The organism is Cupriavidus sp. USMAA2-4, from assembly GCF_001854305.1.
Taxonomy (GTDB): Bacteria; Pseudomonadota; Gammaproteobacteria; order Burkholderiales; family Burkholderiaceae; genus Cupriavidus; species Cupriavidus malaysiensis.
The window spans coordinates 2,037,085-2,094,755 of record NZ_CP017749.1 but is presented as its reverse complement, the minus strand read 5'-3'; the positions used below and the strand labels follow the sequence as shown (position 1 = coordinate 2,094,755).

At 66.0% G+C, this 57,671-nt stretch carries 42 protein-coding genes and 5 pseudogenes (2 of these 47 only partly in view); 20 read left to right on the top strand and 27 right to left on the bottom strand.

The annotated features are described in order from the left end of the window. The 9 genes from BKK79_RS29215 to BKK79_RS29175 form a co-directional block, all read right to left on the bottom strand. A protein-coding gene (locus BKK79_RS29215) for a filamentous hemagglutinin family protein (protein WP_071039556.1) crosses the window boundary here: on the bottom strand, window positions 1-7,601 show its 5' portion. It extends 4,768 nt beyond the left edge of the window; 7,601 of the gene's 12,369 nt are visible here — the first part of the coding sequence; its start codon is at window positions 7,599-7,601; the stop codon falls past the left edge of the window. A 154-nt stretch (window positions 7,602-7,755) separates the two neighbouring features. Then, window positions 7,756-8,760, bottom strand: a complete 1,005-nt coding sequence (locus tag BKK79_RS29210) for a FecR family protein (protein ID WP_071039555.1) — start codon at window positions 8,758-8,760, stop codon at window positions 7,756-7,758. Between the two features lie 155 nt (window positions 8,761-8,915). Further along, window positions 8,916-9,428 carry an RNA polymerase sigma factor gene (locus tag BKK79_RS29205; protein ID WP_071039554.1) on the bottom strand — a complete coding sequence of 171 codons (513 nt, stop codon included), beginning with the start codon at window positions 9,426-9,428 and terminating at the stop codon, window positions 8,916-8,918. Further along, a complete protein-coding gene (locus tag BKK79_RS29200; protein ID WP_071039553.1) occupies window positions 9,425-10,198 on the bottom strand; it encodes an STN domain-containing protein in 774 nt (257 codons plus the stop codon). The genes BKK79_RS29205 and BKK79_RS29200 overlap by 4 nt, the downstream gene beginning before the upstream one ends. 216 nt (window positions 10,199-10,414) lie before the next feature. Continuing rightward, entirely contained in the window at window positions 10,415-11,161 is a 747-nt protein-coding gene (locus BKK79_RS29195) for an RNA polymerase sigma factor (RefSeq protein ID WP_071039552.1), read from the bottom strand. Window positions 11,162-11,538: 377 nt separating this feature from the next. After that, on the bottom strand, window positions 11,539-23,691 hold the full coding sequence (locus tag BKK79_RS29190) for a filamentous haemagglutinin family protein (protein WP_071039551.1): 12,153 nt from the start codon (window positions 23,689-23,691) through the stop codon (window positions 11,539-11,541). Window positions 23,692-23,912: 221 nt separating this feature from the next. Then, window positions 23,913-24,908 carry a FecR family protein gene (locus BKK79_RS29185; RefSeq protein ID WP_071039550.1) on the bottom strand — a complete coding sequence of 332 codons (996 nt, stop codon included), beginning with the start codon at window positions 24,906-24,908 and terminating at the stop codon, window positions 23,913-23,915. A gap of 130 nt (window positions 24,909-25,038) precedes the next feature. After that, window positions 25,039-25,542: an RNA polymerase sigma factor gene (locus BKK79_RS29180; protein ID WP_071021610.1), complete on the bottom strand. Its 504-nt coding sequence runs from the start codon at window positions 25,540-25,542 to the stop codon at window positions 25,039-25,041. Further along, window positions 25,535-26,215, bottom strand: a complete 681-nt coding sequence (locus BKK79_RS29175) for a secretin and TonB N-terminal domain-containing protein (RefSeq protein ID WP_198173337.1) — start codon at window positions 26,213-26,215, stop codon at window positions 25,535-25,537. The genes BKK79_RS29180 and BKK79_RS29175 overlap by 8 nt, the downstream gene beginning before the upstream one ends. Before the next feature lie 656 nt (window positions 26,216-26,871). On the opposite strand from BKK79_RS29175, the gene BKK79_RS29170 reads away from it, so the two are divergent. Together BKK79_RS29170 and yddG are read left to right on the top strand one after the other, a co-directional pair. Continuing rightward, window positions 26,872-27,633: an NUDIX hydrolase gene (locus BKK79_RS29170; RefSeq protein ID WP_232346346.1), complete on the top strand. Its 762-nt coding sequence runs from the start codon at window positions 26,872-26,874 to the stop codon at window positions 27,631-27,633. 490 nt (window positions 27,634-28,123) lie between these two features. Next, the gene (gene yddG / locus BKK79_RS29165; RefSeq protein WP_071039549.1) at window positions 28,124-29,056 is read left to right on the top strand and encodes an aromatic amino acid DMT transporter YddG; all 933 of its coding nucleotides are present in this window, start codon (window positions 28,124-28,126) and stop codon (window positions 29,054-29,056) included. 343 nt (window positions 29,057-29,399) lie between these two features. Here the strand turns inward: yddG and BKK79_RS29160 are convergent, their stop codons facing one another. Beyond that, the gene (locus BKK79_RS29160; protein ID WP_071039548.1) at window positions 29,400-29,780 is read right to left on the bottom strand and encodes a winged helix-turn-helix transcriptional regulator; all 381 of its coding nucleotides are present in this window, start codon (window positions 29,778-29,780) and stop codon (window positions 29,400-29,402) included. 82 nt (window positions 29,781-29,862) lie between these two features. Here BKK79_RS29160 and BKK79_RS29155 point away from each other — a divergent pair, with 82 nt between their 5' ends. Next, the gene (locus BKK79_RS29155) at window positions 29,863-30,489 is read left to right on the top strand and encodes an NADPH-dependent F420 reductase (protein WP_071039547.1); all 627 of its coding nucleotides are present in this window, start codon (window positions 29,863-29,865) and stop codon (window positions 30,487-30,489) included. 377 nt (window positions 30,490-30,866) lie between these two features. Next, window positions 30,867-31,463 carry a lysophospholipid acyltransferase family protein gene (locus tag BKK79_RS39465; protein ID WP_084085301.1) on the top strand — a complete coding sequence of 199 codons (597 nt, stop codon included), beginning with the start codon at window positions 30,867-30,869 and terminating at the stop codon, window positions 31,461-31,463. A 38-nt stretch (window positions 31,464-31,501) separates the two neighbouring features. On the opposite strand, the pseudogene BKK79_RS42375 reads toward BKK79_RS39465, so the two are convergent. Both BKK79_RS42375 and BKK79_RS29150 read right to left on the bottom strand, forming a co-directional pair. Further along, window positions 31,502-31,658 (bottom strand): annotated as a pseudogene (locus tag BKK79_RS42375) (IS30 family transposase); the annotation flags it as partial. A 9-nt stretch (window positions 31,659-31,667) separates the two neighbouring features. Beyond that, window positions 31,668-32,303, bottom strand: coding sequence for a TetR/AcrR family transcriptional regulator (locus BKK79_RS29150; RefSeq protein WP_071040429.1), 636 nt, complete (start codon window positions 32,301-32,303; stop codon window positions 31,668-31,670). A gap of 99 nt (window positions 32,304-32,402) precedes the next feature. Between BKK79_RS29150 and fabF the strand changes: the two genes are divergently transcribed. Beyond that, window positions 32,403-33,692 carry a beta-ketoacyl-ACP synthase II gene (fabF, locus tag BKK79_RS29145; protein ID WP_071039546.1) on the top strand — a complete coding sequence of 430 codons (1,290 nt, stop codon included), beginning with the start codon at window positions 32,403-32,405 and terminating at the stop codon, window positions 33,690-33,692. Between the two features lie 302 nt (window positions 33,693-33,994). Here fabF and BKK79_RS29140 read toward each other — a convergent pair whose 3' ends face one another. The 7 genes and pseudogenes from BKK79_RS29140 to BKK79_RS29125 all read right to left on the bottom strand — a co-directional run bounded on the left by BKK79_RS29140 (window position 33,995) and on the right by BKK79_RS29125 (window position 36,323). After that, complete coding sequence (locus BKK79_RS29140; RefSeq protein ID WP_071039545.1) at window positions 33,995-34,228, bottom strand: BON domain-containing protein; 234 nt, start codon at window positions 34,226-34,228, stop codon at window positions 33,995-33,997. 38 nt (window positions 34,229-34,266) lie between these two features. Then, on the bottom strand, window positions 34,267-34,392 hold the full coding sequence (locus tag BKK79_RS41725; RefSeq protein WP_232346345.1) for an Hsp70 family protein: 126 nt from the start codon (window positions 34,390-34,392) through the stop codon (window positions 34,267-34,269). Continuing rightward, window positions 34,389-34,618 (bottom strand): annotated as a pseudogene (locus BKK79_RS39450) (Hsp70 family protein); the annotation flags it as partial. The gene BKK79_RS41725 and the pseudogene BKK79_RS39450, both read right to left, overlap by 4 nt. 143 nt (window positions 34,619-34,761) lie before the next feature. Then, the gene (locus BKK79_RS29135; protein ID WP_071021623.1) at window positions 34,762-35,151 is read right to left on the bottom strand and encodes a hypothetical protein; all 390 of its coding nucleotides are present in this window, start codon (window positions 35,149-35,151) and stop codon (window positions 34,762-34,764) included. A 120-nt stretch (window positions 35,152-35,271) separates the two neighbouring features. Beyond that, window positions 35,272-35,406 carry an Hsp20/alpha crystallin family protein gene (locus BKK79_RS39445; RefSeq protein WP_231908161.1) on the bottom strand — a complete coding sequence of 45 codons (135 nt, stop codon included), beginning with the start codon at window positions 35,404-35,406 and terminating at the stop codon, window positions 35,272-35,274. Between the two features lie 53 nt (window positions 35,407-35,459). Next, window positions 35,460-35,867, bottom strand: coding sequence for an Hsp20/alpha crystallin family protein (locus tag BKK79_RS29130; RefSeq protein ID WP_071021625.1), 408 nt, complete (start codon window positions 35,865-35,867; stop codon window positions 35,460-35,462). A gap of 15 nt (window positions 35,868-35,882) precedes the next feature. Then, window positions 35,883-36,323: an Hsp20/alpha crystallin family protein gene (locus BKK79_RS29125; RefSeq protein ID WP_071021628.1), complete on the bottom strand. Its 441-nt coding sequence runs from the start codon at window positions 36,321-36,323 to the stop codon at window positions 35,883-35,885. Window positions 36,324-36,585: 262 nt separating this feature from the next. Here BKK79_RS29125 and BKK79_RS41720 point away from each other — a divergent pair. From BKK79_RS41720 to BKK79_RS29120, 3 genes and pseudogenes are all read left to right on the top strand, one after another. Next, a pseudogene (locus BKK79_RS41720) lies at window positions 36,586-36,762 on the top strand (integrase); the annotation flags it as partial. A gap of 3 nt (window positions 36,763-36,765) precedes the next feature. After that, window positions 36,766-36,955 (top strand): annotated as a pseudogene (locus BKK79_RS39440) (IS3 family transposase); the annotation flags it as partial. A gap of 154 nt (window positions 36,956-37,109) precedes the next feature. Further along, window positions 37,110-38,183: a porin gene (locus tag BKK79_RS29120; protein WP_071039544.1), complete on the top strand. Its 1,074-nt coding sequence runs from the start codon at window positions 37,110-37,112 to the stop codon at window positions 38,181-38,183. Between the two features lie 83 nt (window positions 38,184-38,266). On the opposite strand, the pseudogene BKK79_RS39435 reads toward BKK79_RS29120, so the two are convergent. After that, window positions 38,267-38,555, bottom strand: a pseudogene (locus BKK79_RS39435) (transposase); the annotation flags it as partial. A 129-nt stretch (window positions 38,556-38,684) separates the two neighbouring features. Between BKK79_RS39435 and BKK79_RS29115 the strand changes: the two are divergent. The 4 genes from BKK79_RS29115 to dctA all read left to right on the top strand — a co-directional run bounded on the left by BKK79_RS29115 (window position 38,685) and on the right by dctA (window position 43,556). Continuing rightward, on the top strand, window positions 38,685-39,545 hold the full coding sequence (locus BKK79_RS29115; RefSeq protein WP_198173336.1) for an FAS1-like dehydratase domain-containing protein: 861 nt from the start codon (window positions 38,685-38,687) through the stop codon (window positions 39,543-39,545). Window positions 39,546-39,566: 21 nt separating this feature from the next. Beyond that, the gene (locus tag BKK79_RS29110) at window positions 39,567-40,757 is read left to right on the top strand and encodes a CaiB/BaiF CoA transferase family protein (RefSeq protein WP_071021636.1); all 1,191 of its coding nucleotides are present in this window, start codon (window positions 39,567-39,569) and stop codon (window positions 40,755-40,757) included. A 53-nt stretch (window positions 40,758-40,810) separates the two neighbouring features. Beyond that, the gene (locus BKK79_RS29105; protein ID WP_071021639.1) at window positions 40,811-42,157 is read left to right on the top strand and encodes a class-II fumarase/aspartase family protein; all 1,347 of its coding nucleotides are present in this window, start codon (window positions 40,811-40,813) and stop codon (window positions 42,155-42,157) included. Window positions 42,158-42,227: 70 nt separating this feature from the next. Beyond that, on the top strand, window positions 42,228-43,556 hold the full coding sequence (dctA, locus tag BKK79_RS29100) for a C4-dicarboxylate transporter DctA (protein WP_071021640.1): 1,329 nt from the start codon (window positions 42,228-42,230) through the stop codon (window positions 43,554-43,556). A 22-nt stretch (window positions 43,557-43,578) separates the two neighbouring features. Here the strand turns inward: dctA and BKK79_RS29095 are convergent, their stop codons facing one another. Continuing rightward, window positions 43,579-44,502: a LysR family transcriptional regulator gene (locus BKK79_RS29095; protein WP_071021643.1), complete on the bottom strand. Its 924-nt coding sequence runs from the start codon at window positions 44,500-44,502 to the stop codon at window positions 43,579-43,581. Window positions 44,503-44,647: 145 nt separating this feature from the next. Here BKK79_RS29095 and BKK79_RS29090 point away from each other — a divergent pair, with 145 nt between their 5' ends. The 4 genes from BKK79_RS29090 (at window position 44,648) to BKK79_RS29075 (ending at window position 49,058) form a co-directional block, all read left to right on the top strand. Beyond that, window positions 44,648-45,619 (top strand): Bug family tripartite tricarboxylate transporter substrate binding protein, encoded by a 972-nt coding sequence (locus BKK79_RS29090; protein WP_071021646.1) that lies wholly within the window; start codon window positions 44,648-44,650, stop codon window positions 45,617-45,619. Between the two features lies 1 nt (window position 45,620). Continuing rightward, a complete protein-coding gene (locus BKK79_RS39430) occupies window positions 45,621-47,657 on the top strand; it encodes a 4-oxalomesaconate tautomerase (RefSeq protein WP_084085297.1) in 2,037 nt (678 codons plus the stop codon). Window positions 47,658-47,812: 155 nt separating this feature from the next. After that, window positions 47,813-48,013 (top strand): hypothetical protein, encoded by a 201-nt coding sequence (locus tag BKK79_RS29080; protein WP_071039542.1) that lies wholly within the window; start codon window positions 47,813-47,815, stop codon window positions 48,011-48,013. A gap of 205 nt (window positions 48,014-48,218) precedes the next feature. Further along, window positions 48,219-49,058 (top strand): HpcH/HpaI aldolase/citrate lyase family protein, encoded by an 840-nt coding sequence (locus BKK79_RS29075; RefSeq protein ID WP_071039541.1) that lies wholly within the window; start codon window positions 48,219-48,221, stop codon window positions 49,056-49,058. A gap of 164 nt (window positions 49,059-49,222) precedes the next feature. Here the strand turns inward: BKK79_RS29075 and BKK79_RS29070 are convergent, their stop codons facing one another. After that, window positions 49,223-49,906: a TetR/AcrR family transcriptional regulator gene (locus tag BKK79_RS29070; RefSeq protein WP_269466494.1), complete on the bottom strand. Its 684-nt coding sequence runs from the start codon at window positions 49,904-49,906 to the stop codon at window positions 49,223-49,225. 81 nt (window positions 49,907-49,987) lie between these two features. Here BKK79_RS29070 and BKK79_RS29065 point away from each other — a divergent pair, with 81 nt between their 5' ends. The 3 genes from BKK79_RS29065 (at window position 49,988) to BKK79_RS39425 (ending at window position 53,090) form a co-directional block, all read left to right on the top strand. Beyond that, window positions 49,988-51,037, top strand: a complete 1,050-nt coding sequence (locus BKK79_RS29065) for an SDR family oxidoreductase (protein ID WP_071039540.1) — start codon at window positions 49,988-49,990, stop codon at window positions 51,035-51,037. A 67-nt stretch (window positions 51,038-51,104) separates the two neighbouring features. Beyond that, window positions 51,105-52,361: an alpha/beta hydrolase family protein gene (locus BKK79_RS29060; protein WP_071039539.1), complete on the top strand. Its 1,257-nt coding sequence runs from the start codon at window positions 51,105-51,107 to the stop codon at window positions 52,359-52,361. Window positions 52,362-52,805: 444 nt separating this feature from the next. After that, window positions 52,806-53,090, top strand: coding sequence for an H-NS family nucleoid-associated regulatory protein (locus BKK79_RS39425; protein WP_083384681.1), 285 nt, complete (start codon window positions 52,806-52,808; stop codon window positions 53,088-53,090). Here BKK79_RS39425 and BKK79_RS29055 read toward each other — a convergent pair. Next, window positions 53,087-53,872, bottom strand: coding sequence for an MBL fold metallo-hydrolase (locus BKK79_RS29055; RefSeq protein ID WP_071039538.1), 786 nt, complete (start codon window positions 53,870-53,872; stop codon window positions 53,087-53,089). The two genes, BKK79_RS39425 and BKK79_RS29055, sit on opposite strands and share 4 nt — an antisense overlap. Before the next feature lie 92 nt (window positions 53,873-53,964). On the opposite strand from BKK79_RS29055, the gene BKK79_RS29050 reads away from it, so the two are divergent. After that, a complete protein-coding gene (locus BKK79_RS29050; protein WP_071039537.1) occupies window positions 53,965-54,948 on the top strand; it encodes a GlxA family transcriptional regulator in 984 nt (327 codons plus the stop codon). A gap of 398 nt (window positions 54,949-55,346) precedes the next feature. Here BKK79_RS29050 and BKK79_RS29045 read toward each other — a convergent pair whose 3' ends face one another. The 4 genes in view from BKK79_RS29045 to BKK79_RS29030 are tightly spaced (at most 58 nt apart) and all read right to left on the bottom strand, a layout consistent with a single transcriptional unit that may run on beyond the window. Continuing rightward, window positions 55,347-55,550, bottom strand: a complete 204-nt coding sequence (locus BKK79_RS29045) for a hypothetical protein (protein WP_071021664.1) — start codon at window positions 55,548-55,550, stop codon at window positions 55,347-55,349. Further along, window positions 55,535-56,542: a tripartite tricarboxylate transporter substrate binding protein gene (locus BKK79_RS29040; RefSeq protein ID WP_071039536.1), complete on the bottom strand. Its 1,008-nt coding sequence runs from the start codon at window positions 56,540-56,542 to the stop codon at window positions 55,535-55,537. The genes BKK79_RS29045 and BKK79_RS29040 overlap by 16 nt, the downstream gene beginning before the upstream one ends. A gap of 58 nt (window positions 56,543-56,600) precedes the next feature. Further along, window positions 56,601-57,626: a hydroxyacid dehydrogenase gene (locus tag BKK79_RS29035; protein WP_232346344.1), complete on the bottom strand. Its 1,026-nt coding sequence runs from the start codon at window positions 57,624-57,626 to the stop codon at window positions 56,601-56,603. 38 nt (window positions 57,627-57,664) lie between these two features. After that, window positions 57,665-57,671 carry the 3' end of an RraA family protein gene (locus BKK79_RS29030; RefSeq protein ID WP_071039534.1) on the bottom strand. 671 nt of this gene lie beyond the right edge of the window, so the window shows 7 of its 678 coding nt (coding positions 672-678); the start codon falls outside the window, past its right edge; the stop codon is at window positions 57,665-57,667.

The following is a 57,671-nucleotide window of genomic DNA, read 5'->3' as shown; positions in this document are numbered from 1 at the left end:
TCGATCATCTTGAGCGCGCGCCCGGCCAGGTCGATGCGTGCGCCATCCGCCAGGATCAGGTCCTGGTCCGCCGCGAGCGTCAGCTTGCCGCTGGGCAGGGCGATGGTGCCGGCGATCCGCACACTGCCACCCTGCAGCCCGATCTCGGCCCCGGTGACATCGGTATGCGGGGCCGCCGCGCCCTGCGGGGCCACCAGCGCGAGCGCGCCGCCGGCCTGGATGCGGTTGATCGAGGCGCCCTCCCCGGTGAGCAGCGGGGTAACGAGATTGAGATCACCACCGTGATAGCTTCCATCCGCCGCGCGCGACTGGTAGACCGACAAGGTGTTGCGCTGGTTGGCGGTGATGCGGTCCTGCGCCAGCAGGTTCACCGTGGCGAAGCCCAGCGTGGTGCGATCCAGGGTCAGCTGCGTGTCGGGCTTGCTGAACGGCACATAGCCGAATTCGATGCGGTCCGCCGCGATGGTCAGCGTGCCGCTGCCGGTGCCCGCACCTCCGGGCACCACCGCGGGAGCCGCGGCACTGGCGCCGGCGTTTCCCGCGCCGGTCCGGACCCCGTTCCAGATCAGGGTGCCCGTGGTGACGGAAGCCTTATCGCCGCTCGCGCCCGAGCCATAGATCGCCGGCGTGTTGAACACCAGCTCCGCCAGGCTCGACTTGCCGGTGACGGGATCGATGGTGTCGATGCCCGCCGGGCCGAAGAAGTTGATCGACTGGCCGGCCGAGAGGATCAGCGTTTCCAGCTTGGGGATGCCGGCGCCCCGGTTGCCCTGGAGCAGGCCGTCCAGCACCGCTTGGGAGAGGCTGAGCCCGCCCGGCAGCACGCCGGCGGCCCGTGCCGCGTCGAGCGCCGAGGTCTCGCCGATATTGATGTTGGCCAGCCCGAGGTTCAGGTACCTGGCGCCATAGCGCGCAGCGGGATCCAGCACCAGCGCGCCCCGCGCGCCGGTCGCCAGCGTCAGCGCGCCTTCGGCATAGAGTTCCGCCGCGCCGATGCGGATGCCGGGCCCGGCGCCGTTGCCGGCCGTCACCGACACGTTCAGCAGCCCGTTGGACACCGATACCAGGTTGGTCTGGAACAGGTCGTCGTTTTCCAGGGCCGTGATATAGCCCGCCCCGGCCGAGTAGGGCGTTGCACGTCCCTTGCCGATGCTGCTCAGCACCGCGCCATCCTCGACCGTGATGCCGCCGTGGCTCGCCACCAGCATCACTTCCGGCGCGGACAGCACGGCCCCCGGGCGCACCACCAGCTCGCGCGCACCGGCCGTGATCACCATGCTGGAATCGCCGGCGTACCTGGCGTAGCCGCCGATCAGCAGGCGCGCCGCGCCGATGCCGTCGAGCGTGCTGTCGACCAGGGTCAGGTAGCCCGCCGTGCCGGCCTGGCCGGCATGGACGACCTCGATCTTGCTGGTGGCGCGCTCGCCGAAGCGCGCGGTGAAGGTGCCGCCCTGGCCGCCTTCGGCGGGCGTGAAATCGGCGCTGCCGGCGAAGGTCAGGGCCGGCTTGTCGCTGGGCGCGCTGCCCAGTTCGGGGAAGCGGACCTCGAGCGACTTGGCGTCCCGCAGCAGGTAGGGGATCGCGGCGCCGGAACGCGCCGCATCGGCCATCAGGAAGGCCTGCAGGCCGGTCTCGTCGTACTGGGCATAGCGCCGCACCGTCTTGCCGGGCGTGACGATGAGCTGCGTCGCCAGCGCATCGCTGCGGCCGGTGCCGGCCACGCCCAGGCGGCCCTGCACGATCCAGCTGCCATTGCCGGCGTCAACCGTCCGCTGCGCCGCGGGGCCGACATGGCCGCCCACTTCGACGCGGTACGCGCCGGGCATCAGCGCATAGCGCGCCGGCATCAGCGTATAGGTGCCGCCGGGCAGCCCGGGCACCCCGTCCGGGATCGTGACCTGCTGGCCGGTCGCGGGCAGTGCCCCCGCGCCGCCGCCCACCGGCGCGGCGAACGGCTGCGCCCCGGGGACCAGCGCGTAGACCGGGCTGCCGGCACGGCTGTAGCCATGGCCCGGCCCCGCATCGGCGAGCGCGGTCGCCAGCACGTCGACCGAGCCGCCGCGCCCGCTGATGAAAGCCGAGCCCAGCAGGTCGCCGCCGCCGGACAGGTCGATCACCGCCCCCGCCTGGACATCGTTGGCGCGGCCCGACAGCACCACCCGCGCTTCACTGATCACGGCCTGGGTGACGCGGTTGCCGTCGTTGCTGAAGACCAGGCCGTCGACCGTGCCGCCGTAGGGCATGGACAGGTGCCTGGCGCTGACCGAGGTGATGCTGCCTGGCAGCAGGGTCACGGTATCGGCCACCACCGCGCGGTCGTAGTTGTTGCCGATGCCGTTGCTGGCTTCGCCGAACTGGATCGCCCCCATCGGCGCGCGCAGGATGCCGCCCTGCTCGATCGCCGGCGACCAGATGCGCACGCCGCCGAACAGGGAATAGGGCATTTCCGGCACGGTGTCGGTGGTACGGCCGATGCGCACGCGTTCGGTGGCCTTGATGGTGGCCCAGTCGGCGAAGTTGGGGATGCGGCCGATGGCGCTGCCATAGGGGTAGAGCTGGGCGGCATCGAGCTCCAGCAGGCGGGTGCCGGTCACGCCGCCGCCCAGGCGGATGTCGCCCCGGCTGGTGAGCACGGCGGTATCGAAGCCGGGCGCATCGTAGGCGCGGGTGCCGGAAACCAGGCGGATCGATCCGGCCACGCCGTGCAGGGTGAGCTTGCCGAGGTCGATCAGGTCGGCATCGACGGAAAAGCTGGCCCGGGTCGGCAGCGCCGACACGGTCATGGTCGGCGTATAGGCCTTGGGATAGACCGGGTCGCCTTCGAGCGACAGGAAGGGCGCCGCGCGGAAGTTCACGTAGGGCGCGGCGAGGTGCACGTGCATGCCGGAGCCATCGCTCAGCAGCCCGCCGTGGTAGAGCGTCAGCGCGCGCCCGAGCGCGAGGTCGACGCTGCCGTCGAAGCGCACGAGGTCCGCGTAGGCGGTGAAGCTGTCGAAGCCGCCCGCCTGGATCTGCTCCGCGCTGATGCGGGCGCGGCCGGCGCGCAGCCCGTCGGCGGCGCCGCTCGGCTGCGCGCGCTGGCCGATCGTCAGCTCGCGGAAATAGCGCAGTTCGTCCGGCACGCTCGGGTCGCTCGAGATCACGCCGTAGCGGGGTGTCTGCAGCGTGAGGATCAAGGCACCGCCCAGGGCGCCGGAGCCGCCGGCGGCCGCGCGCAGGGTGCCGTCGAGATAGAGCCCCTGGAAGGAATGGAGCGCGATGGTGCCGCCGTTGCCCGCCAGCACCAGCGGCGCGCTGGCGCCGCCGGTTCCGCCCGGCTGGCGCTGGTCGATGGTGGTGCTGGCGCCGCTCGCCTCCAGCAGGGCGCCGGCCCGCACCACGACGAAGGCGTCGGCGGCCTGGGCGACGCCGCCCGCGCTCTCCAGCAGCGTCGGCGCGCCGATGGTGATGCTGCCGCCGTCCTGGGCGATGCCGTAGCGCCGGCCCGCCTGGTCGAGTGCGGTGAAGGCGCGCCCCGCCGCGTCGAGCACGGCATGCCCGCCGATCTCGATGACGCGCCGGCCGCCCTGCGGATCGGCGCTCGCCCCGCCGTTGGAGGCAGTGTTCACCTGGATGACGTCGATGGTGCCGCCCGGCGCGGCCAGCCTGCCGTCCACGTGGATCGGGCCGAGCGCATGGAGCGCGATGGCATGGCCCGGGTCCACCAGGATCTCCGCGCCGGTGCCGATGGATACGCCGCCACCGGGCCGTGTCCGCGCCGCGTTGGCATCGAGCGTGAGATCCGCGCCGGCCCGCTGGGTCAGCCTGCCCGCGAGCGGATCCTCGCGATGAAGCGGCGGTGTCCATATCTCCAGGGCCATGGCCGCATCGGCGCCGGTGGCCAGCTCGGGCGCGTTCGCGCCAGGGCGCAGCACCGGCACCGTCGCGGCGATGCGCGCGCCGTCCGCGACGGCCAGGCCCTGGTGGCCGTCGATCACATAGCTGGAGAAGCCCAGCCCCGTGAGGCCCGCATCGAGGTGCTGCAGCGGCCTGACCTTGACCGGGCGGGCCAGGCTCATGCCGGCAAGGATGTGCGTGCCGGCATCGAAGGTGACCGCCGCCGCCGCAGTGTCGCCGGCGCGCAGCACCGCCGCTGCCGGCTGGATCGGGATGCCGCCGGCGAAGACACCGGCCGGCACGACGTAGCCGGGCGGGAACTCGCCCGGATTGGCGATGCCGGTGATGCGTTGGCCCGCGCGCAGCGTGAGCTGGGTGAAAGGCGTGACCTCGATCGGCACGCTGTCCACCATCAGCGTGTAGGCAACGTGCTGCGCCGGCGGCAGCGTCCAGTCGGCCCCGAGCACGACCGGTGCCTCGCTGGAGAAGGCCGGCACGCCGGCCACGCGCTCGCCGGCGAGCGCGACGGTGCGGGTGTAGTGGTAGTCGGCGGGCAGGATCTCGCCGGCCCTGACGGTGAAGGCGGCGTCGGCCACGAGGTCGACCCCGACGCGCTCCCCTGCGCCCAGTTCTCCCTCCTTGGCCAGCAGCCTGCCGCCGAGCACGATCGCCGGCCCGCCCTCGACGGTCAGCTTGCCGCCGCCGAGCACCCCGTAGCCGCGGATGGTGCCGCCAAGCGCGACCGTGCCGGTGCCGTCGCTGGCCCCCGGGATGGCGTAGTCCGCGACCAGCGCCACATTGCCGCCGCGGCCGCCGGCGAGCGAGCCGCCGCTGCGCAGCGCGGCGCCGGACGAGACATCGAGCAGGGAGCCCGTCTCCAATACGACGTCCTGCGTGCTGCGCAGCGTCACCGAGCCGCCATCGATATAGGCCAGGCCGGCGAGCCTGCGCGGGTCCTTGACGGCATTGGTCCAGGTTCCGCTGGCATCGAGCACCGCGCCGCTGCGCAGCGTGATCGAGCCCTGGCTGCCGGCCAGGGAGCCGCCCTGGGTCTGGTAGACGTTGGTGAGCACGATCTCGCCGCTGTGCGCGACGATAGCGGCGCCGATCTCGCTGCGCGGTGCCGTCAGGCTGAAGCGGCCGCCGTCGGCCAGCCTCACCTCGGCCTCGACCACGGCCGGCTTGCTGGTATTGATCTCCAGGCGCCCCAGCCCGTAGCCGGACAGGCGCTGCCCGTCGAGCCAGGTGGTGTTGAGGCGGTCCGCGGCGATCGCCCCGCCGGGTTCGAGCGCCGGCCCCTGCTGGCCGGCCGCGATCCGCACGTCGGTCGCGTGGCCGCCCGCCAGGCCCAGCGCGTTGAAGTTGCCGAAGACCAGGCCGCCGCGCTGGGCCACGGCGGTCTGCGCCTGCTTGTAGCCGTCGGCGGACGCATTGCGGCGCCGCGTCTGCTGCGCGCCATCGAACGCCAGCGCGATCACATCCCCATCGACGATGGCGGTGGGCGCGCTGACGATCAGGCTGCCCGCATCGCGCCCCGCGGTGTAGCCGTTCTCGAGGCGCTGCTGCGGCGCGATCAGCGGATTGTAGAAGGCCTCGCTGGCCGTGCTGCCCCAGCGCGCGTGCTCCGTCTCGAAGCCCTTGTACACGCCGGAAAAGACCATGCCCGCGGGGGCATTCTCGACCGTGTACAGGCGCCCGTCGCTGCCCTTGAGCCAGGTATTGCGGAGATAGCCGGTGGCGACGTCCAGCGTCCCGCCGGCCAGGTTCACGCTGGAGCCCGGCTGCGTCACCACTTCCGCGCCGCCCAGCGTCACCGTGCCACCCTGGGCGGCCCATTCGCCGATACGGTGGCCCTGCTTGCCCAGGTAGCCGCCGACCTCCAGCAGGCCGCCCGCCGTGTACCAGCGCTCGTTCTGGTAGCTGCCCGTGCCGGCGGGGACATAGACCAGCCTGCGCCGGTCGATCCACACATTGTTGTTGGCCAGCTTGCCGCTGTCGCGATTGAGCGGCGAGTCGCGCAGTTCGTTGCCCTGCACGTTGACCAGCACATTGTTGGCCTCCATGGCCACGCTGACGCCGACCGCGCCGGACACGTCCAGCTGCGCCTTGTCGGCCAGGAAGCTGCGCCCGGCCGCGCTGGCCGCGATCTGCCCGCCGGTGGCCAGCGTCAGGCTGCCGCCCTCGAACACGATGCTGCCGCCGGCGACGATCTCCACGCGCGACTGGTCGCGCCGGTCGGCGAGCCTCGCATAGTTGTCGAAGGTTCCCTGGGCGGCCTGCGCGCGGATCCTGTCCTGCGCCAGCGACTCCTTGATGAGCGCATCGCGCTGGGTATCGAGTGCCGTCGTCCTGCCATCGTCCTCGACCAGGACCGCCGTGGTGGCGCCGTTGCCCAGGGTCACGCGCCCGGCGGCATCGGCGGCCGAGTTCAGCAGGTGGATGGTGCCGCGCGTGTTGACCGTGGTGGTGGCGATGGCCACGCCCTGCTGGCGCACGTCGCGTCCGGCCAGCGTGATGTCCCCCTCGCGCGCCAGGATCAGGCCGCTGTTGCCGACCGCGCCCGCGCCGCTGTCCGCCGCGAACAGCGGCGCCACCTCGTTCCCGCGCGTGGTGGAAGCGGTATTGCCCTCGGTGCCGACGCCCTTGCGGATAACGAAGCTGTCGCCGGCCGCCAGCAGGGCCTGTCCCTTCCGCGCCGTGATCTCGCCCGCGTTGTGCACCGTCTTGCCCAGCAGCAGCACATAGCCGCCGCCGGTGGTCACGGCATCCGGCTCGCGCGTGGTGATCCGGCTCCCCTGCTCCACCTGCACCGCGCCCAGCGCGTCGGTGAAGGTCGGCGTCCCGTTGGCGCCATACAGGCCGTTGCCGGTGAACTGGCCATCGCTGATCTTCGCCGCGGCCGCGACCAGGTTGCGCGTGTCCACCTGGCTGCCGCCGCCGAAGAGGATGCCGTTGCGGTTGACGATCAGCACGGTGCCGTCGCCCCGGATCCTGCCCTGGATCTGGCTCGGCCGCGCCTGCGGATCGTTGACGCGGTTCAGCGCCGCCCAGTCGGCCTGCTGCTTGAAGTCCACCGTGGTGTTCTTGCCGACGTTGAAGGTCTCCCAGTTCAGGATGGCCTTGGCCTGGGTCTGCTCGATGGTGACCGTGGTCTTGCCGTCGGCCACCGTCTGCGCCGGCGCGTTGGCGTGGATCCAGCCGCGCGTCAGGCTGTTGGTATCGACCTTCAGGCCGCCTTCGGCCAGGCCATCCGGCACCGGGGAGGCGGCGGCCTGCGCGGCATCGCGGGCGGCCTGCTGCATCGCCTGCTGGGCCGCGATGGCCTGCGCCGCCAGGTTCAGGTTGTCGATGGAGCGCTGCAGTTGCTGGCGCGCCGCCTGCGACTGCTGCTGCGGCCCGTCCGGCGTGCCGGCCAGCATGCCGTTGGGCAGCCGGCCCGTGGCGGCCACGTTGCCTTGCACGGCGCCCTTGGCCGCGAACCATGCCTGGCTGAACGCTTGCTGGGCGTGGACACTGCCGGCCGCGCCGCCCGCCACCAGCGCCAGTGCCACCGCCCGTGCGAGCGGGAGCGCGTTCGGGAGCGCGTTCGGGAGCGCGTTCGGGAGCGCGATCGAACGTGCGATCGGACGCACCGTCGTACGCCGTGGCGACGGCCCGGCGGCGATGGCCCGGGCGCCTGCTTGGCTGCGCGGCGTGGCGTGGGAAGGAAGCGTGCGAGGCGTCATGGCGGGGTTCCTGGATACGTCCGGATCGGTCTTGTGCTGCCGGCCATCGGCGATGGTCGAGCAGGCGATGTGAACAAGACGGACCAGCGGCGGCCAACCGCAATCTTTTTTGTAACCCCGGCAACCCCGGCACTCCGGATCACGGCAGGCGCCGTCATCCCAGAATCACGAACCCTCCGGGCAATCGCGTCACCTGCGCGTGATAGATCTGCTGGATATGGCGGATCGCCTCATCCAGGTCGGCGATGCGGAACTGGCCGCTGAGCCGCCGCGACGCCAGTTCCTGGTTCGACACCATCACGCGGCCGCGGCGATAGCGATTGATCTCGTCCACCGCTTCGCGCAGGGGCACGGCGCGGAACAGCAGCTGGCCGTGCTGCCAGGCGCTGGCGACTTCGAGGTCGACCGCGCCGGCAGGCCCGACACCCTGCCGGTCGTACCAGACGCGCTCGCGCTGGCGCAGCGCCATCGTGCCGCTGGCATGCGCCAGCCGTGCCTCGCCGGCGGTACAGGTCACGCAGTAGCGCGTGCCGGCACGGCGGACCTCGACGGCGCCATCGCCGGGCACGATGCGTCCGCCACCGGCGACGATCTCCACCTGGCCGGCGCCCGGCTGGCGGCGCAGCGCGACCTCCCCATCGATCAGCAGGATGCGGTCACCGCCGGCCGGGCCGGCACCGCGCGCGATATCGATGCTGGTCTGCGTGTTGAGCAGCAATTCGAGGTTGCCGGCCAGGGCCAGGCGTGCCTGCTCGCCCGTCGCGGTGCGGTGGTCGGCGGCCATGTCCTGCAGCGAGGGCCACAGATGCAGCGGCGGCCGCAGCGTCACGGCCGCCAGCGCGGCGGCGGCGCCGGCCACGGCGGCGCCCCGCAGGAAGCGCCGCCGGGATTCCACCGGTGCCTGGCGCCGCAGCAGGGCCGCGGCCTGGCCGCGGCGCTCCGGGAACATCTCCTCGTAGCAGGCCTGCGCCTGCCCGATGGCCCGCCACGCCTGCTCGGCACGCGCCAGCGTCCGCCGGTGCGCCGGACTGCGTGCGCACCACGCCTTGAACTCGCGTGCATCCCGCTCCGTCGCGGCGCCGCTGCGGAGCCGGCGCAGCCACGCCCTGGCCTGCGCATCGAGCGCGGCGGCGTCGTCCTCGGCCTTGTCTGCTTGCATGCCCACCCTATTCGGTCTTCATTACTTTCCTGCGCGGCGGCGCCCGCGCATCGCCATGGCGGCGGCCATGGCAGGACAGGCGGAAACGCCGGCCACCTGCTTCATCAGACGGCCCGGGGCGGCGGCAGCCGCATCGGTGTTTTCCTGGGGAGTCCTCACGCCGGATCCGGGTATCGCTCGATCTGCCGCGCCAGTGTCTCATGCGCGAGGTGGATCTCCAGCTCCACCTTGCGCAGCGAAATGCCGTAGCGGCGGGCCAGTTCCTTCTGCGGTATGCCGTCGACGCGCGACGCCACGAAGAGCTCGCGGCGCAGCGCGGGCAGCCGGTCCAGCGCGCGCGCCAGCGCTTCCAGCTCGATCCGGCCCAGCGCCTCCTCGGCCGGGTCGACGGCCGCCACTTCCTGGTCGATCAGGTACTCCACTTCCTCGCCCGTCAGCAGGCGGCGGTCCGAGCGGATGCGGTCGATGGCCAGGTTGAGCGCGGTGCGCAGCAGGAAGCCGGAAGGATCCCGCACCGGGGCTGCCGTGCCGCGCGCCTGGAGCCGCAGGTAGGTGTCCTGCATCACGTCCTCGGCCAGTTCCCGCGAACCCACCCGGAAGCTGACGCGGCGCTTGATGAGTTCGTAGTGATCCAGCAGGAAGCGGACCAGGTCGGCGGGCTGGTTCATGCGACCTCCACCCTGCCGGCCGGCGCGAGGCGGGCGGCCGCGCAATCGCCGCTCAGCGCGGGCGCCCTGGGCAGGATGACCAGGGTCATGGGCTGGACCATCCCGGGCGGGACCGGCACGGGCATCTGCAGGCCCTGCAGCCGGCGCTGCACACGCTGATCCCGGACGGCGTTGCCGCTCGGATGCAGCAGCACGCGCTCGATGGCCTGGTCCGCGCCGACCCAGAGGCGCAGCGCCAGGCGATAGCTGCCCGGCATCGTCACGGGATCCCCGCACAATGCCTGCCCGATGCGGGCCTGCAGGACCGCGTAGTAGGCAGTGGCCCCGCTCGCTTGCGCCCCGCTCTCCGCGGCGGCAGGCATCCCTGCCCCGGTGCCTGCGGTGGCCGCTGCCGCTGCACGCCCATCGAGCAGGACCCACGCCGCCGGCGCCGTCCTGCTGGCGATGATGCCGCTTCCCGCCAGCAGTGTGCGCAAGGCAGCCTCGGGCGTGAACTCGCCCTGCAGCGGTCCGGCCTCCTTGCCGGCGGTGATGGCATCGTCATAGAGCAGGGAGTGGCCGCTGGTCCGCAGGTACTGCTCCAGTGCCTGGCGCATGGGAAGGCGGCCGATGTCGAAGCGCAGGGTCGCGCCGGTCTCCGGCGCCGCGGCCTCAAGCATGCCTTGCGCCGCCAACGCCAGATGGCAGAGCAGCGCCAGTACCCAGCCGATGCACAGGCAGCAGCCGCCATAGCGGACGCGGCGCGGTCGTGGAAGGAGGGCTGTGGCCATGCATCGGGTCACGCGCGATGCGGGATCGGACCGCATCGGGAACGGAGAACACAAGTCGCGCCCATGCTGCCCCGGTCACATGTCAGCGTTGTGACAGGGTGTACTCCCACCCGGACAGGCGTTACGGCATTCCGCTGGGCTCGACGTGGATCCCGGCGGCGCCAGACGACCTCGCGGCCGAGGCGGTCCGGCTCGACCCGCGCGTCGGAGCGTGTTTCACAGCCCGCTCCAGAGCGCCGGCACCGCTTCCGAGCGCGCCTTGGGCGCGTGCCGGCGCACCGGTTTCTCTGCCGGCGCGGGCACACTGCCCGCCCCCCCGGCCCGTGCCAGGGTACGTCGTGGCGCACTGACGCCGCCGACGGCGCGCCGGCCGGTCAGCGCCGCGCAGTGGTCCAGTGCCTGGCGCAGCGCGGTATCCACGTTGCGCAGCGAGATGCCGTCGCGCGCCGCCACCTCCTCGCGCGTCAGCTCCTCCAGGCGCAGGCCCACCAGGACGCGCCGATGGCGTCCCGGCACCTGCTGCAGGGCCCGGTCCAGCGCCGCCAGGTCGGAACGCGCCTCGGCCACCGCGTCCGGCCCCGGCCCGCGGTCGGCCAGGTGCTCGAACACCAGGTCCGGATCTACCAGGGAGGGCCACAGATTGCGGTCGCGCAGCTGGTCCGTGGCCACGTTGCAGGCGACGCGGTACACATAGGCCTCGGCGCAGCGCACCGCATCCGACACGGTGGCGCTCCCCAGCCGCAGCCAGGCTTCCTGCAGGCTGTCGCTGGCCGTGTCGCGGCAGCCGAACTGGCGCATCAGGCGCCGGTGCAGCCGGTCGTAGTTCGTCACCAGGATCTCGCGCAGCACGACGGCGGCGGCCTCTTCACCGGTCACTGCGCCGGTCGCCGCGCCGCTCACCGCGCCGGGCGCGCCTTCGAGTGGCTCGGGCGCCCGGACGCAGTGCGGGATGCTCATATCCATCACAGGTTTTCCTCCGTCTAGCAGGGCCGGGGCGAAGCCGGCCAACGCCTGCCCCGCTCCGATACGCGAGCTCTTATCGACGCCTCCATCGGCGCTCCCATCGACGTCCCCGTCTACGCCCCACCTACGAGATGGGCCCGAGCGCGCACGGCCTTTCGACCGTCCTCACTGAAGAGACGTTTGGGGAGGAGGAAACCCGCAAACTGATTGCCGTGTCATGGAACCTTCATGGCGCGCGGCGCAGCGGCCCCGCGCCCCGTGCCCCTCCCCGCACCACAGGTCGATGGACGATCGCGCGCGGCGGCAGGGCGCGCGCCAGCCGGAGCGGCCGCACGCACGACCGCTCCGGCAAGCGCAAGGGTGTCGCGCCGCGCCGCTCAGCGCGACAGGTTCTTCCGCTCCACCGACGTCAACTGCATCTTCTGGCGCTCGCTCAGCTCCCCGTTGCCGATCATCTGGAAAGCACTGGCGGGGTCATAGCTGGCGCGGTCCTGGCGCGTGGGCTGCGCTGCCGCCGGCTCGCCGGTGCCGGACGGCTGCGCGTCGCCGCCCAGCATGCGCACAGTGAAGATCGATGGCAGGCCCTGACGCTGCGCGGCGCGCTCGCGCGTCATCGCATCCTGCGCCGCGGCCGCCGCCTGCGAGGCCACCGCGCTGGCATTGCTCAGCGCCCCCACGTTGACGCTGGCCACCACCGGCAGGCCGGTCGACTTGCCCTGCACCTGCACATTGGCCGCGTTCACCACCTGCAGCGCGGCAAAGTTCACGTTGCCCGAGACCCGGATGCCCGCCTCGCCCGCGTCGATGGTGCCCAGCGGCGCCACCAGGTCCACGTCGCCCGGCGGCACCTCCGGGATCGGGCTCAGCGTGGCGATGCCCGCGCCCGAGGACGGCACGTTCGGCGACACCGTGACATTGCCCAGCGCGTCGTAGACCCGCTTGGGCGGGGTGTACACCACCGTGGTCTTGGAGCCCCGGCCGGCGTTGATGTCGCCATCCGACGACCAGCCCTGGATGCTGCCGCCGAAGGTGGTCATGACGCGCGACAGGCCCAGCAGGATGCTGCCCTTCGAATACAGGGCGATGTCGCCCGAGCCTTGCGTGATCAGGCCGGCGCCGGCTCCCGCCGGCACGCCCTCCACGCCGACCAGCGTCTGGCCACCCGGGTTGAGCAGTTGGATGTCGCCGCCGAAGTTGGTGTGGATGCCGGCGTCGGTGATGACTGGCACCGTCTGCCCGTTGACAGTGGTGGAGCCCGTGATGCTGCTGAACATGGTGATGTCGCCCCGGTAGGCGATCGCCTTGCCGCGCGCATCCATGGCCGGGAACAGCGTCGCGATGGCCTCGCGCCCGCGCAGGTAGCTGCCGTAGCGCGTGCTCGCCGGGTCGTTGTACTCGCGTCCGCCCAGCAGCAGCTCCTGGAAGTAGACCTGCCGCGCGAAGACGCCCTGCTGCGCCTTGGGCAACGCCAGGAAATACGCCAGCGCATCAGCCGCCGTGCCCTGGTAGCCGAAGCGCTGCCGCAGCCAGGCCAGCAGCTCCCCGTCGTAGGCATGCGCCACCTTGCCGCTGCCCGCCAGCGGCGTGCCGGCGTTCAGCTGGTTCGCCGCATCGAAGTAGAGCCTGGCGAAGCCCGTGTAGTCGGGGCCGTTCGCGCCGACCCCGGCCAGCACCGTGATGCCGGCCCCGCCCGACTTGTTCGACACGTTGACCACGTCGCCCACGCTGGTCAGCGCGCCGTAGTAGCCCTGGTACAGGTTGCGCCCGGCCTGGACCTGCAGCAGGCCGGGGCCGACCACATTGACCGACTGATAGAAGATGTCGCGGCCGGCCTGCATCACGGTGATGTCGTTCGCCCCCACGTTGAGGAACACGCTCGGCACCGGGCCCGTCCCCACGATGTCCCGGCCCGCGAGCACCTCGAACGGCTTGGCCGCGACATACCACGTACGGTGCGTCGGCGTGAAATTGCTCGAGGGCGACCGGCTCCGTACCGGCGCCTGTCCGATCTGCAGGTCATCGATATCGATGCCCGCATAGACCAGGGCCGGGCGCGGATCCTGGGCATGCAGGTTGCTCGTGGGGTTGTCTTCGCCGAAGGCGATCGGGTTGGAGGCGTTCACGCGCACCGCGCCATCGACGGCCGCATTGCTGAGGCCGCCCGCGCCCGAGGTGGTCTGGAACAGCGGCCGCGCGGGGGTCGCCAGGCTGGCCATGTCGGCGCCCGACATGGCCACGACAGAACCCGAGCCATAGATCGACCCTGCCGCGAGCAGTTCCAGCTGGCCGATAGGCGACGGAATCAGCTCGATGACGCCTGGCAGGGCACCCGCGGAGTCCACCTCGCGCAGCCGGATGTCACCATTGGGCGCGGCAACGGACAGGCTGCCGGGATAGAAGCCCTTGCCGTTCTGCCCGCTGCTGCCCGCCACGGCGCCGTTCAAGGGCGCGACGTCGCCGCCCGCGGCAAGCAGGCGGATCGCCGTCGCAGGCCGCCACAAGGTGAACTGCGCGTTGGCGCCCTTGACGATCGTGGCCGGAGCACCGCTTGCGCCGGGCACCGTGTAGAGCATGCCAGCGCTGTCCGCGAGCGCCGTCATCCCGGCATCGCCGGCGCCGCCCAGCACCAGGTCGCCGCGCGTGGACACCGTCACGGTGCCGTCACCCGGCACGACCGTCGGACCGGGGGTCTGCATCGAGCGCTTGAGCGTCGCGCCATCCAGTACGCGGGGATCGTACGACGTCCAGTACGACCCGCTCGTGTTCTGCTCGATCACGCCCACCGCCCCGGCATCGATGGCGATGTCGCCCCGCAGCGCGGTCACCGAGCCGAAATAGTCCGAGGCATAGCCGTTGGAACCCTGGGCCTGGCGGCCATTGAGGACGCCGCCGACCTTGACGGTCAGGTCGCCGCCGCCGGTCTGCAGCAGGGTGCCATCCGCCATGACCCGGCCGCTGGAGGCGACGGCGAGATCGAGACCGGTCGAACTGTAAGGGGCGCCGTTCGCCGTCACCCCGGCATGGCGTCCGGCGATCATCGTCAGGTTGCCGCCGCCCAGGGTCCCGATGCCCTGGAAGCCGATCAGCCCCAAGGCGGAACCGTTGGGATTGGTCTTTGCCATGGCGCCGAAGTTGATCCACCACGCGGCCGGATCAGGGCTGATCCCTCCGCCGCCCTGGCGCCACAGCCAGTTGCTGGTCAGGTTGCTGTCGACGAAGCGCAGCGTATTGTCCGCGATCTGGATATTGCCGGTCACGTCCTGTTGCGCCGTCAGCAGCAGGTCGCCGCCGTGCTCGGGGTACCACGCCTGGGACGCGCCGCCGCTGACGCTCGCGGCAAGATCGTAAGGGTTGCGGCCGTCGGCCGTCCTCAGCGGCGCCGACTGCGTGCCGGCGGTGTAGACGCCGTAAGGCGTGGCTTCGCTGAAGCTGCCGCCGGCCAGCAGGTCGAGGCTGCCGGTGCCCGTGCGCAGCACGCTGAAGAAGGTTCCCGCCAAGTCGGCGTTGTAGGCCGGGTCGTTGAGCGTGAGGTTGCCGCCGCCGCCGAGCGCCTGCGTCGCCTGCAGCGCGCGCTGGTCGGCCGCGGCGATATCCGCGCCCGCGACCAGGCGCAGCGACGCCGACAGCGAACCGGGCGCCAGCATGCTCGCGCGCGCCGAGGTCGCGGCTGCGGCGGGGCTGCCCGGATCCGTCTGCAGCGACAGGCCCGTGACCGTGTTCTCCAGGCCGACCGCGATATTGAGGCGCTTCAATTGCGTGCCATACGGGATGACGGTTCCCGAAGCATAGGTGGTGCCGTCGACGGCCTGCGGCCGGAAAGGCATAGGCAGGGCTGCGCCGGTGGCCAGCGTGGGCACGGTCCATCCCCCAGGCTCGGTCACCGCCACGATATTGCCGGGTACCAGGCGCCACAGCAACTGGCCCTGCGCGCCGAAGTGAACCTTATCGGTGGACAGGGCAGACGGCAGGATGGCGGCAAAGGTGGGCGCGACGGATGCGCCGGCCTGGAATCCATCCGAGAGGCTGCCGCCGATGGTCAGGTTGCCGCCGGCGCGGACCACCAGGGCCATCGGTTCGCCGGCGCCGTAGGTCGCCGATGCCGGGTCGCGATCGGCGCCCGCTCCGTAGCGATACCTGGCCAGGTCGATATCGCCCGAGGTGGAAAGATCGCCGCTGGAGGCGATCTCGACGCCCGGCCGCAGGTGGAAGGCGGCGCCCAGGGCCGACAGGCCCGCCATGCGCGAAGCGAGCGCGGCATTGCCGAGCGCGGCGTGGATGAAGTCCGTGCTGGCGGCATCGTAACCGTCGAGCGTGGCCTGCGAAATGGCGCTGCCGCCGGGCAGGTCATAGGTCCAGAAGGCATTGAGCGCGAGGCTGTTCGCGCCCTTGATGGCGAGCGGGCCGCTCGCGTTGATGGCGATATCACCTGACGTCTCACCGGTGCGCCGGGCATTCAGCACGATATCGCCATGGGCCGCGCCATCCGGCGTCGACAGGTCGATGGCGGCGCCCGGCTGCAGCGACAGGGTGCCGCCGGCCGCGGTGAGCTCGACATGGCCGCGGTTCTTCGCCTCGATCGGCTGGCCGTAGCTGTCCACCTGCAGCACCGTGCCGTGCGCATCGAGCACCGCGCCCGCTGCCAGCGTCAGCCCCTTGGCCGCCGACAGCCGGATCGTGCCGGGGGCCGCCCCCGATGCGTCGATAGTGCCGTTCACGGTCAACTGCCCGCCGTCCGTCGCGATCGACACCTGGCGCGCCTTCACGCCGTCGCCCACCACCAGGTCGCCCTGCCTGGCGGTGAAGCTGCGCGCATCGAAGAAGCCGCCCCGGGTCAGCGCGGCATTGAGGCCGGCAAAGTCGGCGAACGTCCCCGCCCGCGCACTGAAGTCGCCGCTGGCCTGGCCATCGGTCGCGCCGCCGTTCAGCGTCCCGTTGAGCGCGACCTGCCCGTTGCCGGCATCGATCGTGATCTCGCCGGCGTTGGCATGGGTGGCCGAGACGTCGATCAGCGAGCCGCCGGCCTGCACCACGCCGCCCTGCGCGCTGTGGAAACTGGCCGTGCCGCCGAAGCCATAGACCGTGGCCCGCTGGATGGTCGATGGCTGGCCGCTCAGGTCGATGCGGCTGCCCGCGTCCAGCGCGATATCGTGGGTAGCGTTCACCACCAGCTTGCCGCTCGGCAGCAGGATGGTGCTGCCGATGGCGACGCTGTCGCCGCCCAGGTCGATCTCCGCGCCCGCCACGGTCGAGACCGCCTGGCTCGGCGCCTGGCCCGGCGGCGCCACCACGTTCAGCGCCCCGCCCGCCGTATAGGCCATGATCGACTTCTGCATGCCGGTCAGCAGCGGCGTCGCCAGCGTCAGGTTGCCGCCGCTGCCGCTCTGGCCGAACACGGCGCCGGCGTCCGTGCTCGGTGCCTGGTAGACGAAGAGCGAACCGTTGCCGGCCGACACGATCTTCTCGCCGGCCTTCAGGTTGACGTTGCCGAAGCCATAGACCGTGCGGCTGACCTTGGCGTTGTCCAGCGACATAAACTGGCCCAGGTCGATCTCCCTGGCCACCAGGTCCAGCGTGCCCAGGCCGGTGCCCGGGCCGCCCGCGCCCACGGCCGGCGGCGAGGTGCCCGGCACCACGCTCCAGACGATCCTGTCCGCGGCGAAGGTCGCGCGGTCGCCGGCGTTGCCATAGCCGTAGAGCGCGGGCGTCGCCAGTTGCAGGTCGACGCCGGAACCGGTGGCATCCAGCCCGGTGCTGCCGAAGGTGTTGATGGCATTGGCCGCGCTCAGGGTGAAGCGCTGCAGCGCGGGCGCGCCATGGTCCGGGTCGCCGTGCAGCAGTGTGTTGAACAGCGCCTGGTCGATCAGCAGGCCTCCGCTCGCGCCCGCCGCCGTGACGGCGCTGGCGGCGCCCACATTGAGCGTGCCCACGGCCAGCGAGATGTTGCGCGCGCCGAAATGGGCGCTCGGATCGAGGCTCGACTGCCCGTTGGTGGCAAAGGCCAGGGTGCCCTCCGCGTACAGCGACGAACCGGCGCCGACCGTGATCGAGCCGTTGCTGTTGGCGGAACTGAGCAGGTTCACGTTCCCGTTCGACAGGGCGAGCACCGTCACCGGGTCCGCCAGGTAGTTCAATCCCGTCGAAGCGGAGTCGAACGGCACCGCGCCCCGGCCGATCGTCGACAGCGTGACGCCACGGCCCACCACGATATTCCCGCCCACCAGGAACATCTCGCCCGCCTGGAGGGTCACGCCATCGCGGACGAAGAGATCCGCGCCATTGTTGGCGGCGAACTGCAGCGTGCCGTTGGCCTGTGCCACGAAGGCGTTGACGGTCAGGCGCGGCGCGCCGATGGCATTGATGCTGCCGGCACTCACCGAGACGCCGGGAAAGCCCGCTGTCGGGACCTCGTTGAACACCTCGCCGATATTGCGCAGCGACACCTGGCCGCTGATGCCGCCTTGCGCTGGGGAAAACAGCACCGTTCCGCCGAAGTTCAGCGCGGACGGCGCCGGCGTGGGCGACGGCATCGTCATGTCGCCGGCCGCATTGAACTGCACGTCCAGCACCTTGCCATCGATGGGCAGCAGCGGACGCAGGCCGCCGGAGAGCGCGGCCTGCGCCGTCAGGAAGTCGGCGTAGCCCTGTTCGTTGTAGTGGGAATACGAGCGCACTGCCGTGCCCGGGGTCACCAGCACGGTGGTGGGAAGCTGGCTGCGGATGCCGGTGTTCGCGATCCCCATGACGCCGGAAGTGAGATAGGTGCCGCCGCCGACGGCCGTCACGCCGCCCGCCACCTTGGCGCCGGTGGCGCCGAGTTCGACGCGGTAGGCGCCGGGCAGCAGCGCATAGTTGGACGGCAGCAGCGTATAGGTGCCCGCCGGCAGGCCCGGCACGCCCGCGCCCACGGTGATCTGCTGGCCGATGGCCGGGTCGCCGGCGCCGTTCTCCGGCGCCACCGGCGCGTAGCCGGAGGCATAGCCGGGCAGGATGGCATAGACCTTGTCGCCCGCCTTGCTGAAGCGGTTGGCCGGGTTGGCATTGACCAGCGGCGTGCCGAGGATGTCGACCGAGCCGCCCCGCCCGGAGACGAAGCCCGCGCCGGTCAGCGTGCCGCCGCCGGACAGGTCGATGAGCGCGCCGTCGCGGACGTTCACGGTCTGGCCTTGCAGCTGTACGCCGGACTGGACGCCGATTGCGCTATGCCCGGACAGGTTCAAAGCCTGGACCGCGTTGCCGTTGTAGTTGTATGTGACGCCATCGATCGTCCCGCCGTAGGGCATCGTCAAGCCGGCCATCGATACCGACGTCACGCTGCCGGGCAGCAGGTCGACTGTCTGCGCGAGGATCGAGTACGCATTCCCTCCGATCGTGATACCCCCGAACGGAGCCCGGACGATCCCTCCCTGTTCGATGACGGGGGCAACCAGGCTGAGATGGCCGAAGACCGACAGCGGCGCGTCCGGCACCGTGGCCGTGGTGCGGCCGATCCTCAGCGTGCCGGCATAGCCGTTGTTGTTCTGGCCGGCGATCACGCTGGCGACCGCATTGGTGGCCGGATAGACCTGCGCCGCTTCCAGGTCCAGGTCCCATGACGATGCCAGCATCGTGCCATTCTGGACGGCGGTGGGCAGGAAACGGATGTCGCCCTGGCTGACCAGCTTCGCCACGCGGAAGCCGGGCGCCGGCGAGTTGAGATAGGTATCCTGCGCGGGATCGAAGTAGCTGTTGCGGGCCGAGAAGACCACCAGGCCCTGGACGTCGATCTGGTTCGCGTCCACCTCCAGGGTCGCCGTGGTCGGCGACGGAGCAGCCCCCGGGTTATAGATGGTGCCGCTGCGGCTGCCGTCGCGCACGACCACCGGCGTACCGCTGAGCATGACGTAGGGCGCCGCCAGGCGGACGGCGCCGCTGCCTGGCGTCAGCGCCGGATCGGTGCCCGGAACCCGCGGCCCGGAGGTGAACGCTCCGGCATTGAGCTTGAGACTCTTGTCCAGGGAGAGGGAGACATCGCCGGAGAAGACGAGGTAGTCGCCGGAGGACAGGGACAGGGCACTGAAGCCGCCCTGCTTGACCATGTCCGCGCTCACCGCCGCCTGCCCGAACGGCAGCGCGGCCACCGGGGCACCCGGCCCGGACAAGGCCGCCGCGGCCGGACGCGCCTGCGTCACCGTCATCACGCTGGGCACCAGCACGCTGAACGGGATCTGCGCCAGCGGATCGGGGAAGGCGGGCGTGACCAGCGCAACGGACAGTTCCCCGCCGGCGGCCCCCTTTGCGCCCGCCGCGGCATGCAGGTTCCCACCCAGGTCCAGGCCGCTCATCGAGGACAGCGCGATGTTGCCGCCGTTGCCCGCCAGCGTGATCGCGCCCGCACCGGCCTGGCCCGCAACGGTCGACGCATCGACGGCCGCGGCGCTGCCATCCGCGTTCAGTTCGGCGCCAGGGCGGATCACCACAAAGGCGGTGCCGCCGCTCACCTTGATGGTGCCGCCATCGGTGACCGTGCCATAGCGGCGGCCCTGGGCATCCACCGCCGTGTAGGCCTGGCCCGAGACATCGAGCCGGCCTTGCGGGCCGATCCACACCGACACGCCGCGGTTGCCCCCGGCCGCATCGAAGTTGCGCGCCAGGTCCGTGCTGCCATCCGTTTCATTGACCAGGCTGATGCTGCCGCCGCGCGCCGTCAGGCTGCCATCGACCGTCACCTGGCCGAAGGCATCGAGCCGGATGCTCTGCCCCGCATCGACGGCGATGCTGGCATTACTGCCGATCACGATGGCGCCGCCCGAGGGGTCGCCGCTGGCGGACTTGGCCAGCGAGCGCAGCACCAGGCTGGCGCCCGCGCGCTGGCTCAGTGTCGCGCTCTGCGGTTGTTCCGCGAACAGCGGCGGCAGCCACAAGGACATCGCCGCGGACGGATCGCTGCCCGCGCGTGCCTTGACGCTGTCGGACGTGAAGCGGTACACGGGCATGGCCGGTGCGATGGCGGTGCCATCCGTCATCAGCACGCCCCGGCCGCCGTTGATATCGTAGCTGGAGAAGCCGGCACGGAAGAAGGCGCCACCGAGCGAGGGCAGCGGCACCACCGACACGGTCTGGCCCAGGGCCACGCCGACCGGGATCACGGTACCGGCCTGGTAGGTCATGTCCCGGGTCTGCACCGAACCCGCGCCATAGACGAGATGGTAGGGGTTGATGGCAATGCCATTCGGGAAGACGCTCGAGGGGATCACGGTCCCGGCCGGGAGGTGGTCGGGGCCGTTGGCGATGAGCGTCCCGGCCGGCATCACGTCGCCGGGGTTGTAGTAGACCAGCAGGCCATCGACCCCCTTGGAAGACAGGTCCACTCCGTCCGGCAGGACCCAGTCCGCGGCGGTCGGCACAGTGGGCCAGTTCACCAGGGAGATGACGGTGGGGGCAGGGACATCCAGCTTGAGCGTGCTGAACGTTTCCGTCAGCGTGAATGGCAGGGGTTGCCCCGCCCGGATCGTCAGCGGCTGGCTCAGCCTCACCGGCGTCGAAGCCGGCGTGCCGGCGGCCAGCACACCGCCGCTCAGCATCGCGTTGTCGCCGATCAGCACACTGTCCGGCGATGAGATGGTCAGCGTGCCGCCGCCGTTGACGCCGTAGGCGCGGATCTCGCCCTTGATCGCCAGCGTGCCGTCGCCGCTCTGGTTGATCGAGTCCCCGGCGACCAGGGTGACGTTGCCGCCCTTGCCGCCCACGGTCTTGCCACTGGCCAGGACCGCGCCACCGGACGACACGTCGATCACGCTGCCTTCGCCCAGCATGAGGTCGCCCGACGAATCGAAGGTGACGTTGCCACCATTGAGATAGGCGAGGCCCGTGAGCGCATCCGGATCGGTGCGGGCGTTGACCCACACCCCGCGCGCATCGATCGTTGCCCCCGGCGCCAAGGTCAGCGCGGAGGAGCCGTCGGCCGCCGTCAGCGCGACCGGGAACTTCGATCCGGCCTGCTGGAAGAGGTTCGACACGTTCACCGTGCCGCCGTGCGCCGTCAGGTTGGCATCGATGTCGACCTTGGGCGCCACCAGGCTCAGCTGGCCGCCGTCGGCCAGCACCAGCGGCTGGCTCACCACGATGCGCCCGCCGCTGGCCAGGTCCAGCACGCCCAGCCGGAAGCCGTTCAGCATCCCCGCGTCCAGCCACACCGTGTTCTGCCGCTGCGGGTCGAGCGCATCCGCCGCACCCATGCCCGGCGTCACCCCCACCTCGGTGCCGATCTTCACCTCGCTGGTGAACACCCCGGTGCGCCCCGGCCCCGTGTACTGCCCCAGCGCCAGCCCGCCCGCCTGCGCCACCGCGTACTGCCCCTGCTTGTAGCCGTCGGCGAGGCCCGCCGCGCGCGCCTGCGTCTGCTGCGCCCCGTTGAACACCCGCGCCACCACCTCGCCTTCCAGCACCGCCGTCGGCGCGCTCACCTGCAGCCGCCCCGCGTCGCGCCCCACCGTGTAGCCGTTCTGCAGCACCTGCTGCGGCGCGATCAGCGGGCTCGCGTACGACTGCATCGCCGTCTTGCCCCAGCGCGGGTGCTCGTCGTCGAAGCCCGTGTAGACCCCCGTGTACAACACCCCCGCCAGCGCGTTGTCGGCCTTGGTCAGCGTCCCGTCCGCCGCCTTGAACCAGGTCTGCTTCAGGTACCCCGTCTGCACGTCCAGGCTGCCGCCCGACAGGTTGATCGACGAGCCCGCCTGCGTCACCACCTCCTTGCCGCCCAGCGTCACCGTGCCGCCCTGTGCCGCCCACTCGCCGATGCGGTGCCCCTGGTTGCCCAGGTAGCCGCCCACCTCCAGCAGCCCGCCCCCCGTGTACCAGCGCTCGGTCGCGTAGCCGCCCACGCCCGCCGGCACGTACACCAGCCGGCGCCGGTCGATCCACACGTTCGCATTGAGCAGGTTCCCGCTGTCGCGGTTGCCCGGCGCGTCGCGCTGCTCGTTGCCCTGCACGTTGACCTTGACGTTGTTGGTGTCCATCGCCAGCGCCACGCCCACCGCCCCCGACACATCCAGCTGCGCCCGGTTCGCCACGAAGCTGCGCCCCGCCGCGCTCACCGCGATCTGCCCGCCCGTGGCCAGCGTCAGCGAGTCGCCCTGGAACAGCACGTCGCCCCCGCTGACGATCTCCACGCGCGACTGGTCGCGCCGGTCCGACAGCTTCGACAGGTTGTCGAACAGCCCCGACGCCGCCCCCGCGCGCAGCAGGTCCTGCGCCGCCGAGTCCTGCATCAGCGCGTCGCGCTGGCTGTCCAGCGCCGTGGTCTTGCCGTCGTCGTCGATCAGCACCGCCGTCACCGCCCCCGGCCCCAGCGTCACCCGCCCCTGCGTGTCCGCCGCCGAGTTCAGCAGGTGCACCGTGCCGCGCGTGTTGACCGTGGTGGTCGCCACCGCCACCCCGAGCTGCTGCACGTCGCGCCCGGCCAGCGTCACGTCACCCTCCGGGGCCAGGATCAGCCCGCTGTTGGCCACCTTGCCAGCGCTTCCCGTGCCACCGCTGGCCACGAACTGCGGCGAGATCTCGTTGCCGCGCGTGGTCGACGTGGTGTTGCCGTCGGTGCCCACCCCGCGCCGGATCACGAAGCTGTCGCCCGCGGCCAGCACCGCCTGCCCGCGCGGCGTGGCGATCGTGCCCGCGTTGCCGACCTCCCCGCCCAGCAGCAGCACATAGCCCCCGCCCTGCGTCACCGTGGCCGGCGCGCGCGTGGCGATGCGCGCCCCGGCCTGCACCTCCACCTTGCCCAGCGCGTCGGTGAAGCTCGGCGTGGTGCCGTTCAGCCCGTAGATGCCGTTGCTGCTGAACTGCCCGTCGCTGATGCGCGCCGCCGCCGCCACCAGGTTGCGCGTGTCCACCTGGCTGGTGCCGCTGAAGATCACCCCGTTGCGGTTGACGATCATCACCGTGCCGTCGCCACGGATCTGCCCCTGGATCTGGCTCGGCCGCGCCTGCGGGTCGTTGACCCGGTTCAGCACCGCCCAGTCCGCCTGCTGCTTGAAATCCACCGTGGTGCTGCGCCCCACGTTGAAGGTCTCCCAGTTCAGCACCGCGCGGTCCGCGGTCTGCTGGATCGCCACCGTGGTCTTGCCGTCGGCCACCGTCTGCGCCGGCGCGTTGGCGTTGACCCAGCCCTGCGTGAGGCTGTTGGTGTCGATCTTCAGCCCGCCCTCGGCCAGCCCGTCCGGCACCGTGGCGTTGGCCGCCGCCGCGGCCGCGCGCGCGCTGGCCTGCGCGGCCTGCATCGCCGCGATGCCCTGCGCGGCCGTGCCCAGGTTGGCCAGCGAGCGCTGCAGCTCGGCGCTGGCCTGCTGCTGCTGCGCCGAGGGGCTCGCCAGCGCCGACACCGGCATGCCGTTGGGCAGGCGCCCGGTCTGCTGTGCCGCGCTCTGCGCCGCGCCTTTGGCGGCGAACCACGCGCTGCTGAAGGCCGGAGCCGCCGCATGGGCCGTGCTTGCCACGAAGGTCAACAGGGCGGCCTGCACCAGGGGCTTGCATTGCCATGCACGCATGGCACGCATGGCACGTTCAGTGCGTTGGTGTCGGCGCGCAAGCGCGGGCCTGGAGGAATGGGACGGGACGATCTGGCTCGGTTGCATGTGGGGTTCGCCTTGGCAATCGGACGGCGGCCGCAACGTCGGCACATGTGCCGGCGGCCTCTTCCTCTATGACGCCGCCCATGTGCAAAACCCGCAACGCGAGAACCAAACGGAAGACGGTTCCCGCGCTGCCGAGCTCCGCCTCAGCCCAGCAGCACGATGCCGCCGGGCAACCGGGTCACGCTCGCACCCAGGACTTCCTGGATCTGTGCGAACACCGCCTCCAGCTGGTTGATGCGGAAACGTCCGTTCAAGCGGCTGCGCGACAGCTTGCCGTCGACCACCACCACGTGGCCCGCGCGGTAGCGGTTGATCTCGTCCACCACCTCCGCCAGCGGCGTGCCGCGGAAGACCAGCACGCCGCTGCGCCAGGCCGAGGCGATGTTCGCATCGGCCTGGACGGGGGCCCCGAGGACGCGCTTGTCGTAGGTCACCTGCTGTCCCGCCACCAGCCCCAGGCCGCGGCTGCCGAGTTCGACGCGTACCCTGCCGGACACGCAGGTCACGCAGACGTGCTGCCCCAGGTCGCGCACCTCGAAGCTTGCCCGCGTGGCGATGGCCCGCCCCTCGCCCGCGGCCACCACGAAGGGCTGCGCGGCGCCGCGGGTGTTGTCGACGGCGATTTCGCCGCCCAGCAGGTCCACGCCCTGCAGGACACCGGCAGCCCGCCTCAGCGCCACGCTGGTGCGTGTGTTGAGGTCGACGGTCACGCCGGGAGCCAGGGCCACCTGCCGCTGCTCGCCGGTGGCGGTATGGAGGTCGGCGGCCAGGGACGGGAAGGCGCTCAGCAGCCCGGCCGGCGCCACCACGGCCACCGCGGCGCCGGCCGCGGTGGCAATGGCGCCGCCGAGGAAGGCTCGGCGGCCGATCCTGGGCGCACGGCGCGCGGCGCCGGCTTGCCGGCGGCGCACGGCCTCGCCGGCCGGGCCCAGTTCCCGCCACAGCCGGCGCGCCTCGGCAAACGCCGTGGCATGTGCCTCGCTGGTCTCGCACCAGTGCTTGAGCGCCTGGGCATCCGCCACGGTGGCCTCGCCGGACGCGAGACGGCGCACCCAGGCATGGGCGTCACGCCGCAGCGCCTGGGGTGTGGGCTGCCGGGGTGTCGCCTGATTCGTCGAGGTGTCGGGTGCTGCCTTCATCGATCCAAGTATTCGCTGTTCCGCCATCTCCGGGCCTGGCCGGTCGCCATTGCGGCGGCCTTATCACCATGACGATTCCCGCCGCCCGGAACCGCAAGCCATCGGAAGAAATTTTCGCCGCAGGCAGGGGCTATCTGCCGAGTTGCTCCGCGCAATGTTCCTGTGCCCGCTTCAACTCCAGTTCCACCAGCCGCAGGGAAATGCCGAAGCGCTCCGCCACCTCGCGCTGCGGCATGCCGTCCAGGCGCACGGCCAGCAGGATATCGCGACGGCGCTGGGGCATCTGCTCCAGCGCCCGGATCAGTGCATCGAGCTCCGAGTTCGCCTCCGCCACCTCGGCCGGACCGGGCTCGGGACTCGCCAGGTCGAGCATCAGCTCGACCTCGCCGACGCTGAGGCGGCGCTCCTCGGCACGCTGCCTGTCGATGGCGGAATGGAAAGCCATCCGGTACAGGTAGGCGCCCGGATTGCGCACCGCCTCGATGTTCTCGCTGTTCTCCAGCCGCAGCCAGGTGTCCTGCAGCGCGTCGCCGGCCAGGTCCGAGGAACCCAGGCGCCGCGACAGCAGGCGCTTCAAATGACCGTAGCGCTCGACCAGGTAGTCGCGCAGCAAGGTGCGGGCGCCATCAACCATGGTGCCGACGGCCCGCGGGCGAGGATGCCGGCGCGGCAGGCAACGGACATCCCCAGTTCTGGCCGGACGCCCGCGGCATCACCACCAGCGTGAACGGCTGTGCCAGCCCGGCAGGCAGCGGCTCGCCCACCGGCGCGCCGCGCAGCGCCTGCTCCACCAGTCCGTCCAGCGCCTTGTCGCCGGTCGAATCCAGCAGGCTGACGCGCCCGATCGTGCCGGATACATCGACCCACAAGCGCAGGGCGACGCGGTAGCGGCCCTCCGCGAGGGTCGGCTGCGCGCAGAAGGCATCGCGCACCCGGCTCTGCACAAGCCCGTAGTAACGACGCTGGGACAATGCCGCCTCCGCCCCCGTGGCGCCGGCCTCGGCCACCGCTTCGGGCCGCACCGGCAACAGCACCAGCGTGTCGGATCCAGTGTAGCGTGGCGCAAGCCCGCTGCCTTCCAGCAGCGACTGCAGCGCCGCTCGCGCGGTCATCACGCCATGGACGCCCGGCGAGGTCCGTCCCGCCGCCAGGGCACTGTCATAGATCAACGACACACCGCTGGCCGCGCCATACTGTTCCAGCGCGGACAGCAAGGACTGGGGGGCAATCTCGTACGAGCGCTGCAGGTCCGACGGCGACGCGCTGCCGATCGCCACCGGCCCGGTCTCGGGCGGCGGTGCTGACATGGCAGAAGAGGAAACGCAGGCGCTGAACATGGCGATGCACAATCGCAGTGTCGGCCGTGGAGCGCCGGAGGCGACGTTTCCAGGCATACCCGGGGCAAAGGGCGCACGACCCGCCATGCCCGCCTGGAACGGCGGCAATGGGGGGATAGCGCGGGGATTGGAATCAGCGCGTAGGGTAGTGACGCTGTGTGTCAGTGTTGTTACAGGGGATCCTGAAGACCTCTGAAGCCGGCGCCATCGCTATCGTCCTTGTCGTCCTTGTCGTCGTTCTCATCCTTGTCGCCGCCCTCCTTGCGCTCGAAGCTCTTGTAACCGGCTCACGCCTGCGTCAGCGAACGGCCAGCGCTGCATTGCATGCAGGGTTGATGCGGGTCACGGAAGCCGGCGCAGCGGTTTCCTGCCCTCGCCAGCAGGAAATCCGGAGCGTTGCTAGAATCCCTCCAGCATCGGAACCGTAGTCCGCAAGTGCGATTCTCCGCATGCCGTCCTCTCGGGGACGGGCCTTCTTTTCCCGCAGATCGCGCAGTTTTGTGCAATCTTGCGCTGCCGAACTTCGGCTCGCTGCGATCTGCGTTCCACCACGATCAAGACCTTGGGGTGGTCCGCGAGCAGGTATCTCGATCACGCTTGCGCATCCCTCGCGCAGACCGAAGTCCGTGATCGATGCTCGCCGGTTCGAGAGCGTTCCGGCACAAGGTCACTCTGAGCCTGCAGGTCCAGGCTCGCAGGAGGAAGACGTGGGAATCGACAGAAGTGTCTTGGAAACCAACGGCGTACCCGCCACCATGCGCCCGGATGCCGGGCCGCGGCAGGCCGCCCTGGAAACGATCGTGCGCGGCGTGGAAGGCCTGCGGATCCCTGCCTCGCTGGATTGGCCCGCCGCGCGGCGATACCTTGCGGACAACGATGGGCAGTGGAAATTCTCCGCCGTCCTGGTGGCGATCGTGGCGCGGGACGAGCCGACGATCCTGCTGACCAAGCGCTCGTCGAATCTGAGCGAATACTCCTCGCACGTGAGTTTCCCCGGCGGACGCCCGGCGGACTGCGACGACGATGTCGGCGCCACGGCCCTGCGCGAAGCCTTCGAGGAGATCCGCCTGGCACCCGGCGCTGTGCGGCTGGTCGGCTGCCTGCCGATCCACAAGACAAGAAAGCGCCATCACGCCATCTTTCCCGTCATCGGCATCGTGCCGGCTACGGCCGGCTGGGAAGCGGCCCCTGCCGAAGTCGAGGAGATTTTCGAGCTTCCGTTCGCCACGCTGCTGGATCCGACGCTGCCCAGGCAGTACCTCGATGGAGAACGCGCCGGCTCCTGGTACTGGGCGGATCAGCGGTATGACATCTGGGGGGTCACGGCGGTCATCCTGAAGTCGCTGGCGGCACTGGCTTCCGCCGCCGCCCCGCCCGGCCAGGGCTAGCGGCAAGACCGGCGCCACCCGCCCGGACCATCCTCCTTGATCAAGCGATTCGCCACCTGCCAATGACGGACCTCGCCATTGAATCCGCGGAAGAGGGCCTCGAACTGCCCCGCCGTTCTCTCGCCGCGGCCGCCATGGAAATGGGAGGGGAAGGACATGGTATGCGGGAATCAGCGCCAGGCGCAAAGCGCAGCCATCGCACGGCGATGGCGAGCCTTTGCAACGACACGATGAGCCCGCATGCCATGGCAGGTACCGGCCGATTTCAGGGATTCAGTGGACTAGTATCCTTCCTGATTGCTGGATTCGCTGCATCGCCAAATCTGCCGAGAAGACGTGCGAGGCCAGGAACGAAGCGCGGCAAGCCCCGCCCGCTGCCGGCCAGGGTCTGCTTATCCAACGGATCAAACCCATCCTGAGCGAAGGCGCGCCGGCCGAGAGCCTCCAGGTAAAGTATGGCCTTCCAGCTTCTATCAACGGCTTCATCCTCATGGCAGTCATGCAAAGAAAACAGGCAACGCTGATCGGGCTTGTCGCGGTGCTCCTCTGGAGTTCGATCGTCGGCCTGATCCGCGGCGTCAGCGAGAGCTTCGGCGCCACGGGCGGCGCGGCCCTGATCTACACCGTCGCTTCCGTGCTGCTCTGGCTCTCGGTGGGTCCGGTGCGGCTGGACACGCTGCCGCGCTCCTATCGCCTCTGGGGCAGCTTGATGTTCGTCTCGTACGAACTGTGCCTGTCGCTGTCGATCGGCTACGCCAACACCGGCAGGCAAGCCATCGAGGTCGGCATGGTCAACTATCTGTGGCCCAGCTTCACGATGCTGGCAGCCATCCTGTTCAACCGGCAACGGGCCAACTGGCTGATCGTGCCCGGTTTCCTGATCGCCATCCTGGGCATCACCTCGGTGCTGGGCGGCGACCAGGGGCTGGACCTGGCGAGCATGACGAGCAATGTGCGCGACAACCCCCTGAGCTACGGCCTGGCGTTTGCCGGCGCCGTGATCTGGGCAGGCTACTGCACGGTGACGGCGCGCATCGCCCAGGGCAAGAACGGCGTCACGCTGTTCTTCATCCTGACCGCATCGGCGCTGTGGGCGAAGTACCTGTTCACGGGCGGCGCGCCGATGAGTTTCAGCGCCAACGGCATGATCCACCTGGTACTGGCGGCCTGCGCGATGGGCTTCGGCTATGCCGCCTGGAACATCGGCATCCTGCATGGCAACGTGACGGTGCTGGCCGGCGCCTCGTACTTCATCCCGGTGTTCTCGGCCGCCCTGGCCGCCGCGCTGCTGCATACGCCGCTTTCCTTCGCGTTCTGGAAGGGAGCGGCGATGGTATGCGCAGGCTCCATCCTCTGCTGGCTGGCCACGCGTGGGCGAGGCGAGCGAGCGTCTCCGGCGGCGGATTCCAGTCCGACGGCATAGCAGGTTCCCCGAGGCCACGTAGCCCAAAAGAGCGACTCATAGGAAACCGGAGAGACTGGCGCGCACATTGCACATTGCCTGTGCACGGCTGCCCTGTGCGCGGGTTCGGCGTCTGCCTGGGTGACCGTCACACGAGAACACTAGCATGCCACTTTGCCAGGTATCACTCCTTCAAGGCAAAGCGTTTTGACAGCTTGCCCATGGAGCGTGCTTCTCCAGTCGGTAGCGGCACGCAGATCCACGGTTACGCCTGGACGCCAGGCATTCACCCGGCCGCGCGACCGGCTGCTTGCCATGGCGTATCTCCACAGCGCCGCGGCCGAGGGCGAACGGTCAACGCCCCTTATTTAGGGCCCGCCAGATCGAAGGCGCGGTTGTTCGCTTCGATCGTTTCCAGCGCATCCTCCGCCCAGGCCTTGAGCGCGACGACAAGCGGAAGAAGCGTGTGCGCGAGTGGACTCAGCATGTATTCGACACGCAGCGGCAGTTCATCATAGACGTTACGCTCGATCAGGCCATCACGCTCCATCGCGCGCAGCGTCTGGGTCAGCACCTTCTGTGAGACCCCCTCCAGGCGGCGCCGGATGTCGCCGAACCGCATCGGTGCGTCCTGCAACGCGACCATCGCCAATACGGTCCACTTCTGCCCGATGCGCGACAGCACCGCGCGAGACGGACAGACTTTGAGAAACGCATCCGGGGGCAGTTCGATCTTCTTCGACATGGTTACCTTGAGGTACCTAATTGCAAATTGAAACCACAATCGGAAGAATGATGCCACCCAATCAACCGTGAGGCATATAGCCGTGAAAATCGCATTCCTGGGTGGTGGAAGCTTCGGGGGAAACCTGGCCGAGTTGCTGGTGGCTGCCGGGCATGAGGTGGTGGTCGGGCTGCGCGATGCAGCAAGGGCCCGCCCTGGCGCGAGCTACCGCGTGGCAGCGCTCGAAGACGCTGCGGAGCATGGCGATCTCGTCATCATCGCCATGCTCTATCAAGCCTGCGCCGCGGCATTGCCACCGCTGGCCGGGCGGCTGGCGGGCAAGATCGTGGTGGACCCGACCAATGCGCTAAATGACGACTGGTCGCCACTCCCATTGGACGCCGGCAGCTCCGCCGCACGGGAAATCCATCGACTGCTGCCGGGCAGCCGTCTGGTCAAGTGCTTCAACACGGTGTTCGCCGACGTGATGACGCCGGATCGCATCGATCGGGGCGGGCATGCCGTGACCGCGTTCATCGCCGGGGACGACGCGCAGGCCAACGCGACCGTGGCGGAGCTTGCGGCGAGCGCCGGGTTCGCACCGCTGATCACCGGCGCCCTGCACAATGCGCGCTATCTCGAGGCCATGGCACACCTCAATATCCAGATCGCCGTGGTCGGGGGCGGTGGCACGAACGCCGGCTTCGTGTATCACCGGGTCCGCGGCTGAACGGGCGGCGGGCGGCGGGCGGCCTCAGCCGTATCCGGGTGCTGGAACAGCAGGGGCAGCATTGCCTGGGAATCCCCTGCCGAACCTTGCCGCCCCGGCCGTCACCCTGCGGGAGCAGCGGCAGGCACTGGCGACATTACGGCCGCAAGGGCGTGAACAGGGGACGAATCCGCGCTGCTCCGCATGATCGGGCCGATGCACGAGATCGTGACCTCGGCCCGGAAGGCCACACGCAAGGCGCGGCGCGACACGGATCGCCGCCAGCGCCTCAAGGCGTCGACTCCACCGGACAAGCCCGTTCCGCCCGAGACTCCGATGGTGCAAAATCACTGTCGCGAACCTAATTCGGGTGTAAGACGCATCAGGAGACTTGCCGCGTGTCCGTTTCTAATCCATCTTTGTTTATCCGTGTGCTGAAAGTAGTGCTGTCGCGTTTTGGTCGGGTCACGGTGAGTGGCGTTGAAAATTTGTACGGCCCGGAAGGGAAAATCGTGGTATGCAATCACGTCGGGTGGGCAGATCCGCTATGGATCGGGTATTCGGCCCTGCCGTTTACTTTGCATCAGATGGCCAAGAAGGAACTCTTCGACAATCCAGTCATCGGTTGGTTTGTCCGGAACGGAGGTGGGTTTCCCATCGATCGTGGCCGCCCTTCCACTGCGGCCATCAAGCAGGTTATCTCGCTCGTACAACAGGGGAAACGCGTCCTCATATTTCCCAAGGGAACGCGCACCCGCGATCAAATCGAAGCAAAGCGCGGCGCTGCGACTATCGCCTTGCATGCCAAGGCGACAATTATTCCCGCGCATTACGAAGGGCCGGAACATATCCGGCTCATTCATTTATTTCGCCGTCCGGTGATTCGCGTCACATTCGGGGCTCCCATCTCAACTCCCCTGGACGCATCTGCCGATAAAGAGGCAGCGTTGACACTGACGGCGAAACTCGAAAATGCCATGAGCGCCCTGGCCTAGCAGATGGCGAGAAGACCGGCGATCTCCTGGTCGCCGGCACCGCGATCGCAGGTCAGACTCTCGCGCAGAGGCCCGCAACTGCTTCATTTGCCGTGTGAAGCCCTCCAGGGCATCTTGGGCCGTGCAGCCGTCCACGCGACACGACACCACGAAGCGCGTCTTGCGCTCGACCGGCGTGCCCACCGCCGAACGGGATCTGCAGCGCTAGTCGCACCCATCGCGGTTGTATTTGTCGAGGTCCCATGTGGCCGCAAGATGATCGCGCAAGGTCGCGAGAATCTCGTCCGATAGCTCGGGCAATCCCCGCGCGGTGGCTCGGGCGAGGATCAATCCGCCCACCATTGTCGACAGCATCGAAATTGCGCGAACCCGGTCCTCGGGTTCGATCTGCGCAGCCTCGGTGCCATCGGGCCTCCGCTGCGCGAATAGCGTCATGTAGCGCCCGATGCCTTGGGCGAAAGCGTCTGCGGTCGCGCCCGTTTCGCGTGCCGCGTCTGCCGCGAGCGCGGCCACCGGGCAGCCTTGCCCGACGCTGTCGCGATGCTGTGCCGACAGGTAATTCGCGACTCCGGTTCGAAGGAACCCGTCGGCGTCGGTGTTCGCATCGGCATCCGGCGTCTCCAGCTCGGAGAGTTTCCACTCGAACGCGTATTCCGCGGCCTCGGCCGCCAGGGCGTCCTTCGATTCGAAGTGCCGGTACAACCCGCCGTGGGTGAGCCCGGCCTCGCGTGTGATGTCGGCCACTCCCACGCCGGTGAAACCGCGCTCGCGGTACAGCCGGGCCGCGGCCTGCAGGATGGCCAGGCGGTTCTCGGCCACCTGCGTTTTCGAGACTTTCATGAAGATCCTTTCGTGCGCATGGCATTGCGTGTTGATGACAATCATACTCAATACTGTATGATGTCGATCATCATCAATAGATCGACCAGGACAGAAACCATGCACATCACGCCCACTGCGAACCGCCGAATCGTCGTCACCGGGATGGGAATGGTCTCGCCGCTGGGTTGCGGGGTCGAGCTGGCGTGGCAGCGGCTGCTGGCCGGCCAGTCGGGCTTGCGCCGGCTACCGGATTCGATGACGGCGGACATCGCGGCCCGCGTGGGCGGTGTGGTGCCCGATGTGCACGAGGATGGGTGCGGCGGCTTCGACATCGACCGCTTCGTGTCGGCCAAGGACCAGCGCAAGATCGACCGCTTCATCGCCTTCGCGCTCGCCGCCGCACAGGAGGCACTCGCGCAGGCCCAATGGGCTCCGGCCGACGAAGCGTCCCAGCGGCGCACCGCCACGGTCATCGCGTCGGGCATCGGTGGATTTCCGGCGATTGCAGGCGCGGTGCTCACCACCGAGATGCGCGGACCGAAGCGTCTGTCGCCGTTCACGATCCCCTCGTTCCTCGTCAACCTTGCCGCGGGCCACGTGTCGATCCGGCACGGCCTGAAGGGGCCGATGGGTGCCCCGGTGACGGCTTGTGCCGCGAGCATCCAGGCCATCGGTGACGCGGCGCGGCTGATCCGCTGCGGCGAGGCCGACATCGCGGTGTGCGGTGGCGCCGAGGCCGCGATCGATCGCGTCAGCCTGGGCGCCTTCGCCGCAGCGAAGACCTTGTCCACCGGCTTCAATGACACCCCCACCCGCGCATCGCGACCCTTCGACCGGGCCCGCGACGGTTTCGTGATGGGCGAAGGCGCCGGCATGCTGGTGATCGAATCGCTCGAGCACGCGCTTGCGCGCGGCGCCTCCCCCCTGGTCGAACTCATTGGATATGGCACCAGCGCCGATGCGTTTCACATTACCTCCGGCCCCGAAGACGGCAGCGGCGCGCGACGCTCGATGCAGACGGCGCTGACGCAGGCCGGCCTGACTCCGTCCGACCTGCAGCATCTCAACGCTCACGCGACCTCCACGCCGGTCGGCGACCTGGGCGAATTGGCCGCGGTGCGCGACCTGTTCGGCGTCGGCGTCCCACTTGCCATCACCGCCACCAAGTCGGCGACGGGCCACTTGCTGGGCGCGGCCGGTGGCGTAGCGGCGATCTTCACCGCCCTGGCCTTGCGCGATCAGGTCGTCCCGATGACGCTGAACCTCGAACAGCCGGATGCACTCGCCGAGGGCCTGGACATCGTGCGTGATGCGCCGCGGCACCTGCCGATCGTTCACGCGATGGCCAACGGTTTCGGCTTCGGCGGCGTGAACGCCAGCCTCGTCTTCAAGCGCTGGAGAGCTTGATGGCAGCGATGCGGGCCGCCACATCGTCCTCGGCGGCGGCTTCGGCCCGGGCCGGTTCCGCCTTGCTCATGTCTTCGCTGGTTGACGTCAACGGGGATGGCGTCTGCTTCTGTTCGTCCAGTCGTTCCGTTAAACAAGGCACGGCCTGCCCGGGATTCGGCCGCTGGAGGCCAATCGCTGAGCCAAGCCACAATTGATCGCCGACAGTCAAAACTCGAAGGGTAAAACGAACTGAGCTGAAATCCACCTGCCTCGGCCTATTGCAACAATGGGGGGATCGATGCCGGCCGCGGTTCTGCCAGCTACCCGCCAACCTGCATCTCATCATCCACGGTGTCGACCCCCGTCACCGATACGGCCGCCTTAAGTGCTGCCAGGTGATCGTTATCATTCTTCACCTTGCCTCCAAGATGCACCACGCCATTGTTGGTGCTGACTTTGATGCCAGTGGAATCGAGACCTTTCGCTGCAATCAGCTCAACTCTTACCTTTATGGTAATCGCACTGTCACTCAGCAGTCTTTTTACTGTTTCCATCTCGGTTTCCTCGCCGTCTTGGCTAACGAATCATCAGGCTAACGAATCATCAGTTCCTTGCGGTCACCGGTGAGCATCGCGCCCCGGATCGCAGCGCCCGCTGGCACCGCCTCATCGGGATTGACGTGCTTGCGCGGCTCGCACCCAAAGCGCGCTTTGACCATGCCTTGCCAGCCTTGAAGATCGCGAAGGGGACCGGGCCGATGTCCTTCTGTACTGCCTTGTCCTCGTGGCGGCGGCCGATCAGCCGTCTGACGGCAGACAGCGTGTGCTCGGGATTCGTCACGGCCTGCCGCTTGGCGGCGCGCCGGCGAGGATCTCACCCTCGTCCATCCAGGCGATGATCGACGGCCTCGTGGTACCCGGATCGATTCCGATGACCTGACTCATGCTGCTCAAGCGACCATTGCTTCCCAACTCGGAAATTCCCCGTGAGCTTGGCTGCGTTCACCACGGCCCGCACGCCTCGCGCTCCCTTTCAGTACTCCACCTCCGGTGATGCCAAAGCGGATTTGGCCGTGTCCATCGGCTTCTCACTGAATGGGCAACACGATGCCAAGCTTCTCTGCCAAGCATCGTTCATACACACCAAAATGTGTATCCACTTCCGCCTGGCTGATGACTTCCACCTCCATATTGAGGTGGTCAGCCGGAATGCCTAGCATCGTGGCCAGCGCCAGCTCAAGATGCGGGGTCACATCCCTGTCCTTTGCGAAGGTCGTGCCAACGGTGATCGTGTAAGCGTTTTCCCCTGGACCAGTAACGGAGACTTCGACTAGTCGGGCCGCCGCACTCAGGTTGTTATCGATGGCGATCCTCGCCAGTTCCGCCACTGCCCGTGTCTTCTCGGTAGGAAATCCGCGTACACACCTGAGCCTCAACCGATGTCTACCCAGCGTAAGCCAATCAGAATCGAATTCCATCGTTACCTCCTTCGCTTCGTTCACGGATCTGCCGGGATGCCTGACTGTTGACAAGCCGACCATACGTCGCCGTCAATTGCGCAAGGCATTCCCTTCAGGTTCCTAGAATTTCCGAGCCGCTTACTTGACCTCGATTCTCCTGACGGGGGGTGGCTGCGCACCTGACTTGGGTAGGCGCAGGGTTAGCAGGCCTCGTTCGAATCGGGCATCGACATGGTCCAGATCGAGGCCATCCGGCAGCGGAATACTGCGCATGAACGGGACGCCACCGTCGCCAGCTCCGCAACGTCACCCCTCGCTGAAGGACATCACGCCACGGTGACTTCAATGCGGCGCGGACGGGCTTCGTCGCGACGCGGAATCGTCAGCTTCAATACCCCGTCCTGCAGGTTCGCCTCGATCTTCGCCGCATCGAGGTCGGGACTCAGCGAGAACGCACGCGCGAAGTGCGGCTGACGGATCTCTGCATGTTGCACACGCAGCCCGGGCGGCATCGGCACGACCGCCTCTGCCTCGATATTGAGGTTGCCGTCGTGGACATGCACCTCGAGCTTGTCCTTGGTCACGCCTGGCAGATCGGCCCAGAGGGTGACGCCACTGCGGTCCTCGATGATGTCGACCGCGGGGAGCAGTGTCATGGTCGGCGTCGACCGGTCTTCCTCGCGTTGTGCCAGCGCGTTCGGGTCGCGCTTGGCGACTTCGGTACTATCGGTCATGGCAGTCTCCTGGCATTACTGGATCGCGATTGCCCGCGGCTTTGAGGACTCACGCTTGCCAACACGGATGGACAAGCAGCCGTTGGCGTAGCGCGCCTGCACCTTGTCGGGATCGGCGCCTTGCGGCAACTCGATCACGCGTCGGAACGCGCCGGCAAACCGCTCTTGCGCGTATAGCCGTGCTTCCGGATCGCACCCGTGATACGCCGCTTCGCGCTCGCCGCTGATGGTCAACAAGCCCTTGTCGATCGACACCTCGAGCTTGTCTTGCTTGATGCCCGGTGCGAATGCGACGATCTCGATGGAGTCGTCCGTGGAGCCGATATTGACGGGTGGAAAGGCGCCGAAGCGTCCGGTACGAAGGCTGGAAGGGAAGCCACCGAACAAACTCGCCATCTGTCTTTGCATGCGGTCGAGTTCGCTGAAGAGGTCGGCTCCCGAGAAAAGGTCACTCATGGTCGTATCCTCCTTCGATGCAGCAAGGAGGCGACGGGGCCTACGCGCTCCCATCCACCCGCCAAGCTGCTGGCAAACAAACAGAAACACGCAGCGCGCAACGACGCGACTGCCTGAGCGAAACTAAAATAGCAATTGGGCAGGACGATTTCAAGGGGGGCTGCGGCGCGGTCGGCGAGCGCACCTCTCATCACTTGCGGTGCGTCCCATGCGGAGCTTCTTGATCACGGTCGACTTTCCCGACGCCGCCCTGCTAGCCGTCCTGCGCGCCTGGCTGACCTTGCACGAATCGACCGAAACCGCGCGCGCATAACGCCGGGAAGCCGAGCGCCTCCTCTCGTGGGCGGTCGTCGAGCGCGGCAAGGCGCTGTCGTCGCTGGCAACCGAGGACGCCCTTGCCCACCGCGCGTTCCTGCGCCGGCCCACGCCGCACCAGCAGCGGGCCGCGACGGCCGGCGGGCATAGCGGCGACGTGGTGTGAGACGTGATGCTGGCCGCCGTCGAGCAGCGCTTCGATACCGCGCAGCCCACCGAATGCCTGACGGACAACGGCTCGGCCTGCATCGACCATCGCACGTGCAGCTTCGCGCCCGAGCTGGGCTTGGAGCACGCTGACCACGCCCGTGTGCTCATCCCCAAATGATGCACCGCCTGCATCAATTCCTCCAAATATCGCAATTCCGCACCTTTGCAGCCTCACCCAAACTGCCTCCCGCTCGCCGGCCAACTCTGGTGAGTTGGCACACAACGGCGAAATATCAACAAGAACCATCTGGAGGAGATCGAATGCGCATCAGGCAACCGCATAGAACCTGGACGTACAAAGACCTGGCAACCGGAGTTGCCTTGGGAGTCGCCATCAGCGGGGCAGCGCAGGCCCAAGCCTCGTCTGGTGTCAATCTCTACGGCATCATCGATACCACCATCCGGTACTCCAATAACAATGCCGGGGACAAGCACCTTGCAGAACTGAGCGACGGATATTTCAACGGATCGCGCTGGGGCATGCGCGGCAGCGAGGCGCTCGGTGAGGGGCTGTCCGCCATCTTCAATCTGGAAAGCGGCTTCGACCCAACGACAGGCGTATCGTCACAAGGTACGGCGACCGCCAACTATGGGCAGCAGGGCACGGGCGGACAAGGGCGCCTGTTCGGGCGGCAAGCGTGGGTGGGTCTGAGTAAGGAGGGGGCAGGCAGACTGACGTTCGGGCGTCAATTTACGACGGCCTACGATGCAGCAGGTCGCTTTCAGCCGAACGGACATCCAAATCTGGACGCCGTCACTATCATCAACGGCTATACGGGTCCGCGCCAAGACAACATGGCCAAGTTCTTTGGGCAATGGGGGGCGCTGTCGACAGGCGCTCACTATACCTTCGGCGAAGTGCCTGGCCAGACGAAGCGCAGTTCCAGTTACGGGATCTCGCTTGGCTACACGAGAGGTCCGGTCGACGTCGGCGCCTTCTGGCAACAGGCCAACGCGTTGACAACTCCCGAGGCGCGAAAGGTATGGGGACTGGGCGGCAACTACCAGTGGGGAATCGTCAAATTGACATTTGGCTACCTCAACAACCGATTTGACGTGAGCCCGACACGCAATGACGTCTTTACAGGCGGCTTCGCGGTATCCGCGACTCGAGCCCTGACACTATCCGTAGCGTCACACTACGATCGCCAGCGCAACGCCGAAGGCAGCCGCATCATGGTCACGGGTGTTGCTGACTACAACCTGTCGAAGCGCACCGATGTCTACGCTGAGGTGGACTTCAACCGCATCCATGGCGGTTACGCGCGTCCTTCCTTCATGGGCGTCAAGGGCAGCAAGGTCGGTGGCGGTATCGGCTTGCGGCACCGCTTCTGAGAACCCATTTCAAGATGAAGTCTCGTCACGCTGAAGGGTGCGCCAGCAGATGAGGCAACCGGCCAGCTTGAGGAAGCCCGAGGTCGACGATATTTGTCGTGGTCGTATGCGCGGTCGGCATAGACCCGGCCTGGCTTGCGCAAGGGCCGGCCTCGCCGACCCCGGATAGCGGCAATGGCCTCGATCAGAGGCATGAGCTGGGTAACGTCGTTACGGTTTGCGCCGGTCAGGATGACCGTGATCGGCGTGCCGTCAGCGTCGGTGGCGACGTGGTGCCTGGAACCGGGTCGCGTGCGATCGGTGGGGTTCGGTCCAGTTTTGGCCCGCCCCAACCGCGCGAACAGAAGAGGAGTCAACGATCACGCGCGAGAAGGCGGGCGCGCGACTCATGCACCCGAATGATCAATCCATAGGAATTATGCAATTCCCTCCCTTGCGCGAGGAGACCAGAATCCATTCGCATGCAGGTGTCGGTCTGGCACGGACAGCGAGGAGAGAGGAATGAACGAACAGGCAGTGGACCCGCGGACATGGATCGGACGCAGGGAGCAGCACGAAGATACGATTACCGCGGTTCCCGTGACTGCTCTGCGGGCTACGCTGGACTATCCGGCTGCACCGCAGCCGACTGGTACGCCATTGCCCCCGCTGTGGCATTGGCTCTACTTTCTTCCCATGCACCGACAGAGCGAGATCGGTGCGGATGGTCATGCCAAGCGTGGTGGCTTCCTGCCTCCCGTGCCTTTGCCACGCCGCATGTGGGCTGGTGGCCAGTTTGAATTTCGTGCTCCGCTTCGTGTAGGCGACCGCGTTGTGCGCACCTCGACCATCGATGACGTCTCGACCAAGGAAGGCAGGACCGGCAAGCTGGTCTTCGTCAAGGTCCGTCATGAGGTGTGCGCCGAAGGGCTCCTTGAGCCCTCGCTCGTGGAGTTTCATGACATCGTCTATCGCGAGGCACAGCCATCGGGTGATGTTGCCGCCATACCCCAGGCGGCACCTTCTGATGCGGCCTGGCGGCGCCGAATCGTACCGGACGATGTACTGCTGTTCCGCTATTCGGCGCTGACATTCAATGGCCACCGCATTCACTATGACCGCCGCTATGTGACCGAAGTGGAAGGATACCCGGGCCTCATCGTACACGGACCCCTTATCGCGACGCTGTTGCTGGACCTGCTTCGGCGCGAGCTGCCGCAAGCTGACGTGGCGAGCTTCCGCTTTCGCGCAGTGCGTCCGACATTCGACCTGCACCCCTTCCACGTCAATGGGCAGCCTCAGGCTGACGGCAAGACCATTCATCTTTGGGCGTCGGACCATGAAGGATGGCTGACCATGGACGCCACTGCCGTCTTGCGCTGATCTTCCTCCCGGATTCTCACGATGCAACCACTTAAAGACATCACCGTCGTTACCTTCGAGCATGCTATCGCGGCGCCGTTCGCGACCCGTCAGCTAGCCGATCTAGGCGCCCGTGTCATCAAGATCGAAAGGCCGGGCGTGGGCGACTTCGCTCGCGGATACGACGAACGGGTGCGCGGCTTGGCGTCGCATTTCGTCTGGACCAATCGTTCGAAGGAGAGCTTGACGCTGGACGTCAAGCATCCGGCGGCGGCTGGCGTGCTCGAGCGTCTCATCATGAATAAGGCGGACGTCGTGGTGCAGAATCTCGCTCCCGGTGCGGCCGCCCGCTTGGGACTGGGCTATGAGAGGCTCTCCTCAGTCAAGCCGGAATTGATTGTCTGCGACATTTCCGGCTACGGCGATGACCCGGTCAATCCAGGCCCCTATCGGGACAAGAAGGCCTATGATCTGCTGATTCAAAGCGAGGCCGGCTTCGTCTCGGTGACAGGAACCCCCGAGGAGCCCTGCAAGGCTGGACCGTCCATCGCCGATATTGCCGCGGGCATGTATGCCTACAGCAATATTCTGGCCGCGCTGCTCCAGCGTGGTCGGACCGGGCGCGGTCAGCGTATCGATATCTCGATGCTTGAATCGCTGGCGGAGTGGACAAGCTACCCGCTTTACTATGCGTTCGACGGCGCAGAGCCGCCGCCGCGCACTGGCGCAAGTCACGCCACGATCTATCCGTATGGTCCTTTTCCTGCAGGCGACGGCGTCACGGTGATGCTGGGTCTGCAGAATGAACGGGAGTGGGCGAGCTTCTGCCTGAAAGTATTGCAGCAGCCCGAACTTGTCGAGGATCCGCGGTTCACCTCCAACCCGAAGCGGGTGGCTGCGCGCACAGCCTTGCGGCAGATTATCGTGGACGCCTTCGCTTCCCTGACCGGCGCGCAGGTGGTGGAGCGGCTGGAAATCGCGCAGATTGCCAATGCCCGTGTCAACGATATGAACGGGGTCTGGGAACATCCGCAGCTCAAAGCGCGGTGCCGCTGGACCGAGGTTGGATCGCCCCGGGGCACGCTGCCGGCCCTGCTGCCGCCGGGCACCTGGAACGAAGGGCCGCGTATGGACCCGATCCCTGCCCTTGGTCAACACACCGACTCCATTCTTGCGGAACTCGGATACGCCCCCCACGAGATTACGGCACTGCGTTCGGACAATGCGGTGTGAATCCGACTCCATCCGTCGACCCATTCGACAAGATCAAGCAGAGGTAGAACATTATGGCTTCCACAATTATTGACTCGCGCATCTTTGGCGACATGTTCAGTGATGCGCGCATGCGCGAGGTGTGGTCGGACGAGAACCGGACCGCCAAGTACCTTGACATCGAGCGCGCCCTGGCAAAGGTGCAGGGCGAACTCGGTATCATCCCGAAAGAGGCCGCTGACGAAATCGTACGCAACTGCGAACTTTCGCAGATTGACTGGGTAAAGCTCAAAGCCAAAACCGAGCAAATCGGCTATCCAATCATCGCCGTGGTCAACCAGATCAATCAGAACTGCCGAGACGGCCTCGGCGAGTTCTGTCACTGGGGAGCCACGACCCAGGACATCACTGACACCGCGGCGGTGCTGCAAATGCGTGAGGGTCTCGCACTGATCGAGGCGGATCTGGACGACATTGCGGGAGCGCTCGCTAAGCTAGCGAAGACATATCGGGACACACCGGTCATCGGCCGTTCTAACTTGCAGCAAGCCACGCCGATTACGTTCGGCTACAAGATGGCCAGCATCCTGGCTGGCATTGACCGTCACCGCGAGCGGTTGCAGCAGCTCAAGCCGCGTGTACTGATGGGAGAGTTCGGCGGCGCCTCCGGTACGCTTTCTTCTCTGCAGACAGGCGCGATGGAGACGCAAGCCGCGCTGATGAAGGAGCTGGGTCTGGCGCAGCCGCTCATCTCCTGGCATACGGTACGCGACACCGTAGCCGAGGTTGGCGCCTTCCTGGGTCTCGTCGGTGGATCGCTTGGCAAGATTGCCATGGATGTAAAGCTGATGATGCAGACGGAGGTCGCGGAGGTATTCGAACCATTCGCGCCCGGGCGCGGCTCGTCGTCCACCATGCCGCAGAAGCGCAACCCGATTTCGTGCCTATACATCCACGCGAACATTGCAGTGGCGCGACAGCACGCAGCGGCCCTGATGGATGCGATGGTCGCCGACCATGAGCGCTCCACCGGGCCATGGGAAATTGAATGGGTGTCGTTGCCAGAGATCTTCTGCTTGATCTCCGGCGCATTGAAACAGGCGAAATTTGTCCTGCAAGGGCTTGAAGTGGACGCCGACCGCATGCGCACCAACATCGATATGACCAACGGGCTGGTGATGTCCGAAGCGGTGATGATGGGGTTGGGCCCGTACATCGGCCGGGAATATGCGCATGACCTGGTCTATGACCTATGCCGCAAGGCCATCGACGAAAACCGGCCATTGATCGACATACTCGCGACTCACCCGGAAATCCGCGGACATGTCACACGATCTCAACTCGAGGCGATGTGCGACCCCGCCAATAACCTGGGGCAGGCTGGCGTGATGGTCGACCGCGTGCTTGCAAGCCGGCGTTGAAAGATCAACCCGCCTGGCGAAGATTCCGGCAACTCTCATGCCGGTCGCACCAAAATAAGGAGACACCGTTGTGAAACTACGGAGCCTATTCAAGCATTTATACGTCCAGGTACTCATCGGACTGATGCTCGGCATCACTGTCGGTCACTACTGGCCGGATATCGGTGCATCCCTCAAACCGCTCGGCGATGGGTTCGTCAAGCTGGTCAAGATGATGATCGCGCCGGTCGTGTTCTGTACGATCGTGACCGGTATTACGTCGCTTAGCGATACCAAGGAGATCGGAAAGACTCTGCTGAAGTCGATGGGGTTATTTTATGCACTGACCATCATTGCCTTGCTGACCGGTCTCGTCACGGTGTTTCTGATGCAGCCCGGCACAGGTATGCACATCGACCCGAAGCAACTCGACGCGAGCGTTGCGGCGCGCTTTGCCAACGACATCCATATCCAAGGCTTTTCCGACTTTGCATTGCACATCATCCCGAATGCGTTCGTCGGGGCGTTCGCGCAAGGTGAGGTCCTGCCTGTCCTGTTGCTCGCGGTGTTGTGCGGTTTCGGCCTTACACGCATCGGGTCCGCGGCCCGTCCCGTACTGGACACCATCGACGGCTTTTCCCACATGCTTTTCGCCGTCTTTGGCGTCATCATGCGGGTGGCACCCATCGGGGCTTTCGGGGCGATGGCTTTCACGGTCGGACGCTATGGAATCAAGTCGATTGGTTCTTTGGGGCTCCTCATCGGGACGTTCTATGTTGCCTGTTCCTTCTTCGTCGTAGTGGTACTCGGTCTCCTGTGTCGCCTGCATGGGTTCCGGCTTTGGCAGTTGCTGCGCTATATCAAGGAAGAACTGCTTGTCGTTCTCGGTACATCGTCAAGCGAGCCGGTGCTGCCTCGGTTGTTGTTGAAGCTCGAGCGCCTGGGCTGCAAGAAGGGCGTCGTCGGGTTGGTACTTCCGACAGGGTACTCCTTCAACCTGGACGGCACTGCTATCTATCTGACGCTTGCATCGATGTTTATTGCCCAGGCGTGCGACATCCACCTGACCTGGCATCAGATTGCTGCCATGCTCGGCATCATGTTGCTGACGTCAAAGGGCGCAGCGGGGGTAACCGGGAGCGGATTCGTGGCATTGGTAGCGACACTGACCGTCATGCCCGACCTTCCCGTTGCCGGCGTCGCGCTTATCGTGGGCATTGACCGCTTCATGTCCGAGGCTCGCGCCCTGACGAGTACGATCAGTAACGTCGTCGCCTGTATCGTGGTTTCGATGTGGGAAAAGGCTTGCGATCGTGACGTACTGAAGCGCGAGTTGACTTCGAACTACCCATTCACGGAGGAAAAACTGGAGGCCGGCGATGCGCCGTCCGTGGTCACCGCCGGCCCGTCGCCGCTCTGAATCAGTGTGCGGCTGCTCGTATCTATGCGCGGCGACTGCCGCGCTTGCCCCGGGTTGATTTCATTTCGCTGAGGAAATCATAGAGTTGCTGTGCCGCAGGCGTCAACGAACGGCCCCTCCGATGGATGAGTCCAATATTGCGTGTAATGACGGGATCGGTCAGCGGAACGCTTACGAGTAGCGGATGGTCCGGACCAGGCATGGCAATCGAAGGCACAGCCGCAACGCCGAGCCCGGCTTCGACTAGTCCCAGCATTGTTGTGACGTGCTGCGTCTCATAGATGCTGTATGGGAGGCCGGATACGTTGGATAGCGCCTGGTCCAGCAGTAGCCGGTTGCCGGATGCCTTGCTCACAGAAATATAGTCATACTCGGCCAGGTCTGCCCATTTGACGCGCCGATGCTTGGCGAGCGGATGGTCGCGCCGGCATGCCGCCACGAACCTCTCTTCAAGAAGGGGGCGAAACTCGATTTCCGGCTCCTGGTTGCCAACGAAATTGAGTCCGAAGTCCGCTTCACCGCACGATACTGCGGACAAGACCTCGTTCGCGCTGGCGTCAAGAAGCTTGACGCGAATCTTCGGATAGCGCTCGTGATAGCGCGAGATGACCTGCGACAAAAAGTAATAGACCGTTGAAGGCACGCAGGCGATCGTCACTTCCCCCATGCGTGTGGTCGTTACCCCCCGTATGCTAAGCAGTGTCTGGTCCAGGTCATCCAGAATCTGTTGTAGCTTGCGGTCGAACTCCCGCCCCACCGATGTAAGGCTGACGCTTCGCGTGGTGCGATCCAGCAAGCGGACACCCAGTGCCTCTTCCAGCTTTTCGATTCGGCGACTGAAGGCCGGCTGCGAAATATGCAGCGTATCGGCTGCCTTCCGGAAGTTGTTCAGTTCGGCAACTGCACGGAATGCCTGCAAGTCGTTGAGGTTGAAATTGATGGTCATCGCTGTGCCTCGCGTCGTCGTCACTGATCCATAGTGTGCATCAACCGTTCTCAATTATGCAATTCCATGGGAACCGGAAAAGTATGACGATACGTTTGCGGGCGGAGAGGCCCTAGATCGAACAATATCCAATAGGAGCAGACAGATGCGGTTTACCCAACGACTTGTCCTTGGCAGTCTCGCCGTCGCGGCCGCCATGGCCAGCCCCGGTGCCTGGAGCGCCTTCCCGGACAAGCGAATCACGTTGGTCGTGCCCACTGCCGCAGGAGGCGCCAACGACGCCATTGCACGTGTGGTTGCGCAAGCCATGTCGTCAATTCTCAAACAGACCGTTGTGGTCGACAACAAAGCCGGCGCCAACGGCGCAATTGCCAGCGAGTTCGTCATGCGGGCCCCGCCCGACGGTTACACGCTCCTGCTTGGATACGTCGCCACCCATGCGATGAATCCCGCACTGCAGCGCCTGCGCTATGACCCCGTTAAGGACTTCGTGCCGGTCGGCATGGTCGGGTCGTCGGCGACGGTGATGGTCCTCAATCCCGGGGTGAAGGCGAACGATGCGAAGGCCGTCGTGGCTCTGCTGAAGGCGACGCCAAGCAAGGTCAGCTACGCATCCGCTGGCAATGGGACCGCCCCGCACTTTGCCGCCGAGATGTTCAAACTCTCCACGGGCACCGACATGCTTCATGTTCCGTACAAGGGGTCTGCACCTGCGATCAACGACACCATAGCAGGCCAGACACAAGTGATGTTTCCAAGTCTTTTTACGGCCATCCCTTATGTAAAGGGGGGCAAGCTTAAGGCGGTTGGCATCGCGGGCAGCAAGCGTTCCGCATTGATGCCAGACGTCCCCACACTAAAAGAGCAGGGCATCAATGATGTCGACGTTTCGCAGTGGTATGGGATCTTCGCACCTGCCAATACCCCGGCGCCGATCATAGAGGCGTTAAACAAGACGCTCAACCAAGCGCTGGCGGAGAAAAGCGTCGTTCAACGCCTGGAAGGCCAGGGCGCGGAGGTCGCGACAATGACGCCGAATCAAATGCAGATCTTTATGCAACAGGAGCAAGTGAAATGGAAGGCGGTCGTGCAGGCGGCGAAGTTGAAGGCGGACTGAGATGAGTAAAACTATTCCCTGTGTCCTGATGCGCGCCGGCACTTCTCGCGGACCGTTTTTCCTGCGCGAATGGCTACCGGAAAGCGACGAGGAGCGTGACCAGGCGTTGATTGGCGCGATCGGAGCATCGGATCCCTTGCAACTTGACGGCGTTGGAGGAGGCAGCACGCTTAACAGCAAGGTGGCCATTGTGTCACGGTCCACGCAGCCGGATTGTGACCTGGACTATCTTTTTGTTCAGGTAGGAGTCGGCAATTGCTCGGTGGATACACGCCCCAACTGCGGCAACATGCTGTCAGGCGTCGCGCCTTTCGCCATCGAGCAGGGTCTCGTCAAGGTCGAGCGCGACACGACTCGCATACGCGTGCATAACGTCAATACTGGCGCTCGAATTGACGTGACCGTACGTACGCCGGATGGCCGGATAACCTATGACGGTGACACCCGCATCGACGGTGTCGCTGGAACCGGCGCGCCGATCTTGCTTGATTTTCTGGATGCCTGGGGTGCCGTGACAGGCCAAGTATTCCCAACGGGAAAACGCATCGATGTGATCGATGGCATCGAGGTGACTTGCATCGACGCGGCCATGCCGCTGATGATTGTCCGGGCCTGCGACCTGGGCGTCAGCGGCCGTGAAGCACCGGCCACGCTCGACAGCGATGCAGCATTGCTGGCGCGACTGGAGACGCTGCGATTGCAAGCCGGCCTGCTGATGGGCCTCGGCGATGTGTCTGACAGCGTCATTCCGAAGCCAGTGCTGGTCAGCCCGGGCGACTCGCGCGATAGCATCACATCGCGCTACTTCACTCCGCGCAAGTGCCATGCCTCTCATGCCGTTACAGGAGCGATCGGCGTGGCCAGCGCCTTCGCATTGCCGGGTACCGTCGCGAGCCAAAACGAAAGGCACGCTGGCCGACATGCCCTCGTGGTGCTTCATCCCGCTGGGCGGATCGAAGTCGAAGTCGAACTGGAGGGCGAAGGTGGTGCCACGAAAGTAACTCGAGCAGCGCTTGTTCGAACGGCCCGAAAAATCATGGCTGGTGAACTCCATCTGCCCGACTACGTTTTCTCCCGGCCCGCGCCAATGGCAAAGGCTTCGGTGGGATCGCGCGCGAAGCCTTTGCAGATCATCCTTCCTACACGCGCAGGCGGTGGCAATGACGCTGTGGCTCACCTCATCGCTCCCCGCATCGGGCGTCTGCTCGGACAAGAGGTGGTCATCGATAACCGGGCCGGAGCGAACGGAGGGATAGCCTGCGAGTATGTTGCGCGGGCGGTCCCCGATGGACATACGTTGCTCCTTGGCTACGTGGGAACACACGCGATGAATCCCGCCCTTCAGAAGGTCGGGTACGATCCCCTCCGCAGCTTCGCGCCGATAGGTCTCATTGGGTCATCTCCGATATTGCTGGTGGCAAATCCGTCGAACGTGCCGGCTGACGTAGAGGCTCTGATCGCCCGCTTGAAACAAGAGCCACAGGGTCTGCGCTACGCGTCCGCAGGCGACGGCACACCGCCTCATTTCGCTGCAGAACTCTTCCAGCTTGCCACTGGCACATCAATGCGCTCTCTCACCTTTGACGGCGCTGCTCCGGCAATTGCGTCCACCATCGAAGGGCACGCACAGGTGATGTTTTCCAGCCTGCTGACTGCGTATCGGCCGCTACGTGCCGGGCGCCTTCATGCGCTTTCGGTTGCCGGTCCGCAACGCCTCACTTGTTTGCCGGATGTTCCTACCCTGGCTGAAGCGGGGATTTCCGGCGTGCAATTGACACAATGGTACGCACTGTTCGCGCCCGCTGGCACTCCCTCCGCTCAGGTGGATGAGCTGAATCAGGTATTGAACGAAGTCTTGCGAGACCCAGACGTCATTGCGGGTTTTGAAAGTTACGGTGCGACGGCGGAGCCAAGCAGTCCGGAGGCGCTCGCAGCAAAAGTGGAGGCCGAGTTGACGCGATGGCGGCGCGTCGTTATCGAGTCAAGTCTGGCGCCAGCACTTCCTGCTCCATATCCTCAATTAGCCGACTCGTGTTAACTGCGCCGTGACGAACCGGCCAAGGACTGCCTACAGTCTTGCAACTGCGTATCAGGCGGGTTCCGTGTCGGCTCGAAGCAAGTCGGCAATGATTTCGACAGACTTGCGGGAATTGATGAAGTACAGATTCAGCAATCACAGCAATAGGAGAAGCCATGCCCCTAGTCGAAGCTCACTTGGGCAGCGAAAACAGGCTGGAGCTGGTATCCCGGCCTTGCCACGCGGTCACACCGGTTGCGGTTAAAGACCCCGATCCAACGGCCATTTCCTGGAGACGGACACCGACCGAGGTGCTGATGGAGAATTTGAATGACCGGCAAGACGTGACCGCCATCGCGTTCTTGGGATACAACTAGCGCTTCTCGACGATGGCGAGCCCCGAACGGTACGCCACGACTTCCGTGGCGAGCCATAGTCTTCATTTCTTGCATCACGTCGACGCCGTCGCCGTTGGCCGTACTGCCCGGCGCTGATCATCGGCGCCTCGTCGCACATGATCGAGCAGGACGACGAGCACGAAGGCTCCGTGTTCCACCTTGCCGCCCGCTGAAAGGCACCGCCATGAACATCGCCACCACCTATCTCTTCGTGCCGGGCAACCGGCACGAGCGCTTCGACAAAGCCGTTGCCACCGGCGCCGACGTGACAGTCTTCGACCTGGAGGATGCAGTCCATCCCAACGGCAAGGACGCCGCCCGCGTGGCAATCGCCTCGTGGCTCGCGGCAAGGCAGCTTTCAGGGCAGGTGGCGAATGTCCTAGTCCGGATCAATGACACCGCCTCGCCTTATTTCAATGCCGACCTTGAGTGGCTCGCCACCCTGCCCGCCGGCACGCCGCTGGCCGGGCTGATGGTTCCCAAGGCCGAACAACCTGCGACGTTGGGCGGCATCGCCGAGGCGCTGCACAGGATCAATCCGCACGGCGTACTGGTGGCGATCATTGAAAGCGCCATTGGCTTGCATCAGGCCGACGCCATCGCCACGGCGCCCGGCGTGGCGCGGCTGGCGTTCGGCTCCATCGACTACGCTGTCGACCTCGGCTGCGAGCACACCCGTGACGCACTGGCCTACGCACGCAGCCGCCTCGTGCTGGCCTCGCGCGTCGCCCGTCTGCCGCCGCCTGTCGACGGCGTGACCACCGCGCTGACGGATGAGACCGTTCTGGCTGACGACGTCGCCTACGCCCGGGAACTCGGCTTCGCCGGCAAGCTGTGTATCCACCCGTCGCAGGTGGCCGGCGTGCAAGCGGGCTTCCGTCCGTCCGCGCAACAGGCCGATTGGGCCCGGCGCGTGATCGAGGCCACCTCGTCCGGCAGCCACGCCGTGCAGGTCGACGGAAAGATGGTTGACCGGCCCGTCATCGAGCAGGCGAAGCGCATCCTGGCTCTGTCTGGCAGCTAGTAGGCGCTGTCCCGGCCGAGCCGGAGGGCGACCGGTTCCTCATTGAATCGGTGGATGCCGGTTCAGCAGTCCGGCCACATGTCAGATCGAGTCATAACTAATACACATCAGCCGTGTCCACGGTGCCCGCGCTCCAGTACGAACGCATTTCTCAATTCTTGAGACTACTTCGCACTTGCGATCAATCCACGTAGGAACACCATGATCAGCCGCCCCGGCGGATCCAGGCGATCGGTGGTCCTTTGCAGCGCCAGCCCATGCGAAAGTGCCATGAAGGCAGCAGCTAGTTCGTCCGGCGAGGCAGGGGCCGGGCGCCCGAGCTTCTCAAACAACAGGCTGATTACGCTACCGATCTCGGACCGGTGCTTGCCCCATACCTTCTGGTACTCGGCAGCGAACGTCGGGCTGCGTTTGGCATGCAACTGCAGTTCGATGGAAAGCATGCACCAGTCAGCATCTTGATTGAGCGTAGAAGCCCAGGCTTCCAGTTCGGCCAGTATTTGCTCGAGCTGCTGCGCGTTGTTGCCCATGACCGTGGACAGCTGCAGCGCTTCTGCTTCCATGTGCCGCCGCAGCAACTCTAGCAGGATGTCCTCCTTGCTCGAGAAGTTTGAATAAAAAGCGCCTTGGGAATAGCCCGCGTTGTTCGCGATGTCACGGATCGATGCACCCCCATACCCGTTCGACACGAACAAGTACTGTGCAGCGTTGATCAGACGCTCGCGAGTTTGCGCCTGGCTTTCTTCGCGGGTCAGGCGCCTTCTTGCTGTCGTAGTGCTCATGCCGGGAAAGATATCACATGAAATTCGGATGTCGGCCGTCGGGCGGTGCATCTGGACCGAAGTCAAACGCCATTCCGGATGTCACTTGATATTTCAACCTGCCGGATGTATATTGAAAATTCATGTGATTTTTGAAGTTCAGTCGATATGGAAAAACTCAGCAGCCCACGGCGCGCGTTCGTCACCGGCGCCACAGGCCTTCTCGGCAACAACCTTGTGCGTGAGCTGGTCGCACGCGGCGTCTCCGTCAAGGCGCTCGTCCGCTCGGAGACCAAAGGTATGCAACAGTTCGCGGGACTGAAAGGCGTTGAATTGGTGCTGGGCGACATGGCGGATGTACCCGCTTTCTCCGCAGCCCTCCAGGGATGTGACGTCGTGTTCCACACCGCCGCATTCTTTCGCGACAACTTCAAGGGCGGCAGCCACTGGAAAGCGCTCAAACGCATCAATGTGGATGGCACGCGGCAGCTTATCGAGCGGGCATACGAGGCCGGCATCCGGCGCTTCGTTCAGACCTCGTCCATCGCGGTGCTGAACGGCGAACCGGGCATGCCCATCGACGAGACCTGCCTGCGTGATCTGGCAGATGCTGACGACGACTATTACCGAAGCAAGATACTGGCCGATCAAGTCGTATCGGCCTTTCTTGAAACGCATCCGGACATGCATGCGAGCTTTGTCTTGCCTGGGTGGATGTGGGGGCCCGCCGATATCGGCCCGACTTCGTCAGGACAATTTGTCAACGATGTGGTGCTTGGGAAATTGCCTGGATTGCTGCCAGGGAGCTTCTCGCTTGTCGATGCTCGTGATGTAGCGAGGGCGCAGATTTCAGCTGCAGAGCGCGGTCAGCGCGGCGAACGCTATCTGGCTGCTGGCCGCCACATGACGATGCAGGAATTGGTTCCCTTGCTGGGGAAGATCGCGGGCATCAAGACGCCCACAAACAACTTGCCTTTCCTGCTTCTGTATTTCCTGGCGGCAGCACAGGAAGTCTACGCAAAGATCAGCGGCAAACCCATCTTGCTCAGCTTGGCGACGGTGAGGCTGATGCGCAAGGAGGCGGGACGCAGTCATTTCATTCACACGAAGAGCGAGCAGAAACTTCAACTGAAATTTCGCCCCATCGAGCAAACCCTTGCCGATACGGTCGCTTGGTATCGCCGCAATGGCTGGCTACCCAGTGCGTCGCCCCGGTAACGCCAGGTAGACCTCTCCATCGCCCTGGTTCTTGGGGGGAGCCGCCGAACCGCAAAAAGGAAAGACTATGACGGACAAATTGATCTCGAATCTCTTGACGCTGCTTGGAGCCGTCCTTCTTGCTGCGGTTGTGCCGCGCGAATCCGCTGCACAGGGCATCCCCTCAGCGAGGGCCGCGGACAGCATGGCCGAGTTCTGCAGGAAAGGACAGGCGGAGTATCCGGGGGGCATCGCTCGCATGCATCCTTCGTTCAAGTTCAACATCTGTTGGTGGCTCGAGGATGCCGGCATAGAGCCAAGCACATTCGATGACGTGGTTGGAACTCTGCCGCAACATGCAGGACCGTTGGAACCGACCTGGCAAGCGACTTTTAGCAAGGCCGCTCAGATGCATCTGGAACAAGCCCGCGCGGCCGAGGAGCGGGGCGACAATGCGTCCGCGTCGGCCGCTTACAAGAAGGCCGCTTTCTATCTGCGGATGAATCGGCTACCCAAGCAGATCCCCGCGGCAGACCTGCAGGCGACCGAACGAGCCTACGCGGTCCTGGGAAAACCGCTCCAGCGAATAACATTCAAGTCTGGCGAAAAGGAATTCGTCGGCTACTTCCGTGCACTGCCGAGGCAAGGCGGCAGCAATGAGAAGCCGCCGGTTCTGGTCATTCTCGGCGGCCTGGACAACCTGAAGACGGAGATGATCCGGCACAGCGACTACTTCATGGGTCGCGGTTTTGCAACCCTCATTGTGGAAAATCCGGACACCGGGGAGAATCAATTGGGATTTCGTCCGGAGTCCTCTGCGATGCTTGACACGATTGCAGACTACATCAAGACTCGCAGCGACCTGGACACAAGCCGAGTGGCAGTGTACGGCTGGAGCATGGGGGGCTATCTGGGAACACTTGGCGGGCTGCGAAACGACCTCTACCGAGCGATTGTCAATATAGGTGGCCCCAGCGATGCGAGCTTCGGACAAGTGCATTGCGAGAAAGCGCCTGCATGGATCGTCGCTCCCTACACTGTATTTGCCAACATGAATCCGCGGACGACACCTCGTCAGACGATGTGCGAATACTACGAAGCGTTCCAACTCTCACGTCAATTGAAGATGCCAACCGCGGCGCAGTTGCGCAAACCCATCCTCATGGTGAACGGCGCCCGTGAAGATCTCGTTTCCAGAGACGAGCCTACAGCTCTTGCCGCGCTTGGCTTCAATGTGACGCAACTGGTCTTTGGGGATGATGGGCACACGGCCGAATCGAACATGCGAGAGCACTTCGAGTTCACCGCGAACTGGCTCATGCGACGCCTGAAGACCGGCAATTGATTTGGCCGCTGACAATAGATCGATTAGTTCGCATCCCTGCGCAATGGGGCAGAGAAATTATCCCGATGCGCCGCTGCCGTTCAGAAGGCGACTGCACCAATTGCCTGGGGATTGCGCCGGGCGTGCATATGGCTCCTGATAGCCGAATATCAGTAATTGTCAGCACCGGTTTCGACCATGCGCAATAGTCTTATGCCCCGAAGTGAGGTTTTGGCATGGCGGCAGACGCACCATCGGTCGCCGCGCAGAATGTGGCCACCCGGTCCAGCGGCATGCCATGATACGCCGACCTCATTGATCAGCGTTTCCCTGGCTCGGGGATGTCCTTCTTAGGCTAGAATGTGCGTCGCGTTCAGCCCTGAGTTGCCAGCCACAGCTGCTGGAATACTGGTCTGGCGCTTGCCTTCGACGCTCAACTGATCCGCGGTCATTCCGCCGGCGTGTATGCTCCGTGCCCTCCCCCTCAACTCCGAAGTTCAACTGCTGCGCGAACGCGCGGAGGCAATTCTCTGGATCAAGACGCAAATGGCTCGATTTGGATTGCATCTGGCTGATCTCCAGGCTGCGGGATGCTGGGTGTCGTCACCCATTGAGGCCGAGCAGGGTGGGCGTATTCGCTTCAGGGACGCACAAGGCCATACCTGGGACGGTGACGGTGAGCTACCAGACTGGCTGCGACGCGCGGTGAATGCGGGCCAGACCATCGAGCATTTTCGTGCTGCCTCCTAGCTCAGAGGATCGAATTCCAATGCCTCCCCATCCGCGGGAATCCGCAGCCGATCGCCTACGCCTGCCAGGGCTGCAGCGGCCCTTAGTTCCGCCCGTTGTACGGGGCAATGACTCAGCGCTTCCAGATGATTGGCAACTACTACGCCTTTCAGGGCCTTGGTGAATTCAATCACGCCTTCCATGCCCATGATGATTTCATGCCCGACGTCGAACCTGGCGCCTCCGGCTGGAATCAGGGAAACCTTGGGCCGATGCCACGCGATGAATTCACGAATTGCAGGTGTAAAAATGGTATCGCCGGAGAGATACAGGCTGGGCTCCCCCGGCATCTCGATCAAGTAGCCGACGCCGTGCTCCATCAACAGTCCAACCATGCCTTTCCCATGCTTGCAAGCCATCGTCCTGATTCTCCCGCCGAGGAATGGCTGCGGATCATGATGATTCTCCGCCAGTGGACTCACGTTTAAGCCGCGTTGACGAAGATGCTTCGCGTCATGCGGCGTACAGATAACGGGAATTTTCCTGCTGCGTAGCCAGTGCTTGCCCACGCGGTCGAGATGGTCGAAATGCCCTTTCTGGCAATGCGTAATCAGGCAATGCGTCACCGTTTCCAGTAACGAATCGGTCACCGGCGGCAAATCAATGAGGGGATTACGCTCTCGCTGGCCGAGGAGCCTCAGTGGCGGCATTGCGCCTTTGGGTGCCAGCATCGGATCAACCAGGATTCTGTGGGCACCAATCTCGACGACGACCGTGGCATTGCGGAGCTGCGTTATTTTCATGATCTATCCGTCCTGATGGGAGGAGTTCATTGTGTGCTGCGCGCCACTCGCCTGGAATGGCGAGAATTGACATAAAACGACTGTTTTCTGCCATGCCTCCGCCGACTCCTTGCCGCATCGGTTTGCTGCTGTACCCGGAATGCATGCCGGCCGGGTTATTCGCGTTCGCGGATCTTGTTCATGCGGCGAACCGCCGGGCCGGGACGGTTCTCTTCGAGCCGATGTTTGTAGCGGCCCAGGCGGGCGTTGTCGAATGCGCTCACGGCCATTCGCTGAAAGCCGGATTATCGGCTCAAGAGGCCTGTCTCGATGCAATACTGATACCCGGGTTGTGGGCTGAATCTTCCGGGCAGATAGCCAGCGCCTTGGCGAAGAATGCAGACATGATTACGGTATTGGCCGGCCTGCAAGAAAGCGTGATGATGTGGAGCTACTGCACCGGTGTCTGCCTGGCTGCCGCCACGGGCAGGCTGAATGGGCAAAAAGCCACCATCACATGGTGGCTGGCCGACATGGTGCGGGAACAGTACCCAAAAGCCGTTTGGCAAACCGAACGAACAATTGCCTACAACTCGCGTACCGCGACCGCGTCAGGGATCAACGGTTATCTGCCGATCGCGCAGACGTTCATAGAAACGCGGCTTAGCAAGGAAGCCTATCGGGACCTGACGAAGCTCATGGTCTTGCCGCGACCCGAGCGTACTCACCATGCCTTTCAGATGATGAGTCTCATCGAGCAGCCGGATCGGCTACTGCGCGAGCTGCACAGGATCACGGAACAGATTTCTGCCACTGAAGCAACGGTCAGCCGCCTGGCTCAGGAACTGAATATGACAGAGCGAACCCTGGCCCGGAGAGTTGTTGCCGCGACTGGCTTGCCGGTCGCAAGCTATGTGCGCAGGATAAAGCTCAATCAAGTCAGCGAGCGCTTGATTCATACCTCTGCGCCGGCCAGTACGATCAGCGCGGAACTCGGCTTCAGCAGTGACTCCGGGATGCGGCGGATGTTCAAGGATCTGACAGCGCTTACGCCAGCGCAATACCGGCAGGCATTTGGACGGTCCTGGACTCCGTAGACGAAGGTCGGTTAGCCTGGGCAAGGCTGACTCTCGTCGGCACCGAAGAACAGGGACGCATGCATCCAGACCCGGGCAGGTTCTGCCCAACCGCCTCAGGCGGGCAATGCGCCACCACCCTATACAACGCCGATGCCCGCTCCACACGATCCACGTGCGATCGCTGTAGCGCCTCGACTTTGCGGCGACCCTGTCCCTTCGTCGCTCCCGAAGGGACACCCATCACGTGGCGCAGGGCGTGCGACATGCATTTTCACTTGAGGGACCGACATACGAACGCCACCGGCCGCGCCCGGGTTTCAGGCCGCCACAAAGCGGTCGCTGCGTCCCAAGGCGAGAGGGTTCAGCCTGTTCATCAGTTCGAAAGCAGCCCCCCCCTCTCACTGCCGGCCTCCTCCCTAGCCCGCCTTTGCCCCGGAGATGCGCACCTGCTCTGCCGCCAGGGGCATCTGTTTCTTGACGAAGCTCCAGAACTCATCCACCCCCATCGGCTTGACGGGCAGTGAACCTTGCTCCGCGAACTGCTTTTGCAGCTCCGGGTCTCTCAAGGCCTGGTTCAGCGCAGCGTTCAGCCGGAGGAGCCGCTTCACTTCTCCTGCCATGGCATCTCCTTCCACAGTTGACGGAAGCTTGCCTCACTGCGTTCGAGTTCGGTGGCATAGGCCGCGGGTGCCAGATAGCGAAGCGGCGCAAACATGGCCTCTGCTTGTTGCTTGAATTGCGGGTCGGATGCGACCTTCGCCATGGCGTCGACAAGCTTCTTCTTCACGGGCTCGGCCAGTCCCTTTGGCGCAGCGAGCCCTCGCAATGATGCCAGCTCGATGTTGTAGCCCTGTTCACGGAACGTGGATACGTTAGGAGCAAGAACGGCGCGTGCTGCCCCCATCTGCCCGAGGAACCTGAGGGGCGTGCCCCCTTTCTGGTAAGCCAGCGCCTCCCCGACATTGATGGCGCCAATCGTAATCTGCTGGCCAGCCAGCGCGCCGCGGACTTCGCCCGCACCCTTATAGCCCACGTGCGTCATCTTCACGCCAGCAGCCTTCTCGAACAACAGCATGGCGAGGTGGTCGTCGGAGCCGACACCCGTGGTGCCCACGGTGACCGCACCCGGGTTCGTCTTGGCGTATTTCACCAGCGTGGCAAGCGAATCGATGTGGCTCGACTGATTGACAGTGAAGGCGCCCGGGTCGTCCACCAGGTTGCCAATGAGGTCATAGCTTTTCCAGGTGAACGGCGTCTTGCGCTCAATCGGAATCGTCAGCAGGTTCGGCGTGTTGATGAAGCCAATCGTGTAGCCGTCCGGTACGGCGCGCGCCAATTCGGCAAAGCCGATGGCACCGCCCGCTCCCGGCTTGTTCTGCACGACAATAGTCGTGCCAAGCTCCTTCTCGAGATATCGCGAGAGCAGGCGAGCAACCAGGTCCGTTCCGCCCCCTGGAGCGTACGCGACAATCATTTCGATTGGGCGATTTGGCCAGGCCGCGGTTTCCGCTTGCGCCGCGACGGATGCGAGAGCGCCAACCACAACAGCGAACGAGCACGCCGCAAGGCGAACGGAAAGACGCCGACGAGCGGCGTCGAAAGTGAAACGCATGATGTTGTCTCCTCGCCGGCCCTCGTGGCACCAGCATATTGTTGTGATGACTACTGGGTCAGCTCGCGGCAATCAGCGAGGCCGTCTCCATTCGTTGCTTCGCCCTGGGCCAGACTTCCGGATTCACCAGGCGCTCCGGCCTCTCACCGGTTGCCAGCAACTCCACAATCTGGGTAGCGGCCAGTGTGGCGTTCCTGCGTCGGGCATCATGCGTAACGCCTGCGGTGTGAAATGTGGCCACGACGTTCCCAAGGGAGAGGAGAGGATGACCGGGAGGGGGAGGTTCCTCGTCCCATACGTCCAGACCAGCTCCAGCAAGGTGGCCGCTGGACAACGCTCGGTACAGCGCCATCTCATCGTGAATGCCTCCGCGAGCCGTACTGATGAAAATGCTTCCGGGACGCATGGCTGCGAAGGCCTCAGCATTCATGATTCCCAAGGTGCTGGCGTCGCGCGGGCAGTGCAATGACACGATGTCAGCCGAGCGCAGCAACTGGTTGAACGAGACTGGCTCCGCTCCTCGCTCACGCATCTCCGAACCATCGAGAAAGGGGTCGAATCCAATCACGCGCATGCCAAAAGCACGACCAAGTGCTGCCGTACGGCTTCCCGCATGGCCAACGCCTACCAGACCCAACGTCCGCCCACGGAGTTCGTGGCCCATCAAGTCTTCGCGGCTGCCTGTGCTATGCGCTTTCATGTGCCGGTCGGATTCAGGAATGCGTCGCATCACCGACAACATCAATCCCACTGCCATCTCGGCGACAGAATCGGCGTTTCCGCCGGCCTGGTTCATGACGACAACGCCCGCTGCTGTGCAGGCATCGATATCAATCGTGTCGCAGCCGGACCCGCTAGATGACACGGCGACGAGATTGGGACAGCGCGCAAGCAATTCCGCGGTAACAAACCAGCGACGGGGCAATTCATCCTTGGCGGCCGTGATCTGGTACACGTGCGCCTGGGAGAGGCGTGCCCAGGCCTCGTCGTCAGCCCCTTCGCGTTGACACGTATGTAAGCGAACGCCTGGCCTCTCGCTCACAATGCGATTGAAAGCAGGGTCGAGCCAGTAGTCGAAGCGCACGACTTGACGCTGGCCCCCGAGTTCGGTGCCCGACTGACTCACAGT

Coding starts and splice junctions, on each gene's coding strand:
- BKK79_RS29210 (WP_071039555.1), bottom strand. CDS start 8,760: ATGCAAGCAGACAAGGCCGAGGACGACGCCGCCGCGCTCGATGCGCAG.
- BKK79_RS29205 (WP_071039554.1), bottom strand. CDS start 9,428: ATGAACCAGCCCGCCGACCTGGTCCGCTTCCTGCTGGATCACTACGAA.
- BKK79_RS29200 (WP_071039553.1), bottom strand. CDS start 10,198: ATGGCCACAGCCCTCCTTCCACGACCGCGCCGCGTCCGCTATGGCGGC.
- BKK79_RS29195 (WP_071039552.1), bottom strand. CDS start 11,161: ATGGATATGAGCATCCCGCACTGCGTCCGGGCGCCCGAGCCACTCGAA.
- BKK79_RS29190 (WP_071039551.1), bottom strand. CDS start 23,691: ATGCGTGCCATGCGTGCATGGCAATGCAAGCCCCTGGTGCAGGCCGCC.
- BKK79_RS29185 (WP_071039550.1), bottom strand. CDS start 24,908: ATGAAGGCAGCACCCGACACCTCGACGAATCAGGCGACACCCCGGCAG.
- BKK79_RS29180 (WP_071021610.1), bottom strand. CDS start 25,542: ATGGTTGATGGCGCCCGCACCTTGCTGCGCGACTACCTGGTCGAGCGC.
- BKK79_RS29175 (WP_198173337.1), bottom strand. CDS start 26,215: ATGTCAGCACCGCCGCCCGAGACCGGGCCGGTGGCGATCGGCAGCGCG.
- yddG (WP_071039549.1), top strand. CDS start 28,124: ATGGCAGTCATGCAAAGAAAACAGGCAACGCTGATCGGGCTTGTCGCG.
- BKK79_RS29160 (WP_071039548.1), bottom strand. CDS start 29,780: ATGTCGAAGAAGATCGAACTGCCCCCGGATGCGTTTCTCAAAGTCTGT.
- BKK79_RS29150 (WP_071040429.1), bottom strand. CDS start 32,303: ATGAAAGTCTCGAAAACGCAGGTGGCCGAGAACCGCCTGGCCATCCTG.
- fabF (WP_071039546.1), top strand. CDS start 32,403: ATGCACATCACGCCCACTGCGAACCGCCGAATCGTCGTCACCGGGATG.
- BKK79_RS29140 (WP_071039545.1), bottom strand. CDS start 34,228: ATGGAAACAGTAAAAAGACTGCTGAGTGACAGTGCGATTACCATAAAG.
- BKK79_RS41725 (WP_232346345.1), bottom strand. CDS start 34,392: ATGGTCAAAGCGCGCTTTGGGTGCGAGCCGCGCAAGCACGTCAATCCC.
- BKK79_RS29135 (WP_071021623.1), bottom strand. CDS start 35,151: ATGGAATTCGATTCTGATTGGCTTACGCTGGGTAGACATCGGTTGAGG.
- BKK79_RS39445 (WP_231908161.1), bottom strand. CDS start 35,406: ATGCGCAGTATTCCGCTGCCGGATGGCCTCGATCTGGACCATGTCGAT.
- BKK79_RS29130 (WP_071021625.1), bottom strand. CDS start 35,867: ATGACCGATAGTACCGAAGTCGCCAAGCGCGACCCGAACGCGCTGGCA.
- BKK79_RS29125 (WP_071021628.1), bottom strand. CDS start 36,323: ATGAGTGACCTTTTCTCGGGAGCCGACCTCTTCAGCGAACTCGACCGC.
- BKK79_RS29120 (WP_071039544.1), top strand. CDS start 37,110: ATGCGCATCAGGCAACCGCATAGAACCTGGACGTACAAAGACCTGGCA.
- BKK79_RS29115 (WP_198173336.1), top strand. CDS start 38,685: ATGAACGAACAGGCAGTGGACCCGCGGACATGGATCGGACGCAGGGAG.
- BKK79_RS29110 (WP_071021636.1), top strand. CDS start 39,567: ATGCAACCACTTAAAGACATCACCGTCGTTACCTTCGAGCATGCTATC.
- BKK79_RS29105 (WP_071021639.1), top strand. CDS start 40,811: ATGGCTTCCACAATTATTGACTCGCGCATCTTTGGCGACATGTTCAGT.
- BKK79_RS29095 (WP_071021643.1), bottom strand. CDS start 44,502: ATGACCATCAATTTCAACCTCAACGACTTGCAGGCATTCCGTGCAGTT.
- BKK79_RS29090 (WP_071021646.1), top strand. CDS start 44,648: ATGCGGTTTACCCAACGACTTGTCCTTGGCAGTCTCGCCGTCGCGGCC.
- BKK79_RS39430 (WP_084085297.1), top strand. CDS start 45,621: ATGAGTAAAACTATTCCCTGTGTCCTGATGCGCGCCGGCACTTCTCGC.
- BKK79_RS29080 (WP_071039542.1), top strand. CDS start 47,813: ATGCCCCTAGTCGAAGCTCACTTGGGCAGCGAAAACAGGCTGGAGCTG.
- BKK79_RS29075 (WP_071039541.1), top strand. CDS start 48,219: ATGAACATCGCCACCACCTATCTCTTCGTGCCGGGCAACCGGCACGAG.
- BKK79_RS29065 (WP_071039540.1), top strand. CDS start 49,988: ATGGAAAAACTCAGCAGCCCACGGCGCGCGTTCGTCACCGGCGCCACA.
- BKK79_RS29060 (WP_071039539.1), top strand. CDS start 51,105: ATGACGGACAAATTGATCTCGAATCTCTTGACGCTGCTTGGAGCCGTC.
- BKK79_RS39425 (WP_083384681.1), top strand. CDS start 52,806: ATGCTCCGTGCCCTCCCCCTCAACTCCGAAGTTCAACTGCTGCGCGAA.
- BKK79_RS29055 (WP_071039538.1), bottom strand. CDS start 53,872: ATGAAAATAACGCAGCTCCGCAATGCCACGGTCGTCGTCGAGATTGGT.
- BKK79_RS29050 (WP_071039537.1), top strand. CDS start 53,965: ATGCCTCCGCCGACTCCTTGCCGCATCGGTTTGCTGCTGTACCCGGAA.
- BKK79_RS29045 (WP_071021664.1), bottom strand. CDS start 55,550: ATGGCAGGAGAAGTGAAGCGGCTCCTCCGGCTGAACGCTGCGCTGAAC.
- BKK79_RS29040 (WP_071039536.1), bottom strand. CDS start 56,542: ATGCGTTTCACTTTCGACGCCGCTCGTCGGCGTCTTTCCGTTCGCCTT.